Here is a 55,535-nt window from a genome sequence, read left to right as displayed (position 1 = left end):
GCTGATCCATTTCGAATAGATTTGTCGAGCTCGAGCACTCGCAATTCTCGCCCCGGGGGTACACTCGCGGAATCCGGTGCGCGGGGCCCGGAATACGGAATTGTTCGAAGGGAACTCGGGACATGGCAAAGAAGGTCACCGTCACTCTTATCGACGACGTGGATCAGGAATCGACCGCCGACGAAACGGTCGAGTTCGGGCTCGACGGGGTGACCTACGAGATCGATCTCTCCTCGGAGAACGCGGCGCGACTGCGGGATCAGCTCGAGGAATGGGTCGCGCACGCCCGCCGGTCGACCGGCAGGCGGCGTGGAAAGCCCGCTCCAGCGGTAGGAAAGTCGCGGGTCGCTGCCGATCGGGAACAGAGCGCGGCGATCCGTGAGTGGGCACGACGAAATGGTCACCCGGTTTCCGCGCGGGGACGAATCTCCGCAGAAATCACCGAGCTCTACAACAAGGCGAACTGAACCGTCGTCCCTACTCGCACGTTTCGCCTGTCCGCGTCCGGCTGCACTGCTAGCCTGCGCGGACAGGCGAACACGGTGCGAAAATCAGGGGGAATGACGTGCGGGTGCGAAATGTCGTCGCGGCGAGAGTCGGCGCGGTTCTCGTCGGGATTGCGTCCCTGTTCTTCGGCGGCGTCGCGGGCGCGACGCCGCTGCCCGTGCCCTACCAGTTCCTCGCCGGCGTTCCCCTGGAACTCGGCAATCCCGGCGGGTCCGCGCCCGGCTCCAACGACTGGTCGTGCACCCCGACCGCGGAGCACCCGAATCCGGTGGTCCTCGTCCACGGCACCGGCGGAAACCGGCAGACCAACTGGGCAACCTATGCGCCACTCCTCGCCAACGAGGGGTACTGCGTCTACTCGCTGACCTACGGCGCCTACGAGCAGCTGCCCTGGCCGTTGAACGCGATCGGCGGGATGCGGCCGATGGAGGAGAGCGCGGCCGAACTGGGCGCGTTCGTGGACCGGGTGCTGGCGTCGACGGGGGCGGCCAAGGTCGACATCATCGGACACTCCCAGGGCACCTTGATGCCCACCTACTGGGTGAAATATCTCGGCGGCGCCGACAAGGTCGACCGGTACGTGTCCCTCGCACCGCTGTGGAAGGGGGAGGGCGCGTTCGACCTGCCCCGTGCCCTCGCGTCGTACCGCGATCTCGGTGTCGACGCGGCGGGCCCGGTGATGGCACCGTTGTGCGGCGCGTGCGGGCAGTTCCTTGCCGGCTCACGGTTCATGACCCAGCTGCGGGACGGCGGCGTCTACGCCCCCGGCGTCACCTACACGAACATCCTCACCCGGTACGACGAGCTGGTGGTGCCGTACACCAGCGGCTACGAGGAGGGCCCGAACGCGACCAACATCGTCGTCCAGGATCACTGCGCCCAGGATTTCGGCGACCACCTGTCGATCGCGGGCGAACCCGTTGCCGCCGCCCTGGTGCTCAACGCGCTCGATCCGGCGCATCCGCGGCCGGTCCCGTGCGTGTTCGTTCCGCCGGTGGTCGGCTGAGCGTCACCCGAAGGTCAGGACCTCGACGATCGGGCGGCGCGGGGTGTCGTTGAGTGGCGTGGGGCGGGTCGGGATTCCGACCCGCAGCAGCAGCTGCGGCACCTCCGCGCCGGGGATCAGCGTCCGGACGATGTCCCGGCTGCGGTCGATGTCGGTGAGATGGGTCAGCGGGCACGTCGCGAGCCGCTGCACCGTCGCTTCGAGCGCGATCGCGGACAGCGCCCGGCCGCACCGGAGCCACGCGGCGGCGTCGTCGGCGGTGGTGCTCAGGACGAGGACGGTCGATTCGTCGTCGGGGCCGTCGTCGGTGCGGGTCGCGCCGTGCGGATCGGGGAACCTGCGACCGACCGGTACGCGCTGCCGTTCGGTGCGGGTGGCAAGGGCGGCCTCCGGGATGCCGTCACCGTCCCGGATATGGCCCGCCCACCAGCGCAGTTCCGCCTGGTAGGAGGCGTCGTAGCGGCGCGCGGCCAGGCTCGACGCGGTCGCCTCCGCCAGGACGGGGCGGGCGTCGGCGCCCAGGAATGTCACCGTCACCTCCGCGCCTGCCGCGCCGAGCAGGTTCCGCAGCAGCGGGGTGTCGGGCAGCGGGGCGAACGCGGTTCGGTCGGTGCGCCTGCGCCGGATCGCCGCGAGCAGGTCGAAGTCGTGCGACTGTGGCCGGGCGTTGTTGGCGAACCGCATCGCCGCCACCAGTTGCGGGCGGGCGGGGTCGGGAAACAGGTCGATGTGCGTCTGCCAGCGCAGCGCGGTCAACGCGACGGTCAGATGCTGCAATGCGGCGCCGCAGCTGATCATCAGCTGGCGTCCGCGGGGGTCGGCGGCGACCAGCAGCCGGGCCGGGTCTGCGGACAGTTCGAGTCGGCCCGCGTCGTACCGCCACCGCCAGGGCTGGCTGTTGTGCACCGACGGTGCCCGGCACGCCAGGTCGACGGCGGTGCGCACCACCTCGGTGTCGGGAATGAGCGCGTCCATGGCGTTGTCCTCACTGTGCGGTGTGAGGACCAGTGTCGGCCTGGCGAAATCGGGCGACTAGGGCCGTTGGTCCCGACTTGGCCGGACGGATACGAGACCGGTCGGTCTCCCGGTGTTCGCTGTTGGCGTAGCGGCCGGTGGAAACGAAATACCTGGATGCCGCGTTGTCACGGGTAAGCATGCAGACTGTCCCCGTTGTCAATGGGATGGAGGCGGCGCAGGCCGCATCACCGGCCACTACAGTGGGAGGTGCGGCTCGTAAATCCCGCTGGGGATCTACCCATAAAGAACGTGAGGGAGAGCGATGTTCGAGAGGTTCACCGACCGCGCACGGCGCGTTGTTGTCCTGGCCCAGGAAGAGGCCCGGATGCTCAACCACAACTACATCGGCACCGAACACATCCTGCTCGGCCTCATCCACGAGGGCGAGGGTGTTGCGGCGAAGTCGTTGGAGTCGTTGGGCATCTCCCTCGAGGGCGTGCGCAGCCAGGTGGAAGAGATCATCGGTCAGGGCCAGCAGGCCCCGTCCGGTCACATCCCGTTCACCCCGCGCGCCAAGAAGGTGCTGGAGTTGAGCCTGCGCGAGGCGCTGCAGCTCGGCCACAACTACATCGGCACCGAGCACATCCTGCTCGGCCTGATCCGCGAGGGTGAGGGCGTCGCCGCCCAGGTGTTGGTCAAGCTCGGCGCCGACCTGAACCGGGTCCGTCAGCAGGTCATTCAGCTGCTGTCCGGCTACCAGGGCAAGGAGCCGCAGGAGACCAGCGGCGGCCGCGGCGAGGCCGGGACCCCGTCCACCTCCCTGGTCCTCGACCAGTTCGGCCGCAACCTGACGCAGGCCGCGCTCGAGGGCAAGCTCGACCCGGTCATCGGCCGCTCGAAGGAGATCGAGCGGGTGATGCAGGTGCTCAGCAGGCGCACCAAGAACAACCCGGTGTTGATCGGTGAGCCCGGCGTCGGCAAGACCGCCGTCGTCGAGGGTCTCGCGCAGGCGATCGTCAACGGTGAGGTCCCCGAGACCCTCAAGGACAAGCAGCTGTACACGCTCGACCTGGGTTCCCTGGTCGCGGGCAGCCGTTACCGCGGTGACTTCGAGGAGCGCCTGAAGAAGGTCCTCAAGGAGATCAACACCCGCGGCGACATCATTCTGTTCATCGACGAGCTGCACACCCTCGTCGGAGCGGGCGCGGCCGAGGGCGCGATCGACGCGGCGTCGATCCTCAAGCCGAAGCTGGCCCGCGGCGAGCTGCAGACGATCGGCGCGACCACCCTCGACGAGTACCGCAAGTACATCGAGAAGGACGCCGCTCTCGAGCGCCGCTTCCAGCCGGTGCAGGTCGGCGAGCCGACGGTCGAGCACACCATCGAGATCCTCAAGGGCCTGCGCGACCGGTACGAGGCGCACCACCGCGTCTCGATCACCGACGGCGCACTGGTCGCGGCGGCCACCCTCGCGGACCGCTACATCAACGACCGGTTCCTGCCGGACAAGGCGATCGACCTCATCGACGAGGCCGGTGCCCGGATGCGCATCCGCCGGATGACCGCGCCGCCGGACCTGCGCGAGTTCGACGACAAGATCGCCGACGCCCGCAGGGAGAAGGAGTCCGCGATCGACGCGCAGGACTTCGAGAAGGCCGCCAGCCTGCGCGACAAGGAGAAGCAGCTCGTCGCGCAGCGCGCCGAGCGTGAGAAGCAGTGGCGCTCCGGCGACCTGGACGTCATCGCGGAGGTCGACGACGAGCAGATCGCCGAGGTGCTCGGCAACTGGACCGGCATCCCGGTGTTCAAGCTGACCGAGGAGGAGACCACCCGGCTGCTCCGCATGGAGGATGAGCTGCACAAGCGGATCATCGGTCAGGAGGACGCGGTCAAGGCGGTCTCCAAGGCGATCCGGCGTACCCGCGCTGGCCTGAAGGATCCGAAGCGTCCGTCCGGTTCGTTCATCTTCGCCGGTCCGTCCGGCGTCGGTAAGACCGAGCTGTCCAAGGCCCTGGCGAACTTCCTGTTCGGCGACGACGACGCGCTCATCCAGATCGACATGGGCGAGTTCCATGACCGGTTCACCGCGTCGCGACTGTTCGGTGCCCCTCCCGGCTACGTCGGCTACGAGGAGGGCGGCCAGCTCACCGAGAAGGTGCGCCGCAAGCCGTTCTCGGTCGTGCTGTTCGACGAGATCGAGAAGGCCCACCAGGAGATCTACAACACGCTGCTGCAGGTGCTCGAGGACGGCCGCCTCACCGACGGTCAGGGCCGCACGGTCGACTTCAAGAACACCGTGCTGATCTTCACCTCGAACCTGGGCACCGCCGACATCTCGAAGGCGGTCGGGCTTGGCTTCACCTCCGGTAGCGGCAACGAGTCGAACTACGAGCGGATGAAGCTCAAGGTGCACGACGAGCTGAAGAAGCATTTCCGTCCCGAGTTCCTCAACCGCATCGACGACATCATCGTCTTCCACCAGCTGACGCAGGACCAGATCATCCAGATGGTCGACCTGATGATCGGCCGGGTGGAGAAGCAGCTGAAGAACAAGGACATGGACATCGAGCTGACCGAGCGGGCGAAGTCGCTGCTCGCGAAGCGCGGCTTCGATCCGGTGCTCGGTGCGCGGCCGCTGCGTCGCACCATCCAGCGCGAGATCGAGGACCAGCTGTCGGAGAAGATCCTCTTCAACGAGGTCGGCCCCGGTCAGATCGTCCTGGTCGACGTCGAGGGCTGGGACGGCGAGGGCGCGGGCGAGGACGCGAAGTTCACGTTCGCCCCGAGCCCGCGGCCGGTCGCGGTGCCGGACTCGTTGCCGGTCGACATGGCGAAGGCAGGCGAGGCCCCGGCCGAGGGCGGCGGCGCCGAGTAGGTCACGCATGACGAACGCCCCGCGAGCGAAGGCTCGCGGGGCGTTCGTCGTCCCTGTGCCCGGTGGTGGTTGCGGGAGCGTCAGGCGCGGGACGCCCGGTCGAGGCGCTCGGTCGGTCCCCGGTCAGCGTCGATGGACGTCACCAGCTCCCGGACGATTCCGAGCAGCGTCTCGTCGATCCGGGTCCGGGCCGCCGTCAGGGTCTCGGCCGTCAGGTCGTCAATGTCCGTGAGGCCTCACTCGCGCTCGAAGCGCGCGCGGACGGCGAGCATCTTCGCCCGCAACTCGTCCTCGGTGATCACCCCGCGCTCGAGCAGGGTGTGGGCGGTGACGATCGCCGATCTGGCGCGGACCGGGAACCCGACGTAGACCGACTCCCCGAGTGCGTCCTCCGCGTTGCGGCGGTCGAGATTGTCCAGCGCGCCCCGCCAGGACAGGCATTCGCACGTGGCCTGCATGCTCGACTCCCACGGTGACGGCGGGCCGTCCAGCTCGGGCAGGGCCTCCTCGCGCCGAGTTCCCGGGGCGAGGGTGGACAGCAGCACCTGATATCCGGTGCCGCCCATCACGCGCCAACCTCGGTCGGCGACTCGGTGGCGGTCCAGTCCACCTGCGGCAGCGCGACACCGATCATCGTGTCGCGGGTGACGATCGAAGCGAGCTGGTCTTCCGTCCAGCCCTCGGTGCCCTCGGGGCGCATCGGCATCACCATGAACCGTGACTTCTGATTCGAGTCGTGCACCCGGACCTCGACGTCGGCAGGGAAGTGCAGCCCGAACTCGCCGAGCACTTCCCGCGGCCAGCGCACCAGCCGACGCCGGTAGTTGGGGGTGCGATACCAGTCGGGAGACATGCCAAGGACCGGGCGCGGATAGCAGGAGCAGAGGGTGCACACGATGACGTTGTGCACGGTCGGGGTGTTCTCCAGGACGTAGAACCAGGTGTAGTCGCTCGGCGTTCCGGATCCGGTGGGGTCGCGCCAGTCGATGCCGATCTCCGCGCAGGTTTCGGTACCGTCGGCGAGCAGGCGGGCCTTGAACTCCGGATCCGTCCATGCCTTTGCGACCAGACGCGACCCGGCCGCCGGGCCGATCGACTCCGCCCATTCGGAAAACCGGCGATGGTCCTCGTGGGAGAACAGGCCCTTCTCGATGGCGAGTTCGCGGATCGCGGTCTCAAGGACCTCGAACTCGCTGACCTCGGGAGACTCCTGAATCGGTGCGTGCTGGTCGTGGCTGTCGTTCACTGCGACTCCTCCTTGGCGTGCTCGAGCCACCGCTCGGAGCATTCGGTTTCGAGGGTGTCGCCGTCGCATCCGGTGTAGTTCGGCCAGAGCTCGCGTTGCCGGAAGCGGACCACGTAGAACGGCTCGGTGCGGCCGTCGTCGCGGCCCCACGCCTCGTCCTCGGGGATCACCCAGTCGGGACGGTGTTCGACGACGATTCCGGTGTGGCCTCGGGTGTAGGCCTGGGTCCGGGTGTGGAACATGGTCGTTGCGTCGCGGACGGTGACGCGATCGCCGATCTCGAATCTGGTCATGACGGTGCCTCCGCGCGCGCCCCGGTCAGCCTGGCCCGAACCTCGTCCAGCTTTGCCGAGAGTTCATCGGGTGTGACTAGGCCCTTGTTGATCAGCGTCTTTGCGGCGACGGTTGCCCAGCGTGCGTAGTACGGCAACCCGAAGTACAGGGTGGCACCGAGATCGTTCTCGGCCCGCCTGCGCTCCTCGGAGTTCCACACCCCGCGCCAGCCAAGGCATTCGCAGGTGACGTAGGTGTTCATCTCCCACTGCTCCTCGACCTTCTCCAGAAACGGCGTTGGCAGGTCGGGTTGCCCGCCGACGTCGTGCAGGACATGGCGAAGCGTGGCGAACAGGTCGTTGGAGATCGTGTAGGGGGAGTCGAGGGGAGTGCGGAGTGTGGGGGAGATGCGGGTGACCTCGCTCTGGAGGTCGTCGAACGTGCGGGGTGAACTCATGTCGAGTCCTTCGAAAAGATGTGTGCGACAACGCGAAAGGCTCAGTAGGTGATCCGCGCGGCGCGGGTCAGTGGCACGGCAGGCCAAGAAGGTGGCGGCCGTCGTGCATCAGTTCGTGCATGTACATGCCGGTGCGTGAGATCGCGCCCTGGTCGAATCCGACCAGGTACAGGGCGAGAAGTGCGAGGAGAACGATTCCGGCGGCGAGCAGGGCCGCGCCCATCGACTGCGTCGCGCTGCTTGGTGAATGGACTACAGCCATGTTTCCTCCCGGGAACGGCATGATCGTCGCGATTCAACGGGGTTCGGTTGTCGAGGCTACACCGTCCGCGGGCGCGGGCAGGGGGAATCGGGTGGCGGGCGGAGTCGGGGTGGTGTCCACTTGACCGGTGGCCATGAATGTCGATGCTCGGCCCGCGCGCGCCCTGCTCGTGCTGACGGGGCTGATTCTCGTTGCTGCGGTGGCGAATCTGAACCTGGCGGTCGCGAACGTGGCGTTGCCGGATATCGGGCGGGCCTTCGACGCGAGTCAGACCGAGTTGAATCTGATCGCCGTCGGCTACTCGGTGGGACTCGCCGCGTCGGTGCTCTATCTCGGTGCGGTCGGCGACCGCTACGGCCGGAAGCTGATGCTGATTCTCGGGATGACGCTGTCGGTACCGGTGTCGCTGCTGGCCGGGTACGCGCCGAACCCGGAGGTGCTGTTCGCGGCGCGCGTGGCAGGCGGCGTCTGCGCGGGTCTGGCGTATCCGACGACGCTGGCGTTGATCACCGCGTTGTGGTCGGGGCAGGCGCGGACCCGGGCGATCGCCCTGTGGTCGTCGATCGGGGGTGGGCTCACCGCGCTCGGTCCGCTGGTCGCGGGTGCGCTGCTCGAGCGATTCGACTGGGGGTCGGTGTTCCTGGTGACGATCCCGCTCGCGCTGGTGGCGTTGGCGATGACGGTGCTGGTTGTGCCGAGTCACGTCAACGAGTCCACCGATCCGGTCGACCACCTCGGGGGCCTGGTGTCGGTGGTCCTGGTCGCGGCGCTGGTCCTCGGGATCAACTTCGCACCCGTCGACGGGATGGCGGTGACCGCGATCTCCGCGTTGGGGATCGCGCTCGCCGCGGGCATCGCGTTCGTGATCCGGCAGGCACGGGCTCGGAATCCCTTGTACGACTTACACATTGCTCGACGCCGGATCTTCTGGGTCGCTGCGGTCGCGGGAATTATCGTGTTCGGAGCGTTGATGGGGACGATGTACATCAGCCAGCAGTACCTGCAGAACGTGCTCGGTTACTCGACCCTCGCGGCGGGCTCGGCGGCCCTGCCCGCCGCGCTGGTGATGGTTCTGGTGGCCCCCCGATCGGCGCGGCTCGTCGAGTCGCACGGGTCGCGTTTCACCCTGCTTGCCGGGTATGTCGCGATCGTCGCTGGACTGCTGGTGGCCTGGCTGATGTGGGACGAGACGGCGCACTATTGGCGGATCGCGCTCGGCTTCATGCTGCTCGGCGCGGGTGTCGGGCTGGCGGGCACCCCGGCCTCGCATTCGCTGACCGGGTCGGTTCCGGTGTTCCGGGCCGGAATGGCCTCGGGCACGGCCGATCTCCAGCGTGACCTTGGCGGAGCGATCGTGCAGTCCGTTCTCGGGTCCTTACTGACGGCCGGATACTCGGCATCGTTCGCGGCCACGATCGCGGCCACCCCACAGGCATCGGCGGTGAGCGAGCAGACGCAGGCCGCGCTGGAGAAGTCGTTCGCCGGCGCCGTGAACATCGCCGAGCGCTACCCGCAGTACTCGGAATCGATCCTTGCCGCCGCACGAGCGGCGTTCCTTGCCGGTGACGGTCGCGCGTACGCGGCGGCAATCGGAATCGTGCTGCTCGGTGCGGCGCTGGTGTTCCTGATGTACCCGAAGCGAGACTCGGAGCTGGCGCTCCTCGAGCGGTACCGCGCCGAGGATGCGACCGAGCCGATGGCGCGGTCCGGGCGGTGACCGGACCCGTCCGTCGTCCGGCACGACAGGGCGGCGGGGAGGGGGGAGACTGGGACGCATGCCCACTCGTACCGCACGCACCGCATGGAACGGCACTCTCCAGGATGGGTCCGGTCAGACGGAACTGACCAGTTCGGGCCTGGCGACATTCGACGTCTCCTTCCCCACCCGGGCCGCCGACGCCGCGAACGGCGCGACCAGTCCGGAGGAATTGATCGCGGCCGCCCATTCGGCCTGCTACGCGATGCAGTTGTCAGCGCTGATCGGGGAGGCGGGCGGGGTGCCGCAGAGCCTCGAGGTGACCGCGGTGGTGGGCCTCGGCCCCGACGATCCCGGATTCAAGCTGACCGGAATCGCGATCACCGTGCGCGCCGAGGTCGACGGACTCGATGCCGACGGCTTCGCGTCGGTTGCGCAGGCGGCGAAGGAATCATGCCCGGTCAGCAAGGCACTGACCGGCGTCGACATCACATTGGACGCCGCCCTCGTTTGATTCCGTACAAAAGATTGACCCTCGTCACCCGGCGAATTCTCGGTTATCCTGGATTCCGCCGCACTGACAGGTGAATACACCGTGAAGCGCGGAATTCCGTTTGAAATATCGGAATCTCCCTGGAAGTACCTGGCACAGGGTGAATGGCATCCGAAGGTCCAATGGCCGATGCCGTGGGTAGCACTTGTGCCGACGAACTGAGGATCACTCCCCGTGACGAACTCCGCCAAGGCTCCCGCTCGCCGTCTCGCCGCCAAGATCGCCCTGGTCGGCGTCTTGACCGCTCTCCCGGTCGGCGTCGTTGCCGCCCCGGCCGTTGCCACCAATCTCGGCGGCAGCTGCAACATCGACGGAAACGTGAAGGCAGTGAAGGACTGCCCCGCCGCGGAGTAGGCCGATGGTCAAGCCCGGTTCGGGGCGCGTGCAGGAACAAGATGTCGATGGTGGACGTTTCAACCATTCGTGACTCCCGAACCCGTTGACCAGTCCGCAGCCACCACCGTCGTGCTGGAGGTGTGGTCCGACATCGCCTGCCCGTGGTGCTACATCGGCAAGAAGCGCTTCGATACCGCGCTTGCGCTGTTCCCGCACCGCGACCGGGTGCAGGTGGTGTGGCGGTCGTACCTGCTGTCCCCGGACACCCCGGTCGGTCTGCGGCGCCCCGAGGTCGACGCCCTCGTCGAGATGAAGGGCATGCCCGCCGCCCAGGTGAAGCAGATGTTCGCGCACGTCGCGAGCACCGCGGCCGCGGACGGCCTGGTCATGGACTTCGACACCGTCATCGCCGCCAACACCGTCGACGCGCACCGGCTGATTCACTGGGCAGGGGAGCGTGGCGAGGACCTGATGTCCGCGCTGTTCCGCGCCCATTTCGAGCAGGGCCGGGTCGTCGACGACCGGGACGAACTGGTTGCGATCGCCGCCGAGGTCGGACTCGACGCGGGCGCCGCGCGGGCGGCACTGGACGCCGACGCCGAGGCGGATCGTGTCCGAGACGACGTTGAGCAGGCCCGCGCGCTCGGCGTCACCGGGGTCCCGTTCTTCGTCGCCAACCGTGCAATCGGCGTCTCGGGTGCGCAGCCCGTCGAGGTGTTCACCCAGTTGCTGGAGCGGGCGTACGCCGACGCCAACCCGATCGTCACCCTCGCAGGCGCGTCGGACGCCGACGGCTCCTGCACCGACGGCTCCTGCGCCGTCTGACCCCACCCGCGGGTTCCCTAATGTCACATTCGGGATCGTGAGGTGACCGAATGTGACATTAGGGAGCGTTGGGTACCGGGGGTCGGGCTAGCTGGCGACGGCGGGCGCGCTCTGCGCACGGGCGGCGCGCTCGGTGAGAAACGCGAAACCGAGGCCGAGTGCCAGCCACAGCGTTGCCTGGATCGCCAGCGACGAGACCCGGAACTCCCACAGCAGGGTTGCCGGGAAGTCCTCCCCGACCTCGTTGACCCCGGGCATCAGCACATAGCCGACCGCGACGATCGCGAGGAAGGCCAGGGACGGCGCCCCGACCTGCACGGACAGGTAACCGGTCGACGCGACGAGCCGGGCCACGTACGCGGCGACACCGACCGCAACCAGTCCGAGGACCACCGTCGCCAGCCACAGCCAGGTGCGCTGATTGATCGTGTCGGGGTCGCCGACCGCGGGCGGGTTCGCCGGGTACTTGAAGAACGGCACCGCCTCGATCGCCAGCCAACCGGCCCCGGCCAACGCCAGTGCGAGCGCCGGACCGGACATGGCGGTGACCCGCCGCGCGTAATGCGCGACGACGGCGAAGATCGCGCCGAGCGCGAGGCCGGCGAGCGTGGTCGCGAGAAACAGGCCGATGCGCTGGCCGTCGCGGCTGACCAGGGCATCCTCCCCGTGCGAGTGCCCCTCCTCGGCTGTCGCCCCGCCGTGCGCGCCCGCGTCGGTTGCGTGGTCCTCCGCCGGGGCGGCGGACTCCTCGATCGCGATGGCCGCATCGATGTGCGGTTCGCCGATCACGAAGGCGACGGCGCCGGCAAGCAGGCCCGCGACGAGGCCCGCGAGCAGGCCGCGGATGAGGAGTTTCGTGAAGTTCTCGGTCAGTGGCACGGCAGGCCCAGCAGGTGGCGACCGTCATGCATCAGTTCGTGCATGTACATGCCGGTGCGCGAGACCGCGCCCTGGTCGAACCCGACCAGGTACAGGGTCAGCATCGCGAGCAGGACGACACCCGCGATGATCAACGCGACACCGACCGATTCGGTCGACGTGCTGGGGGTGTGAACGACAGCCATAGGTTCCTCCTGGGATAAACGCGTCCCGCAAAGTCCATGCGATGGCGGCGGGGTCTGGCTGTCGAGGCAGTGCCTCGATCACAGTGGCGCGACCGCTCCGGAGTTGCACCGGAATTCCCGTCCGACATCGCTATTACTGGCGCACTGTCGCACCGAGGCGCCCGCCGTGTCAATTGGGACGAATCCCCCGCCCGCGGTACGGAACCGGCCGTGCCGCGGGCGAATCCGGTCAGGATGTCGCCGATCGTGGCTGCGACCACCGCGTGCCTGCCGCGCAAAATACCGGGCAGGCACGCGCAGGACCGTTGTGGTCAGTCCTGCTTCGCCGCGACGTCGAGCACGACCTCGAACTCGAGCAGCGAGGCGCCGGTCGCGACCGGCTTCTTCGCCTCACCCGCGTGCGCGGCGCGGGCGTCGCCGTCCCGCCACGCGGCGAAGGCGTCCTCCGATTCCCATTGCGTCACCACGAAGTAGCGGGTCTCCCCGCCGGTTGGGCGCAGCAACTGGAAGCCGAGAAACCCGGGGGAGTTCTCAACGGTTCCGGCGCGCTGCGCGAAGCGCTTCTCGAGTTCGGGACCGGCGCCCTCGGGCACCTCGATTGCGTTGATCTTCACCACTGCCATGGCCGAGAGGGTACTCCCGATTCCTGCGAAGACCGCGACCTCACTCGGCGGTGGCGGCGCCGTCGCCGAGATGCTCGGTCAGCACGGCCATCTGGGTCCTGCCCGCATCGGCGTGCACCGCGCGTCCGGTGTCGGTCACGTCGACGAAGACGCCGCGACGGTCCGATTCGCACAGTGATCGCGCCACCAGGCCCGCCTTCTCGAGGCGGGCAACGCTGCGGGAGAGCGCGCTCGGGCTGAGGTACATGTCGGCGGCCAGTTCCTGCATGCGGGGATGCCTGCAGGTGACCGACACCAGCCGGTCCAGCGTCTCGAAGTCGCTCATGCTCAGCCCGTGTGCGCTCTGCATCCGCCGGTCGAGCTCGCACGCGATGCCGTTGTACCGGCTGAGCAGGGCGCGCCAACTCTCGCGCAGCTCCGCTTCTGAGGTCATGGCCGCATCATAGTGCGGCCCACAGATCAGTGCAAGGAAAATAAATGCAAAGAGAATTTATGCTTGTGCATTGATTGCACATGCATCTAGTCTGGCTGGCGTGACTTTCACCGAAACCGCCCCGAACCCAACGACATCGGATTCCTCAGTCCCGCAGCAGGGTTGGACCGGCCGGCTGTGGGGGATCCTCGCGGTGCTCTGCGTCGTGATGTTCCTGGACGGACTCGACGTCTCGATGGTCGGCGTCGCGCTCCCGTCCATCGGCACCGAACTCGGCCTCGACACGACCTCCCTGCAGTGGATCATCAACGGCTATGTGCTCGGCTTCGGCGGCCTGCTGCTGCTCGGTGGGCGCACCGCCGACCTGCTCGGCCGTCGCCGGGTCTTCCTCGCCGCACTGGCCGTCTTCGCGGTCGCCTCGTTGATCGGCGGCCTCGTCGACAACGGAACCCTGCTCATCGTCACGCGCTTCGTGAAGGGCCTCGCCGCGGCGTTCACCGCCCCGACCGCGATGTCCATCCTGACCACCACCTTCAGGGAGGGGCCTGCCCGCAACCGGGCGCTATCGATCTTCTCGGTGTTCGGTGCCAGCGGCTACTCGTCCGGCCTGATCCTCGGGGGGCTGCTCACCAGCGCGGGCTGGCGCTGGACATTCCTCATGCCGGTGCCGTTCGCGGCCGCGGCCCTCGCGTCGGCGTGGGTGCTGATCCCACGGGACCGACCCGCCGACAGCGGTGGTCACGACCTCGGTGGGGCGATCACCCTCGTCGCGGGCATGATGCTGGCCGTCTACACCGTCGTCTCCGCCCCGTCGCGGGGCTGGGCGGATCCGCTCACCCTTGGATCGTTCGCGCTCGCCGCCGTCCTGCTCGCGTCGTTCTTCCTGGTCGAGAACCGGGTGGCGCACCCGCTGGTGCGGCTGAGCATCCTTCGGGTCGGCACCATCGTGCGCGCCAATCTCAGCATCGTTGCGCTGTTCGGTTCCTACCTGAGCTTCCAGTTCATGATGACGATTTTCCTGCAGTCGGTCCTCGGCTGGTCGCCGTTGAAGATGGCGCTGGCGCTGCTCCCGACCGGATTGATCGTCGCCGTAGCCTCACCGTTCGTCGGACGGCCGATCGACCGGTTCGGCACCTCGCCGATGATCCTGGCGGCGCTTGCCTCGCTCAGCCTCGGCTACCTGTGGTTCCTGTTCGTCGGCAACGATCAGCCGTCGTACGTGGTGGCCATCCTGCCCGCGGCGATCCTGCTCGGCGTCGGGTTCGCGCTCGGCTTCACCTCGATCATGGCGCAGGCCACCGCCGGGGTGGACGACGCGGAGCAGGGGCTGGCGTCGGGGCTGGTGCAGACCTCCGCCCAGGTCGGGGCCGCCCTCGTGCTGGCATTGACCACGGCGCTGGTCACGGCAGGCTCGCACACCGCCGAGGCGGCGGGCGCGGGCTTCGCGCAGTTCCGTCCAGGCCTCGTCCTGGTGACCGGGGTGGCGCTGGTCGGCCTCGCGATCACCGCCGCGCCGCTGATCCGGCGCCGTCGGTACACCGCGGTTCCCGCCCCCCGGCGGGACTGATCCGGGAGACTGCGCAACTGCGGCACGGTACCGGGCTAGCCTCGGTGCCGTGCTGCATGACGAGGGTGGGACGGGCCGACCGATTCTGTTGCTCCACGGGCTGATGGGCAGTGCCCGCACCTGGCGCCGACACGTGCCGTGGCTGCGCGAGCACGGGCACGTGTACACCTTCGACGCGGCGGGCCACGGCCGACCGGCACCCCCACGGTTGACCACCGAGGCGTTCGTCGACGACCTCACCGCCGCGCTCGCGCCGCTCGAGGAGCAGATCACCGTGATCGGCCACTCGATGGGCGGGCTGCACGGCTGGTGCTTCGCCGCCGCCAACCCCGACCGGGTGCGCGCCCTGGTTGTCGAGGACATGGCGCCGGACTTCCGTGGCCGTACCGCAGCGGACTGGGCGGCAATGATCGGTGCCTGGCCGACGCCGTTCCGCGACGAGCAGCACATGGTCGACTTCTTCGGACCCGTTGCCGCGCAGTACTTCATGGATTCGTTCGAGCGCCGGGAGGACGGATTTCACCTGCACGGTGAGGTGCCGGTGTGGCGCGACATCTCGGAGGAGTGGGGTACCCGCGACTTCTGGGCGCCGTGGTCGGCGGTGCGGGCGCCCGCACTGCTCCTGGAGGGGGAGTACACCATCACCCCGCCCGGTCAGATGCGCGCGATGGCCGAGACGGAACGGGGATCGACGACGCGATACGAACTGGTCGCGGGCGCCGGGCATCTGGTGCACGACGACCGGCCTGCCGAGTTTCGCGCTGCGGTGGAAGCGTTTCTGGACGGGTTGCCTGGTCACGTCCCCGCTCGGTGACCGTCACCCGCCAGGGTCGCCCGGGTGGCACCCGCGGCGAAGGCGCGCTCGAAGCCTGCCGCGCCAAGCGCGCTCGTCGCCGCGGCCGTGATCCGGTCGACGTCGCCACGCTCGCCCCCGGGCAGCGGTGCACCGACCGAGTCGCGAGCGGCCGCCGCGGCGCCGAGCAGTCGGGCGGCCGCCGCAGGCCACCCCGCCAGCACCTCGGCCCCGGCAAGGCCCTCCATTGCCAGGGCCGCAGCCCGGGGGTCGCCGAGGCGCAGCGCAGCGGCGTGCCCCTCCTCGTGCAGTGCGCGTGCGTGGTCGGCGTCGCCGCGCAGCTCGGCGAGGAAGCCGAGTTCGGCAAGCATGAGCGTGGTGATCGGACCGAAGTCGCTGCGCCTGCCCCAGTCGAGCATCGACCGGAGTCGGGGTTCCGCCTCCTCGAGGCGTCCGGCTCGGCGGTCCGTCAGTCCGAGCCCGATCTCGGCGGACACCTCCCCGTTCCGGTACCCGTGTTCCCGTGCAAGGCGCCGTGACCGCTCGTGCAGTTCGCGGGACGCGGCGAGATCACCGGTCAGGAGCGAGATTCGGGCCAGGCCGCACAGTCGATCGGTCACCTCGCGCCACAGGCCGAGCTCCCGAGCCACCCGGAGACCGTCGGCGTGCAGGCCCCGCGCGCGGGCGTAGTCGCCGGTGACTTCCGCGACAGTGGCGAGCGGGTAGGCAGCCTGGGCCTGACCCCAACGGTCGCCGAGCTCCCGGAAGATCGACATGGCCCGCTCGCCGTCGCGGGCGGTCGCGGCCAGTGCGTCCGGTCCGGTGTGGCACTGGGCCCGCGTGCACAGGGCCGCGCCCGTCGCCCACGGGTCGTCCTCCGCGCTCAGCCGGGCCAGCGCCAGGTCCGCCCATGCACGCCCGCCCACCACGTCGACGGCCCCGTATCTCGCGTACGCGAGGAACCAGGTGGCGCGGCCCCGGCCGGGGAACTCGCCGCCTGCCGGTGGCAGTGTTGGCTCGGTGCCGCGGTCGCCGGACCCGTCTGGTGTGTCACCAAGAATTCGAATTCCGCTGTGCCAGTGGGCGGCTCGGATGGCGATCGGATTCTCCGGGTCACCGGCGTTCCGCAGCGCCTCGCCGAGCCAGCGGTCGGCCTCGGTGAACCTGCCACGCAGCACCCAATACCAGGTCAGCGCGTCGGCCAGCCGCAGCCCGAGATCCGGGTGGTCGGCGCAGCCGACGGTCACAGCGCCGCGCAGATTCGCGCCTTCCGCGTCCAGCCGGGCCAGCCAGGCCGGCTGCGACTCTCGATGCAGGTGTGGCCGGGCGGTCTCGGCCAGTTCCGTGAAATGCAGGCAGTGCCGCCCGAGCGTCGCGTCGCGTTCCCCGGATTCGGCCAGCCGGTCGGCGGCGTAGACGCGGATCGACTCCAGGAGTCGGTATCTCGGTCCGTCCGGTGTCTCGGCAACGGACACCAGCGAACGGTCGACCAGACCGGAGATCAGGTCGAGCACATCGGACGCGTCGATGCCCGCATCCGAGCACACCACCTCGGCGGATTCGAGCGTGCAGCCGTCCGCGAAGACGGCAAGCCGATGGAACAGGGTGCGCTCGGCGGCGGTGAGCAGGGAACTGCTCCAGTCGATCATCGCGCGCAGGGTCTGTTGCCGCGGGGGCGCATCCCGGTAGCCGGAGGTCAGCAGCCCGAAACGGTCCTCGAGCCGCTCGAGCAGGCGGGCCACGCCGAGCACCCGGACGCGAGGTGCGGCCAGTTCCAGCGCGAGGGGGATCCCGTCGAGTCGCGCGCAGATCGCGGCCACCGCCGCGGCATTGTCCGGTGTCAGCGCGAAGCCGGGTGCCGACGCGGCGGCGCGGGAGACGAACAGTTGCACCGCGGCCGACTCCGCAATCGGCTCGTCGCCACGGGGGAGTCCCAACGGTTCCACGGCGAACAGTCTTTCGCCGCCGATCGCCAGCGGGGCCTGGCTGGTGGCGAGGATCCGCAGGCCGGGGGCGGCGGCGAGCAGGTGGCCCGCGACGAGGCCGACGGCGGCAACCAGGTGTTCGCAGTTGTCGATCACCAGCAGCGCCCGCCGGGTGCGGAGGACCTCGGTCAGGCGCTGGAGGTCGGTGCCGGTGTCGGGCGCGGGGAGGTCCGGAGTGGGGAGGTGCTCGCGGATGCCGAGCGCCGCCAGTGCCGCATCGGCGATGATCGAGGTGCCCGACTCCGGTGCGGGTGTCAGTGCTGCCAGCTCCACTAGCCAGGTGCCGTCCGGGCTCGAATCCCTCAGCTGCCGAGCGACTTCCACGGCGAGGCGGGTCTTGCCGACGCCGCCGGGGCCGGTGAGGGTGACCAATCGCGAGTCGTCGAGCGCGGCGCGAATGCCTGCCACCGCCGGAGCCCGCCCGACGAGGGCGGCGACCGGTACCGGCAGGTTGCCCCGCGGCGGGGGACCGCTCGCGTGGGCCCGCAGCACGCTGGGGTCGCCGCGCAGGATCGCGGTGTGCAGGGCAACGAGTTCCGGGTCGGGATCCAGGCCGAGGTCCTCCGCGAGGAGCGCACGCAGCCGCGCGAAACTCGCGAGCGCCTCCGGCTGCCGACCGGCCCGAGACAACGCCCGCATGTGGGCCCCGCGCAACCGGTTTCGGAGGGGGTTGCGGTCCACCAGGTCCGCCAGTTCGGCGACGAGCGTCGCGTGCTCGCCGAGTTCGAGGCGGGCCTCGGCCCGATCCTCAAGCGCGGTGAGCCGGGCCTCGTCGAGTCGGGCGGCGACGCCCCGGGCGAACGGACGGTCGGCGTGGTCGGCGAACGCCGGACCGCGCCAGAGTCCGAGGGCCTGATCGAGCAGGGCGATGCGCTCCCGAGGATCCGGCGCGGTCCGTGCCAGCGTCGTCAACCGGTCGAACTGGGCCGCGTCCACCGCATCGCCGTCGACCCTGAGCAGGTAGCCCGACGCCTCGAGCGCGACCGACTCCCGTCCCCCCGGCTCGGCCTCCCCGAACGCTCGGCGCAGCAGCGAAACCTTGGCCTGCAGGGTGTTCGGTGCGCTCGCCGGCGGCTCGTCACCCCACAGTGCCTCGATCAGTCGATCCGTGGACACCGGCCTGCCCGGCCGCACCAGCAGCGCGGCGAGCAGCGTGCGGACCTTGGGTTCGGTGATCGCGATCGGCTCGCCGCGCGCGGCCTCGACGCGTAGTGGGCCGAGGACTCCGAACCGCATGCCGCAACGGTAGTGCAGATCACCGACATCGCAGGGGGCGTCAGCGGACCGCAAGCGATACGCAAGGGGGTCCGTGCAGGCTCGGATCCGTCAGCAGCACACCGCCGCAGGAGAAAAGGGAAGGGCACACAATGAGCAGCAGCGCGAACGTCCCGGTCACCGTGATCGGACTCGGGCCGATGGGGCAGGCCATGGCCGGCGCGTACCTCGACAGGGGGCACCCGGTGACCGTGTGGAACCGGACGGCGAGCCGCGCGGACAACCTGGTCGCGAGGGGCGCGAGTCGAGCCCCGACACCCACCGAGGCCGTGCGGGCGAGTGAACTGGTGATCCTGAGCCTGACCGACTACGGCGCGATGTACGACATCCTCGACACGGTCGGGGACGCACTGGCCGGGCGGGTGGTGGTCAACCTCAGCTCCGACACCCCCGAGGCGACCCGGGTCGCGAGCGGGTGGCTCGCCGATCGGGGCGCCGACCTCCTGGTCGGCGGGGTGATGGTGCCCGCCCCGATGGTCGGGGGAGACGGCGCCTACGTCTTCTACAGCGGCTCCGCGGCAACCATGGACGCGCACCGGCAGACCCTCGCCGCAATCGGCCGACCCGATTATCGCGGTGCGGACCCGGCGCTCGCGCAGCTCTGGTACCAGGCGCAGCTGGAGGTGTTCCTGACCGCGCTGTCGAGCTTCGCGCACGCCGCCGCGCTCGTCGGCTCGGCCGGGGTGACCGCCACCGAACTCGTGCCCTATTCCGCGGAGACGTTCGCGTTGGCCGCGTCGATGCTGTCGGAGTCCGCGACCCGGTTCGACGTCGGCGACCATCGCGACGACGGTGCCAACGTCGCCATGATGGCGGCGACCGCCGACCACATCGTCGGCGCCAGCCGCGCCGCTGGCATCGATCTCGCGCTGCCGCTCGCGGTGCAGGAGCACTACGAGCGGGCCGTTGCGGCGGGGCACGGCCGGGACAGCTGGACCAGCCTGTTCGAGGTGATCCGCAAGCCGGGCGACCGCTGACCGAGGCGCACCGCCGCCCGGCCCCCGGGCTCGTCAGTGCTCGGGGCCGCCCTCGCCTGCCAGTGCGAACAACCCGTCCTCGGTCTGTTCGATCAGCCCGTCCACCAACAGCGACCCCAGCGCGCGGTCCCGCTGGGTCGGGTCGGCGTGCCACACCAGATCCAGACGGGCGCGTTCGACGGGGACGTGACTCTCGCGCAGCACGCCGAGCAGCAGGCCGCGCACCTGCCGGTCGGTGCCCGCGAACCGCTGCACCTTCCGCGGCGGGCCGGTGTGCGCGGGGCGGCCCGCGGCCACCCAGGCGCAGTCCGTCAGCGGACACCGGTCGCAGTCCGGGGTGCGGGCGGTGCACACCGTCGCACCGAGCTCCATCAACGCGGCGGAGAACACCGCGGCGCGGGCGCGGGTGCGGGGTAGCAGCGCCTCGGTGTCGGCGAGGTCCCTGCGGGTGGACGGATTCCCCGGTTCGGCGGACCCGTGCACCGCGCGGGCGACGACCCGTCGAACATTGGTGTCCACCACCGGAACTCGTTGACCGTAGGCGAAGCAGGCGACGGCCCGGGCGGTGTAGTCGCCGATGCCGGGCAGGGTGAGTAGCACCTGCACGTCGGCCGGGACCGCGTCGTCGTGGTCGGCGGCGAGGACGCCCGCGCACTCGTGCAGCCGCAGCGCCCGGCGCGGATAACCGAGCCGACCCCAGGCGCGCAGCACCTCGCCCTGGCTGGACGCGGCCATCGCTGACGGCACCGGCCAGCGCTGCACCCACTGCTCCCAGATCGGGGCAACCCGGGCCACCGGCGTCTGCTGCAGCATGATCTCGCTCATCAGGATGTGCCAGGCGGTCACGTCGTCGCGCCGCCAGGGCAGGTCACGGGCCGCACGCTCGTACCAGCCGATCAGCGCGGAGGAATTCACCGGAACGTCACACCTGTCCTTCGTCGATTCACCAGGTCGCCGCCATGTCCGATTCGGGGCCGGGTGCACAATGGCAGACATGCCGAATTCGAACCCCATTTCAGCCTGGAAGGCCCTCAAGCAGGGTAACGAGCGGTTCGTCAGCGACACCTCGCTGCACCCCAGTCAGGGCATCGCCGACCGGGCGAAGCTCGTGAACTCGCAGCATCCGACCGCAGTGCTGTTCGGATGCGGAGATTCGCGGGTCGCCGCGGAGATCATCTTCGACCAGGGACTCGGCGACATGTTCGTCGTGCGCACCGCCGGACATGTCATCGATAGCTCAGTTCTCGGTTCCATCGAGTATGCCGTCGACATCCTCAACGTGCCGCTGATCGTGGTGTTGGGCCACGACAGCTGCGGCGCGGTCGCCGCCACCCTCAAGGCCCTCGACAACGGCGAGGTGCCCGGCGGATTCATCCGGAGCATCGTCGAACGGGTCGCGCCGTCGATCCTGGTCGGGCGCAACGAGGGGCTGTCCACCATCGACGAGCTCGAAGGCAGGCATGTCGTCGAGACCGGTCATCTGCTGATGGAGCGGTCTCGGATCATCGCGGAGAGGGTCGAGAACGGCACCTGCGCGATCGTCGGCGTCACGTACACCCTCTCCGACGGCGGCATCAAGCTGCGCGGTTCGGTCGGGGAGATCGGGGAGGTCGTCGACGAGAAGGACGCCCTCTAGCGCCGGTCGGTGCGACACGCCGGACCTGGTGGCTGGTACCAATACCACGGGCACTTACCGTGGTAGCCGTGATGGAACCGTCCGGGCCGCTGCCCTCCGAGATCTACTGGCGACGTCGCTGGCTTGCCATCGGTGCAGCGGTCGTCGCGCTGGTCCTGCTGATCTGGATCGTCACCGCCCTCCGCGGCGGTGGCGACGACGATCCGACCGCCGAGGCGGCGGCCGCGAGCTCGTCCCTGACGTCGACGACCGCCGCCTCGGACACCACGTCCGCCACCGAGTCCGGTGCCGCGGACGGCGGCGAGTCGACGACCGAATCGGGCGACGACGCCCCGTCGGGCACCGCTGCCGCTGCACCGGCGGGTCAGTGTGCCGACAGCTCCCTCGCCATCAAGGTCAGCGCGGACAAGGCGACCTACCAGGCCGGGGAGGAACCCGAGTTCGGGATCGTCGTCACCAACATCGGCAACGCGTCGTGCGACCGGGATCTCGGCGCGGGCATGCAGCAGGTCCTCGTGTACAGCCTGGACGGCCAGCAGCGACTGTGGTCGAACAACGACTGCTACCCGAACTCGACCCCCGACGTGCGGACCCTCAAGCCGGGCGAGCAGGCCGCGTTCACGGTCAAGTGGTCCGGCTCGACGTCCGAGCCGGGGTGCGCGGCGCCCCGGACCCCGGTCGGCGCCGGCGCGTACTCCGTCGTCGGCCAGCTGGGGAACCTGCGTAGCTCCCCGGAGCCGTTCAACCTGAGCTGAGCTCCCGCCCGTCGGCCCCGCCCGTCCGCCGAGTGAACGGAACCGTTCAGTCGATCTAATCGAGTGAACGGAAGCGTTCAGTCGAACGGTCCCGCGATCGAGGTTTCGGCGAGCCGGGACAGGCCCTCCCTGATATGGCGGGCCCACAGGCCGCCGATCCCGTCGACCGACTGCAGGTCGGCGGCCGTCGCGGCCAGCAGGCCCTGCAGCGTCCCGAACGACGCGACCAGCCGGTGCACCTGGTGGAACTGCAGCCGCGGCACCCGCGCCAGCACCCGGTAGCCGCGGGGGCTCATCGGTGCGTCGAGGGCCTCGATCGTCGCCGGGTATCCGAATGCCCGTGCCAGGGTGGTCAGGTCCAGCAGGTCCGCGTCGGTGAGCTCGTCCAGCGCGGCGAGGGCACGCTCGACCGCCTCGGTGGATGGTTGGCCGGTGCCCGCCAGGTAGTCGCGCGCCACCAGCTGCCTGGCCACATCGTTGTCCCCGACGAGTTCCTCGAGTTGCAGCGCAAGTTGCCTGCCGTCGGTGCCGAGTTCGAGCACGTCGCGTTCGATTTCCACCGACACCCGACGCACCATCTCCAGCCGCTGTGACACGGTCAGCGCGTCGCGGAGGGTGACGAAGTCCTCGATCTCGACGACCGAGAGGGCGTTGGTGACCTCGGTGAGGCGCGACTTGTACCGCTCCAGGGTGGCGACCGCCTGGTTCGCGCGGGACAGGATCGTCGGCGACCCCTCCAGCACGTGCCGGACGCCGCCGACATACACCGAGACGATGCTCATCGACTGGCTCACCGACACCACCGGGTACCCGGTCTGGATCGCGGTCCGCTCCGCTGCCCGGTGCCGGGTGCCGGACTCGACGGTGGGGATCTTGTAGTCCGGGACGAGCTGCACGTTCGCGCGGACGATCCGGGTGCCATCGGTGGACAGCACGACGGCACCGTCCATCTTCGACAGTTCCCGCAGCCGGGTCGGGGCGAACTCCACGTCGAGTTCGAACCCGCCATCGCAGAGTTCCTCGATCTGCGGGTCGTAGCCGAGCACGATCAGCGCACCGGTGCGTCCGCGCAGAATGCGTTCGAGCCCGTCCCGCAGTTCCGTCCCCGGCGCCAGCCTCGCGATCGTCTCGCGAAGCGTGGCCGCGGTGACCTCCATCGCCGTCCCCCTTGCCTCGCCGTCGCCGAGTGGCGCGTGCCGGTGCGCGGGAGGCCCTCGTCCCGCGCAACTGTGTCGCGACTAGATTACCGAGACATGAGCGGTACCTGGACGTTGCCTGATGATCTCGAGATTCCCACCCGACCGGACTTCTTCCCGGAGCCCGGCGGAGCACTGCCCCAGCACTGGGCGAAGTGCTTTGGGTGCGGTGACGACCAGCCCACCGGACTCGTCATGCACTTCACCGCGACCGAGGGCATCGAGGTGGTCGGCAGGCTGACCGTCGCGTCCCGCTACCAGGGCGGCCCCGGCGTGATCCACGGCGGGATCCTGACGACCGCGTTCGACGAGACGCAGGGCATGGCGTGCATGGTGCTCGGCGTGCCGGTGGTGACCGGGCACCTGCAGATCGACTTCGCCCGCCCGATCCCGCTCGGGTCGGTGCTCGAGTTCCGAGCCCGGATCGACGGTCTCGTCCGGCGGAAGGCGTACACCAGTTCCGAGGTCCGGATCGTGGAGGGGCCCGCGGCGAGCGACGAGGTGGCCGCGACGTCGCGGGGCCTGTTCCTCACCATCAAGCCCGAGCACTTCACGCCGATGGCCGAGTTCGTCGACGGGGAGCCCACCGCACCGAGCTTCGGCAATTCGACGCTGTAGGGCCTGCCTCCTAGACCACCTCCATCCGGCGCGGCACCGCGCGCAGCGCCTCCCTGATGGTCGCGACCTCGTCGACCCGCATGCCCTTCGGATGCGGGCCGGAGTCGCGCGGCACCACGGCATGGGTGAAGCCGAGGCGTTTGGCCTCGGCGAGTCTGCGTCCGACGGCGGTGACCCGGCGGACCTCGCCTGCCAGCCCGACCTCGCCGAGCACCACGAGCCCGGACGGCAGCGGCTTGTCACGGTCGGCGGACACGATGGCCAGCGCCAACGCCAGGTCGGCGGACGGTTCGGTCAACCGCATCCCGCCGACGGTGGCGGCGTACACCTCCTTGTCGTGGGTGCGGATGCTCGCGTGCTTGGCGAGGACCGCGAGGACCATCGCGACCCGGGCGGCGTCCATGCCGCTCACCGCGCGGCGCGGTGACGGGTTCTGCGTCGGGACGACCAGCCCCTGCACCTCCCCGAGGAGGGCGCGTTTGCCGTCCATCGCGACGGTCACCGCGGTGCCGGGGGCGGTGTCGTCGCGGTGGTGGAGGAACAGCCCGGACGGGTCGGTGACGCATTCGATGCCGTCCTCGTGCAGTTCGAAGCAGCCGACCTCGTCGGCGGACCCGAACCGGTTCTTGACCCCGCGGAGCATTCGCAGCGTCGAATGCTTGTCGCCCTCGAAGTGCAGCACCACGTCCACCAGGTGTTCGAGGGCGCGGGGGCCCGCGACGGCGCCGTCCTTGGTGACGTGCCCGATGAGCAGCACCGGGATGCCGCTGGTCTTGGCGAGGGTGGTCAGGGCCGCGGTGATCGCGCGGACCTGCGTCACCCCGCCGGTGACGCCGTCGACGTCGGCGGCAAGCATCGTCTGCACCGAGTCGACGATCAGCAGGGTCGGCTTCACCTGCTCGACGTGCCCGAACACGGTCGCGAGATCCGATTCGGCCGCCAGGTACACCCGGTCGTGGACCGCGCCGGTGCGGTCGGCGCGCAGACGCACCTGGCCTGCCGATTCCTCGCCCGTCACGTAGAGGGACCGGTCGTCGGGGCCGCGGCGCGCCCAACGGTGCACCACCTCCAGCAGCAGCGTCGACTTCCCGACACCGGGCTCGCCGGCGAGCAGCACCACCGACCCCGGCACGATCCCGCCGCCCAGCACCCGGTCGAGTTCGGGCACGCCGGTCGGTTTGGCCCGGCTGACGGTGGCACTGACCTGAGTCAGGGGGGTCGCGGGCGAGGTGGGCGTCAGCCCGGTGCCCGCACGGGCGGCGCTGGCACCGGGTCGATTGGCGACGGCGGTGAGGACGGGCGCGGCCTCCTCGACGGACCCCCACTCGCCGCATTCCGGGCAGCGGCCGACCCACTTCGCGACGGCGTACTGGCAGGCGGTGCAGCGGTAGCTGGTCTTCGGTTTGGCCACGCCGGTGAGCCTAGGACCCGGCACCGACATTTAGCCTGACGGTGGGTCCGCGGGCGGGTTCGGTCAGGAGACCGTCGCGGACCGGTGCTTCGCGGCGAGGGCCCGGTATCCCTCCGCGTTGTGCCCGATGTGCGCGACCTCCTCGTCGGTGAGTTGGCGCCGCACCTTCGCGGGCACCCCGGCGACCAGCGACCGGTCCGGGATCTCGGTGCCCTCGAGGACCACCGCGCCCGCCGCGACGAGGCAGTGCGCGCCGAGGCGGGCACCGTTGAGGACGACGGCGCCCATCCCAATCAGCGTGGCGTCGCCGATGGTGCAGCCGTGCAGGACCGCGTTGTGCCCGACGCTGACGTTCGCGCCGACCGTGAGCGGCAGCCCGGGATCGGCGTGCAGCGTGACGTTGTCCTGGATGTTGCTTCCGGTGCCGACCGTGATCGATTCGGCGTCGCCGCGCGCGACCGCGCCATACCAGATGCTGGCCTGCTCGCCGAGGGTCACGTCACCGATGACGGTGGCGGTCGGCGCCAGCCATGCCGATTCGGCGACGGTTGGCGCCGCGTCGTCGAAGGACACCACGTGCGGACCGGTCATGCGCTTCTCCTGATCGTCGGTCGAGCAGACTGTGCTGCACTCTATTTCGCGCTGCCCCCGGAACGACCGTGGCCCCCGACCTGGTACAGGTCGGGGGCCACGGCGGCGGTTCGGATCAGTGGCCGCCGACGAGTTCGGCCAGCGTGCCGGTGCCCGCGTTGCCGGAGACGTCGGACTCGTGGCGGTCGAGGATCGGGCCGGCGTCGACGGGCGCGTCGACGGTGATCTCCCCGGAGCGCTCGAACGTGAACGTGACCGGAACGGTCAGGCCGGGCCGGACGGTCTCGGCGACGTCGTTCAGGGTGACCAGAATGATGTCGGTCTCGATCTGCTCGCCGTCGTCGGTCACGGTTGCGTCGGGGGTGCCGGCGCTCAGCGCGGTCTGCGGCTTGATCACCCGGCCGCCGACCTCGCCCGCGATGGTGACGGAGGCCGCCTTGTCGGTGGTGATCTTGGTGAGCCGCTCCGGCTGGAACTCGCTCTCGTTCACCGCGGTGAAGGCGAGGGCGACGGTGCCGCCCGCTTCCAGGCTGTGCTCGGACGCCGAGTCGGGGTACACGATGTGCACATTGCGCAGCGAGATGTCGCCCTGGTTGGCGTAGTTGCCGTTGACCGCGGCGACCTGCGTCGCGGTCTGGGAGATCTGGCCCGCGCTGCAGGCGGACAGCGAGATGGCCGCGGCTGCGGCCAGGGCAACGGCGGTGGCGACTCGGCGAGTCGACGCGTTCAGTGCTGTCACGGGGTGTCCTCCACGGCGTCGGGTCGTGTAACTCAACTAGGCAGAGTAGTAGTCACGCGGACATCGCGCGTCCCCGGGTCGATCTTCCCGGGTTGCGCACCGTTCGCGGGGTGCGTGAATCCCGGGGGGACGGGCCCCCGATCGGGCCCCGTCGATGCATGTTCGTGACCTCGTGTCAACCCCTCTGATCAGCCCACTGTGCGTCTGACCAGGGACGTTGGAACCGGTATCGCGAGAACCCGTGATAAACTGGGCAGATCGAAAGGGGCACGGGACAGATGATTTTTAAGGTCGGAGACACCGTCGTATACCCCCACCACGGAGCGGCGCTGATCGAGGCAATCGAAACTCGCACCATCAAGGGTGAAGCAAAGGAATATCTCGTACTGAAGGTCGCGCAGGGCGACCTCACCGTCCGGGTCCCCGCAGAGAACGCCGAGTACGTCGGCGTTCGTGACGTGGTGGGCCAGGAGGGTCTGGACAAGGTCTTCCAGGTGCTGCGCGCGCCGCACACCGAGGAGCCGACCAACTGGTCGCGGCGGTACAAGGCCAACCTGGAGAAGCTGGCCTCCGGCGATGTGAACAAGGTGGCGGAGGTCGTTCGTGACCTGTGGCGTCGCGAGCAGGACCGCGGCCTGTCCGCGGGGGAGAAGCGGATGCTCGCCAAGGCTCGCCAGATCCTCGTCGGTGAGCTCGCGCTCGCCGAGGGCACCGACGACGCCAAGGCCGAAACCATTCTCGATGAGGTCCTCGCGGCTGCGTCCTGACGCCCGACGCAGGACGACGCAGACACGAATGCACCACAGATGAACACCGTGACAGGCCCGGCCGACGCACCCAGCGGAGGCCGGGTCGTCGCATTGGTGCCCGCGGCGGGGCAGGGCACCCGGCTCGGGGCGGGGATACCGAAGGCGTTCGTGACGCTGCGCGGCCGGACGCTGCTGCAGTGTGCCGTCGGCGGACTCCTTGACTCCGGCGCCGTCGACCGCGTCGTGGTGATCGTGCCGCCCGACGATGTCGACCGGATCCGCGGTGAGCTGCCCGCTGGCGTCGACGTCGTCGGCGGCGGAGCGGAACGGACCGACTCGGTGCGGGCGGGCATCGCCGCGGCGGGGGACGCGGACCTGCTGCTCGTGCACGACGCCGCCCGCGCGCTCACCCCGCCCACCCTGATCGCCAGGGTGGTCGCCGAGTTGCGGGCGGGCCGCGACGCGGTGGTGCCCGCCCTCCCGGTCGCCGACACCATCAAGACGGTGGACCTGCTCGGCGTGGTCACCGGGACCCCGGATCGGTCGCAGCTGCGGGCCGTGCAGACCCCGCAGGGCTTCGCCGCGGAACTGCTCCGGCGGGCATACCTGGCCGCCGACACGATCGCCACCGACGACGCCGGACTGGTCGAACGAATCGGTGCGCGGGTCCGCACCATCGCCGGCGAACCCCTCGCCTTCAAGATCACCACACCGCTCGACCTCGCGCTGGCGCGGGCGTTGACGGACCCCGACACCAACGAATAGGAGTGCGCGGCAGTGCGAGTGGGCATCGGAACGGATGTGCATCCGATCGAGACGGGACGGCCATGCTGGATCGCGGGCATCCTGTTCGAGGGCGAGGACGGATGTGCGGGCCATTCCGACGGTGACGTCGCCGCGCACGCGCTGTGCGACGCGCTGCTGTCCGCGGCGGGCCTCGGCGACCTGGGTTCGGTGTTCGGCACCGGCCGCCCCGAGTGGGACGGTGCGAGCGGGGCGACCCTGCTCATCGAGGTCCGCAGGCTGCTCCGTGAACACGGCTTCGAGGTCGGCAACGCCGCGGTCCAGGTGATCGGCAACCGGCCGAAGGTCGGGCCCCGGCGGGCCGAGGCGCAGGACACCCTCTCGGCGGTTCTCGGGGCGCCCGTCTCGGTGTCCGCGACGACCACCGACGGCCTTGGGCTGACCGGACGCGGTGAGGGCATCGCCGCGGTCGCGACCGCGCTGGTCATCACCGCAGCGGCGGACCGGTAGGATCGCACGTCGTGACCCTGCGACTGTTCGACACCGAAACGCGGGCCCTGCGTGAGTTCGTCCCGCTGGTCCCCGGCTACGCGTCGATCTACCTGTGTGGGGCCACCGTGCAGGGCGAGCCGCACATCGGTCACGTGCGCAGCGGGGTGGCGTTCGACGTGCTCCGCCGCTGGCTGACCGCGCACGGCAACGACGTCGCGTTCGTCCGCAATGTCACGGACATCGACGACAAGATCCTGAACAAGGCCGCCGACGCGGGCCGGCCGTGGTGGGAGTGGGCCGCGACCTACGAGCGGTCGTTTACCTGGGCGTACGACCAGCTCGGGGTGCTGCCGCCGTCGGTCGAGCCGCGGGCCACCGGACACATCACCCAGATGGTCGAGCTGATGCAGCGTCTCATCGACGCCGGGCACGCCTACCCGTCCGCGGGCGACGTGTACTTCGACGTGCTCAGCTGGAAGGCATACGGGGCGCTGTCCGGGCACAAGCTCGACGACGTGCACCAGGGTGAAAGCGCAGCCGAGGGCAAGCGCGACCCGCGGGACTTCACGCTGTGGAAGGCGGAGAAGCCGGGTGAGCCGTCCTGGCCGACGCCGTGGGGACGCGGGCGACCCGGCTGGCATCTCGAGTGCTCCGCGATGGCGGGCGCCTACCTGGGAGCCGAGTTCGACATCCACTGCGGGGGACTGGACCTGGTGTTCCCGCACCACGAGAACGAGCTCGCCCAATCGCGCGCCGCCGGCGACGGGTTCGCCAGGTACTGGCTGCACAACGGTTGGGTCACCATGGGCGGCGAGAAGATGTCCAAGTCCCTCGGCAACGTGCTGTCCGTCCCCAACGTTCTGAAAAGGGTGCGGCCCCAGGAGCTTCGGTTCTATCTCGGCGGCGCGCACTACCGGTCGATGCTGGAGTACTCCGATCACGCGCTCGATGTCGCCGCCGAGACCTACCGCGGTATCGAGGCGTTCGTGCTCAAGACCGCCGAGCGTGCGGGCGACGTACCGGTCGGCACCTGGACCGAGGCGTTCGCTGCCGCGCTCGACGACGACCTCGGGGTGCCGAAGGCGCTCGCCGAAATCCACGGCCGCCAGCGGGAGGGCAACCGGGCGCTGACCGCGGGCGACCTCGACACGGCAGTCGTGATCGCCGGGCAGGTGCGGGCGATGATGGGCATCCTTGGTGTCGATCCGCTCGACCCGCACTGGGCACGCGAATCCGGCGACGCCACCGCCGCCCTCGACGCACTGGACGTGCTGGTCCGCGCCACCCTCGACGCCCGCCAGCAGGCCAAGGCGGACAGGGACTGGGCGGCGGCCGACGCGATCCGGGACCGGCTCGCCGCCGCGGGCATCGCGGTCACCGATACGGCAAACGGGCCAGAGTGGTCCCTCGAGAAGAACCGCAACGAAGCAGGGTAGTGATGGCAGGCAATTCGAGCAGGCGCGGCGCGGTCCGCAAGAGCGGCACCAAGAAGGGGCAGGTCACCGGCTCCGGCGGCAAGGGGCGGCGCAGCCTCGAGGGCCGGGGGGCCACCCCGCCTGCGGTCGAGCGGACCAAGCACCCCGCCGCGAAGCGGGCCCGGGCGGCCGAGAAGGCCGCGGCCTCCGGACGTCCCGGCGGCAGCGCGCCCCGCGGTCGTGGCGGATCGCCGCGCAAGGGCGACGCAGGCCCGGAGAACGTCCTCGGCCGCAACCCCGTCCTGGAATGCCTGCGGGCCGGTGTGCCCGCGACCGCGCTGTACGTCGCGGTCGGCACCGAGAGCGACGACCGGTTGTCCGAAAGCGTCCAGATCGCCGCGGACAAGGGCATCTCCATCCTCGAGGTGCCGCGCACCGATCTGGACCGGATGAGTGCCAACGGCCTGCACCAGGGTGTCGCGCTGCAGGTGCCGCCGTTCCGGTACGCGCACCCGGACGATCTTCTCGCCAATGCCCGCGCCCAACAGGAGCCCGCGCTGCTGGTGGCGCTCGACAACATCACCGACCCCCGCAACCTCGGCGCCGTGGTCCGTTCGGTGGCTGCGTTCGGCGGTCACGGCGTGGTGATCCCCCAGCGGCGCAGCGCATCGGTCACGGCCGTTGCCTGGCGCACCAGCGCGGGCGCCGCGGCCCGGCTCCCGATCGCGCAGGCCACCAACCTCACCCGCACCCTCAAGGACTGGGCCGCGAAGGGCGTGCAGGTCGTCGGCCTCGACGCGGGCGGCGACACCACCCTCGACGAGTACGACGGCACCGGCCCGGTCGTGGTCGTCGTCGGCTCCGAGGGCAAGGGCCTCTCTCGTCTGGTCCGCGAAACCTGCGACAGCATCCTGTCCATCCCGATGGCGGGCCCCGTCGAGTCGCTCAACGCGTCCGTCGCCGCGGGCGTCGTCCTCGCCGACATCGCCCGCCAGAGGCGCTGACGCGCCCGTGCGCGATTTTTACCCCAACTGGGGTAAAAATCGCTCACAGTCGCTGATCTGCGGAGAAGCGGACCACGTCCCCGGGCACCAGTTGTGCGGCCGCGCCCAGATCCGCGTCGGCCACGACCGCGATCACCGGGTATCCGCCGGTCACCGGGTGGTCGGCGAGAAAGAGGACGGGTAGCCCGCTGCCGGGAACCTGCAGTGCCCCCGGAACCATGCCCTCACTGGGCAGTTCGGCGGTCACCGCTCGGACGAGGGGCGTGGGTCCGGCGAGCCGGGCGCCAACACGGTTGGTCTCGGTGGTCACCGTCCACGCCTGCTCGGTCAGGACGCGCAGCGCGCCGGGATCGAACATGTCCGCGCGAGGACCGATCCGCACCCGAAGCACGGCCGGTCGTGGCGGGGTGGGTGGCGGCGGGACGAGATCCGATGCGGGCCACTCCCGGGGGGACGGTCCGATCGGCAGCCGATCGCCGGCCCGAACGGGATCGGGACCGAGGCCGGCGAGGGTATCGGTTGCCCGGCTGCCGAGGGTGACGGGCGCGTCCACGCCGCCGCGCACTGCCAGGTAGCTGCGCAGGCCGCCGGTCACCCGGCCGAGGGCGAGTACGTCGCCGGGGGCCAGGTGCACGACGGTGTAGTCGGGGTGCGGAACCCCGTTGACGGACAGCGGAACCCGAGCCCCGGTGACCGCGACGGTGGCCGGCGCGGCGGCGCGCACTCGCAGTCCGCCGAGCAGCACCTCAAGGGTCGCCGCGTGGGGTGCGTTGCCCACCAGTCGGTTTGCGGTGTCGTGGGAGGTGAGGTCGGCGGCGCCCGACCGCCCGACCCCGAGGTGTGCGTAGCCGGGTCGACCCCGGTCCTGCACGGTGACCGATGCGCCGACCCGCTCAACGAGAAGCCATCCCACGAAACTGATTGTCGCGCATCCCTGGCGGCGGCGCCGGAGCGCCGTAGCATCACCGCATGGTGACCGCGCTGCTCTACGGTCTGGGGACCGCGCTGCCGATGCTCGTCGGCGCCTTCGTCGGGTTGCGGTACGACCTGCCCCGTCCGCTGCTGGCCGCATTGATGGCGTTCGGGTCGGGCGCGATGGTGGCCGCCGTGTCGACGGAACTGTTCCAGCCCGCGTTCGAGGCCGAGGGCATTGTGGTGGCCGGTGTCGCGCTGATGCTCGGTGCGCTGGTCTACGTCGTCGCCGACCGCCTGATCGAGAACAAGCTCGGCGCCGCCGCACTTGGGTGGGCACTGATGCTGGGTGCACTGCTCGACGGGATCCCGGAGAACACGGCCCTCGGCGTCTCCCTCGGTGTCGAGGGCGGGCTGGTCCTGCTGGTCGCGATCGCGGTCGGCAACGTGCCCGAGGCGGTTGCGGGTGCGGCGTCGATGCGGGCGCAGCCGAACTTCGACCGCCGCAGGGCCGCGCTGCTGTGGACGGTCACCGCCGTCGTCCTGATCCTCGTCGTGGTCGCGGCATATGCCGCCGCCGACAGCATCTCCCCGCAGCGGATCGCGGTGATCCAGGCGTTCGCCGGCGGTGCCACGATCGCGGTGCTCGCCGACTCGTTGATGCCGGAGGCGTACCGGGAGGGCGGCTGGTGGGTCGGGCTGTCGACGGCGCTCGGCTTCCTGGTCGCGTTCGCCCTCGGCGGCTGAATCTCGGCCCAGCCAACCGCTGAATGGGGGTTCATGCGTCACCTGCTCGCCCAGATCGACGCATGAACCCCCGTTCAATGCTTCGGGGGGTTAGATGGGGTGGAAGCGGACGGTGGCGCCGGGTCGCAGCAGGGCAGGCGGATCGCGGTCCGCATCCCACAACCGGGCATCGGTGGTGCCGATGAGCTGCCAACCGCCAGGCGATGAGCGCGGATAGACGCCGGAGAACTCGCCAGCCAACCCGACCGCGCCAGCGGGAACAGCGGTGCGGGGCGTCCCTCGGCGCGGGACGTGCAGCGACGCAGGCCCCCCGACGAGGTAACCGAATCCGGGGGCGAAGCCGGCGAACGCGACCGTCCACGTCGCGGCGGTGTGCGCGGCAACCACCCCATCGACCCCGAGCCCGGTCAGCGCCGCCACCTCGTCGAGGTCCGGCCCGTCGTACCGGACGCCGACCCGGACGGTATCCCGGCGCCCGGTGTCCGCGTCCGGCAGCGGCGGGGTGTCGCGCAGCCAGCCGAGCACCGTCGCCCGGTCGACGACCGTCCGGTCGAAACGCACCAGGATGGTGCGGGCCGCGGGGACCACCTCGTCGACTCCGACCGGGCGGGTCCCGTCGAGCGCCCGGAACGCCGCGAGAACCGCGTCGAGGGAGTCGAACTCGGCGAGCATCGCGCTGTCCCCGACGTCGAGGATGCGCATCACACGAAGGGCGCCACGTCGACGCCAGCGCCGTCGAGCCGTTCCCGGATCCTGACCGCCATCGCGACGGCGCCCGGCGAGTCGCCGTGCACGCACACCGACTCCGGCCGGGCCTCGAGGACGGTGCCGTCGACGGCCTCGACCCGACCGTCCTCGACCATCCGAAGCACCCGCGCGGCGACCGCGTCCGGGTCGGTCAGCACGGCCCCCGGCTGCGAGCGCGGGACCAGTTCGCCGGTCGGCAGGTAGCCGCGGTCCGCGAACGCCTCGGTGACGGTGCGCAGTCCGGCCGCCTTCGCCTCGGCGAGGAACACCGACCCGGGAAGCCCGAGGACCGGAAGGGTCGGGTCGTATGCGACGACCGCCGCCACCACCGCCCGCGCCTGTTCGCGGTGTCGGACCACCGTGTTGTACAGCGCACCATGCGGTTTGACGTACCCGACCGCGGACCCGGACACCTGCGCGAGGCCGTCGAGCGCGCCGATCTGGTAGATCACGTCGGCGGTGAGATCGGCGGGGGAGACGTCGATGAACCGGCGGCCGAAGCCGGCCAGGTCGCGGTAGCCGACCTGGGCGCCGATCCGGACCCCGCGTGCGGCGGCGGACCGGCACGTCGACAGCAGGGTGGCCGGGTCGCCCGCATGGAAACCGCAGGCCACGTTCGCGCTGGTCACCAGCGCCAGCATCGCGTCGTCGTCGCCGAGGCGCCAGGTGCCGAAGCTTTCGCCGAGGTCGCTGTTGAGATCGATCATCGCCACGGGGCTGATCCTAGGCCGCGACCGCGAGCCGCCCGACACATCAGGCCGCGACGAGCCGCCCGACACATCAGGCCGCGACGAGCCGCCCGACACATCAGGCCGCGACGAGCCGCCCGACACATCAGGCCGCGACGAGCCGCCCCGTGTTCGCGCGGCGCCGCGACCCGACGAACCGGCAGATCAGGTAGATCACGAACGAAATGGTGGTGACGAACGTCGACACCGGCACCCCGGGCGCGAGGGAGAGCAGGATCCCGCCGACCGCAGCGAGTTCGGCGAACAGGATCGCGAGCAGCGTCGTCCTCAGCGGGCTCGAGGTGATCCGGGCGGCCGCGGCGGCAGGCGTGATGAGCAGCGACAGCACCAGCAGTGCACCGACGATCTGGACGCCGAGGGCGGCGGCGACGCCGACGAGAACGGCGAACACCAGTGACAGCCCGCGGACCGGGACGCCCCGCGCCCGCGCGACGTCGGGGTCGGTGCTCGCGAACAGCAGCGGCCGGTACACGAGCACCAGCACGGCGAGCACGGCAACCGCGCACACCAGCAGCAGCTGCAGACCGCTGTTGCCGACGCCGACGATCTGCCCGACGAGGAGTGAGAAGCTGGTGCCGGTGCGGCCGGGATAGAGCCACATGAACAGCACCGACAGACCGAGGCCGAACGACATGATGACCCCGATCACCGAATCCCGTTCGCGCGCCTTGCTGCCGAGCAGCGCGAACAGGACGGCGGCGATCACCGAGCCGACGATGGCGCCGACCCCGACGCTGATCCCGGCGAGCAGGGCGGCGGACGCACCGGTCAGTGACAGTTCGCTGGTGCCGTGCACGGCGAACGACATCTGCCTGCTGATGATCAGCGGGCCGATCGCGCCCGCGAGCAGGCCGAGGATCGCGGCCGCCAGCAGCGCCTGCTGGACGAAGTCGTACTGCAGCAGGTCGAGCGTGGTCCGCCAGTCGAGCATGCTCGACAGCGCGTCGGAGAGTTTGTCGTTCATGCGTCGCGGTCCTCGTGGTGTGCGCAGTCGGTGCTCAGTTCGCCAGCGCCGCCGAGCGCGTCGATCGCGTCGCCGGTCCCGACGACGACGAGCCTGCCGCGTACGTGCAGCACCTCGACCTCGGTGCGGTACAGCTCGGACAGCACCCGCGAGGTCATCACCTCGGCGGCGGTGCCGATCCGGAACCGGCCGTCAACGAGGTAGAGGACGCGGTCGACGAGCGGCAGGATCGGGTTGATCTCGTGGGTGACGAACAGGACCGCGGTGTCGTGGCTGCGGCGCCTGCGGTCGATCAGGTCGGACACGCGATGCTGGTTCGCCAGGTCCAGGCTGAGCAGTGGCTCGTCGCAGAGCAGCACCCGGGGGTCGCCGACCAGTGCCTGCGCGACCCGCAGACGCTGCTGCTCCCCGCCGGAGAGGGCGCCGATCGGGGCATTCGCGTACGACTGGGCGCCGACCTCGGCGATCGCAGCGTCGACGATCGCCCTCCTGGTCCGCCGCCCCCGCAGCCCGGTGCCCCAACGGTGCCCGTCGACGCCGAGTCCGACGAGGTCACGACCCCGCAGCGGCAAACCCTCGTCCATCGACTTCTGCTGCGGGATGTATCCGACGTGCGGGTTGCCGACCCGGACCGGGCTGCCCGCGATCCGGGCGCTGCCCGCGGTCAGCGGAACCTGGCCGAGGAGCATCTTCAGCAGCGACGTCTTGCCCGACCCGTTGGGGCCGAGGACCGCAATGAACTCGCCAGGGGCGACGTCGAGGTCGAGCCCCGACCACAGCGTGCGGGCGCCGTAGGACAGTTCGGCACCCTTCAGTTCGAGTGCGCTGGCGGTGCTCATGCGGCGGGTGCGGCGGCGGCGCCGTCCAGCGCCTGCGCGAGCCGTTCCGCGGTGCCGATCTGCCACTGCACGTAGTCGATGCCGTCGGGGAGGGTCTCGGTGACCTCGACGACGGGGATCCCGGCGGCCTCGGCGACCTCGCGGATGCTGCGGGTCACCTTGTCCTCGGTCTGGCCGTTGTAGACGAGCACGGACACCTTCTTACCTGCCAGCAGGTCCCGGGTGGCGGCAATCGCGGCGGGCGGCGGGTCGTTGCCCTCCTCGATGGCGCGGGTGAAGTCGGCCGGCGTTTCGTCGCGCAGGCCTGCTGCCGCGAGCAGGTAGTGGGCGATCGGCTCGGTCTGGGCGATCGCCGTCCCGGGGTGCCGTGCGGCGATGCCAGCGGTGACGTCCGCGACGGAATGCAGTTTCCCGTGGAACGCGTCGGCATTCGCGGTGTATGCGGCGGCGTTCGCGGGGTCGAGTGCGGCGAGTTCGGTGGCGACGCGGTGGGCGACGGAGTCGACGGTCGGGACGTCGAACCACACGTGCTCGTTGCTGCCGCCGTGCGAGTGGCCGTGTCCGTCCCCGGCCTCGGTGTCGTCGGCAGGCGCCGCGGTGTCGTGCCCGGCATGGTCGTCGCCCGCGTGCAGGTCGGACTCGATCCCGAGCAGGTCGACGGCGGTAACGGCGGGCTTGTCGGGCAGCGCGGCGAGGATGTCGTCGATGAACTCGTCGTAGCCGCCCCCATTGTGCACGACGAGATCGGCGTCGGTCAGGGCTGCGGCATCCCGCGGTGACGCCTCATAGGAGTGGGGGTCGGCGGACGGTTCGTCGATCAGCGCGGTGACGTCCGCGTGCTCACCGGCGACGGCGGTCGCGACCGAGCCCCACACGTTCGTCGAGGCGACGACCTGGATGCGCCCGTCCCCGGCGGCGTCGGAGGCGGCGGTTCCGCAGGCGCTCAGGCCAAGGACGGTGACGGCGGCCAGTCCCAGTGCCGCCCCGGCCCGGCGGCCGAGCCCGCCGCGAGCGGGGCGCGGGGCGCGGTGGGGCGACGGCGGGGGGAGCGGCATGCCCATAACATTAATGGAAACCGTTTCCGTTGTACATTGGCGGGGTCGTGCGTTCGGTCACCCGACCGGGCGCGTACCGTCCCGTTATGCCCCGCTCCCCTCATCCGCATCGCCAGGCGACCCTGGCCTCCCTCGCGGCGGAGCTGAAGGTGTCCCGCACCACCGTCTCGAATGCGTACAACCGGCCCGATCAGCTCTCCGCCGAGCTGCGCGCTCGAGTCCTCGAGGCGGCCAAGCGGCGCGGCTACCCCGGCCCCGACCCCGTCGCGCGGTCGCTGCGCACCCGCAAGGCGGGTGCGGTCGGCCTGCTGCTGACCGAGGCGCTCAGCTACTCGTTCCGCGACCCCGCGGCAATGAGCTTCCTGGCGGGCCTTTCCGAATCCTGTGAAGAGGCGGGGCAGGGCCTGCTGCTGATCCCTGCGGGGCCGGGTCGCGCCGCCGACGACGCCGCCGCAGCCGTTCACAAGGCAGGCGTCGACGGATTCGTCGTCTACTCCGTCGCCGACGACGACCCGCACCTGGCCGCCGTCCTGGAACGCCGCCTGCCCGTCGTCGTGTGTGACCAGCCCCGCCGGGTCCCCGACGCCGCACTGGTCGGCATCGACGACCGCGGCGCAATGCGCGAGCTGGCGGACCACGTCACCTCATTGGGGCACAGCGAAATCGGGATCCTGTGCATGCGTCTCGGGCGCGACGCCCGCAACGGTCGCGCCGACCCCGAACGGCTCCGGTCGCCCCACTCCCACGTCCAACGGGAACGCATCGGCGGCGTGCAGGATGCGATGGTGGCCGCGGGCCACGACCCCGAGACGCTCACTGTCATCGAGAGCGCCGACCACACCGGCGACGCCGGATACGCCGCAGCCGAACGCGCCCTGGCGATCAACCCGCACATCACCGCGCTGGTGTGCACCACCGACGTCCTCGCGCTGGGAGCACTGGAATTCGCCAGGTGGCGCGGCATCGACGTGCCAGCCGAACTGACCGTCACCGGCTTCGACGGGGTGTCCAGGGCGCTGCGCATGGGATTGACGACCGTCCGGCAGCCCGCGGAGGAGAAGGGCAGGCGGGCAGGCGAGTTGCTGCACCGCACCGCGCAGTCCGGGATCGTCGACGTCGAGATGCTCGACACCGAACTCATCCGTGGCCGCACCTCGGCGCCGCCCCGCACCTGGCAGCGTGGCCCCGCCGAGTGACCCCAGCAGCGTGGCCCCGCCGAGTGACCCCAGCACGTCTCGCTGAGTAGGACCCGCCGGCGACCGTCGCCGATCCGACCTAGGTTGACCGTCGGGCGGGTCACTGCAGTGCGTGTGCCGAAACCGGCCACCGGTGCCCGCCCGTGACATGGGAGGTTCATCGATGGCGTCGGCCGAGGAATTGCGGGCAGTCGTGGAGCGCTACGTGCACCTGATCGCGACGGGCACCGGCGCGGAGATCGCCGCGCTGTACGCGGAGGACGGCAGCGTGGAGGACCCGGTCGGCAGCGAGCCCAAGGTCGGGCGGGCCGCCCTGGCAGAGTTCTACGACCGCGCCGCCGCGATGGAGAACACCACCGAGCTGCTCCGGGTTCGCGTCGCGGGCAATGAGGCGGCCGCGCACTTCCGGGTCGCCTCGAAGGCGGGCGACACGACATACACGACCGAGCCGATCGACACCTTCCGGTTCAACGACGCGGGCGAGATCGTCGCCCTCCGCGCCTACTGGGCGCCGTCGGACATGATCGTGTCGTAGGCGCTGCGCGCCGTGCGTGATGGGTACCCCGACCGGGGTGCACATCACGCACGGCGGCGGAGCCGATTCAGCTGAGGAGCTGGGCGCAGCGCAGCAGGCCGATGTGGCTGTACGCCTGCGGGTGATTGCCCAGCGAGCGCTCCGCGACCGGGTCGTACTCCTCGGCGAGCAGGCCGGTGGGGCCCGCGGCGTCGACCAGCTGCGCGAACAGCGCCTCCGCGTCGGCGCGCTGCCCCACCAGCAGGTACGCCTCCACCAGCCACGCCGCGCACAGGTGGAAGCCGCCCTCCCCGCCGGGCAGTCCATCGTCGTGGTGGTACCGGTACACCGTTGCGCCGCTCCGCAGTTCGGCCTCGGTGGCGGTGACGGTCGCCGCGAACCGGGGGTCGGACGGGTCGATCAGGCCGGACAGCCCGATGTGCAGGGTCGCGGCGTCGAGGTCGGTGCCCTCGTAGGCCGCGGTGTACGAGCCTGCGCGGTCGCTCCAGCCGCGGTCCTTCACCTCGTCGGAGATCTCCCGCCGCAGCGCCTCCCAGTCGGCGCCCGGCACTCGACCGAAGTCCGCGGCCAGCGCCAGCGCCCGGTCCACGGTCACCCAGCACATCACCTTCGAGTACACGTGGTGGCGCGGGGTTCCGCGGATCTCCCAGATCCCGTTGTCGGGTTCCGCCCACCGGCGCTGCACCGCCGACACCATTGCAAGGACCAGGTCCCAGTCCCGGTCGGTCAGCGGCTCGGCGGCACCCTTCTTCTTGCGGGCCTGCGCGAGGTCGGCGATCAACTCCACGATCGGCCCGAACACGTCCAACTGGACCTGGGAGTTCGCCGCGTTGCCCACCCGAACGGGCCGGGAGCCGCCGTAGCCGGGCAGCGAGTCGATCACCGCCTCCGGCGGCAGATTGGTGCCGTGGATCGTGTACAGCGGGTGCAGGCGTTCCGGTCCGGGGATGGTCTCGAGCACGCGGTGCACCCACTCGAGGAGTCCCTCGGCCTCGCCGACCGATCCGAGCGCGACGAGGGCGGACGCGGTCATCGATGCGTCCCGCAGCCAGCAGTAGCGGTAGTCCCAGTTACGGACCCCGCCGAGTTCCTCGGGCAGTGAGGTGGTTGCCGCGGCGAGGATCGCGCCGGAGTCCGCGTGCACGAGCCCGCGCAGGGTCAACGCGGACCGCTTCATCAGCCCGGTCTTGCGGGACGGCAGCTCCAGGCCGTCCGCCCAGTCCTGCCAGTACGCCTCGCTGGTGCTGCGTCGCTCCGCCTCCGGGACCGCGGACGGACCAAGATCTGTTGTTCCGCAGCGCAATTCGAGAACAATCGGGCCATTGCTCGGGTCGACAACGGCGTGCGCGGTCTGCTGGATGCCGTCGCTGGTGATCTCCCATTCGACCCCGGGCGACCGCAGCACCACCGGGTCGTTGGTGCCGTACACCCGCAGGCCGTTCTCCTCGACCTCCAGGTGCACCTGCACCTGACCGAACTCGGGGCGCGGCGCGAAGGTGACTCCAGCCTTGGCGCGCCCGGTGATGACCCGGGTCAGCTCCGTGTGTCCCTGCGGGACATCGTGCGGCAGGTAGTCGGTGACCTGCAGGCTCGCCCATCGGGTCTGCACCGTCATCGTGCCGTCGACGTAACTCTGGCTCAGCGGCAACCCGGGACGCAGCGGTTCGACCGTGAAGTGGCCCGCGCCGACCCCACCGAGCAGATGCGCGAAGACCGCCGCGGAATCCGGCTCCGGATGGCATAGCCAGGTCACCGTCGCGTCCGGCGTCAGCAGGGCAACGGTCCGGGGGTTGGCGAGCATGGTGAGCCGCTCGATCTGCGGGGCGCTCTCCCCGTGCAGCCAGGTCCGCCGCTCCTCGAGCAGAAACGCCAGCGCCGCCCCGACGTCCTCGGTGCGGTCGATCCGGAACTCCGCGAGGGACTCGCCGTCGCCGACCTTGATGCCGACGTCCGGTCCCTGCAGCCGGGCGAAGGCCTTCTCGTCGGTGACGTCGTCCCCGAAGAACACGGTCGCCGAGGCGCCCTCCCGATGTCGCAGGATGTCGAGGGCCTCGCCCTTGTCCGTGACGATCACCGCCAGTTCGATCACCGCCTTGCCCTCGGTGACCTGAACGCCGTTCCATTTGGCCGCGCCGTCGCGGACCCGGGCCAGGGCGTCCTCGGCGACGTCCGGCGCGGCGTTGCGCACGTGCAGTGCCGCGCTCGCCGGCTTGACCTCGACGTCGACCCCCGGGCCGTCGGCGGCGACGGCCTGCAGTTCCGCGGTCAGTTCCCGGAGCAGGCGGCGAGCGTCGTCGCTGATCTCGTGCACGAACCCGACGTCGAATTCGGACCCGTGGCTGCCGACGAGCTGCACCTCGACCGGGAGCCGGGACAGCATCGCCAGGTCGCGCAGCGCGCGACCGGAGATCACGGCGGAGGTGGTTCCCGGCAGGATCGCCAGCGCGCGCAGGGCACGCACCGCGTCCGCGTGGGGGAACGCCTTCGACGGGTCCGACACGATCGGCGCCATGGTGCCGTCGTAATCGGACGCGACAAGTAGGCGCGGCGTCCTCGCGATCGACACGAGACGCCGACGGAGCTCGACTGGCAGATCCTGCGCACTCACTGCGCAGAGTCTACTTAGGAAGTCGCCGGATCCTGGTACCCACCGAGCAACAGTTCGATGGTCAGTTCCAGACGCTTGGCGACATCGGTGGCGGAGGAGCGCCGCGTCAGCCACGCGACCAGGTTGGACAGCCACACGTCGGAGACGACGCGGGCGATCTGCAGCTGCTCCTCGCTGGGGGTGCCGTCGCTGATCGCGCGGGCGAACAGCGAGTCCATCAGCTGGCCGACCTGGTCGACCTCGGCCGCCGCCGACGCATCGGCGAACATGAACGCGCGGGTCATCGCCTCGGTCAGCAGCGGATCGCGCTGCATCGCCCGGGTGATCTGGCCGAGGATCAGGTTCATCCGCTCGATCGGGCTGTCGCCGGGCGGCATCTTCTTGCGGGAGTCGATCTTCTCGAACTCGCGGGCCAGCGCGGACACCAGCAGGTGAACCTTCGACGGGAAGTAGCGGTACAGGGTGCCGACCGCGACATCGGCCCGCTCGGCGACCGCCCGCATCTGCACCGCCTCGTAACCGCCCTTCGACGCGAGCGCGAGGGTCGCGTCGAGGATGCGCTTACGCCGTTCACGCTGGGCGTTGGAGCTGAGGTCGTCGTCCGTCAGTGTGGAGACGGTTCCATTGCCCTTGCCTGCGGAACGGGTGCGTGAAGAGGAGGTCATCAACGAGCTTCCTTGTTGTGCTGCTCAATGTCTAAAGGTTCTATGTGCGCTTGGCGTCCGGCCTTGACTGAGAGCCGACTAAGAGATTAGAACACGTTCTAGACTGTTTTGTCAGCACGGAAAGGGCGGCCAGGCTTGTGAGTATTGCCACGACGGAGGAGCAGCGGGCGGTCCAGGAATCGATCCGATCCTGGGCCCGTTCCGCGAACCCGGTCGAGACGCTGCGTCAGGGTCCGGCCGACTCGTGGCGCGAGCATTGGAGCGCGCTCGCCGAGCTCGGCCTGTTCATGGTCGCGCAGACGGAGGAGGTCGGCGGCGCGGACGGCGAGATCGTCGACCTGGCGGCGATGCTCGAGGAGGCCGCCGCCGCCCTCGCCGCGGGCCCGGTACTGTCCACGGCGCTCGCGGCGCTCGTCGTCGGTCGCAGCGGCGAACCGGCAGCGAAGCAGTGCGGACCGGAGCTGTCCGAGGGTGCCCTCCCGGTCGGGGTTGCCCTCGACGGTGACGTCGCGGCGGAGCCGGGCCCCGATGGCGGCCTGGTGCTTCGCGGTGCGGCAGGCCTGGTGCTTGGCGGCGCCCCCGATCTCGGGGTGTTGCTGCCCGCCACCGTCTCCGGTCGGGAGGTCTGGTGCCTGGTCGAGGCCGGGGCGGAGGGCCTGTCGGTTGACGCCGTGCAGAACGTCGACGTCAGCGTTCCGCTCGCGTCGGTCAGCTGCGACGGGGTGCGGGTGCCCGCCGAGCGGGTGCTGTCCGACCTGCGGCCGGGGCTGGTCCGCGACCTCGCCGCGACACTCGCGGCCGCCGAGGCGGCCGGGATCGCCGGCTGGTGCCTGAACACCGCCGTCGAGTACGCCAAGATCCGCGAGCAGTTCGGCAAGCCGATCGGATCGTTCCAGGCGATCAAGCACCTGTGCGCCGAAATGCTGTGCCGCACCGAGCAGATCCGTGCCGTCGCGTGGGACGCCGCCGTCGCGGCGGAGTCCGGTGAGGAGCTGCCGATCGCGGCCGCGGTCGCCGCGTCGGTCGCGCTGGACGCCGCCGTGGACACCGCGAAGGACTGCATTCAGGTGCTCGGCGGCATCGGGTTCACCTGGGAGCACGACGCGCATTTCTACCTGCGTCGGGTCGTGGCGCTGCGGCAGCTGCTCGGCGGCGGCGCCGCCTGGCGCGCCCGGGTCGCGGAACTGACCCGCGCGGGTGACCGCAGGCACCTCACCGTCGACCTCGGCGATCTCGAATCGCGGCGTGCCGCGGTGCGCACCGAGATCGAGGCGATCGTCGCGCTCCCCGAGGCGGAGCGCCGGGTGGCGTTCGCCGAATCCGGCTACCTGGCACCGCATTGGCCGGCGCCGTACGGCAAGTCCGCGAAGGCCGCCGAGCAGATCCTGATCGGCGAGGAACTCGTGCGCGCCGAACTGGAGACCCCGAACCTGGTCATCGGCTGGTGGGCGGTGCCGACCATCCTCGAGCACGGCACCGCCGAGCAGATCGAACGGTTCGCGATGCCGACCCTGCGCGGCGACCTGATCTGGTGCCAGCTGTTCTCCGAGCCGGGCGCCGGTTCCGACCTCGCCGCCCTGCGCACCACCGCGGAGAAGGTCGACGGCGGCTGGATCCTCAACGGGCAGAAGGTCTGGACCTCGCTCGCGATGGAGGCGGACTGGGCGATCTGCCTGGCCCGCACCGACAAGGACGCACCGAAGCACCGCGGCATCACCTACTTCGTGGTGGACATGAAGTCCGCGGGCATCCGGATCTCCCCGCTGCGCGAGATCACCGGCGACGCCCTGTTCAACGAGGTGTTCCTCGATGGCGTGTTCGTGCCCGACGAGTGCGTTGTCGGGCAGGTGAACGGCGGCTGGAAGTTGGCCCGCACCACCCTCGCCAACGAGCGGGTCGCGATGAGCGGCGGCTCCTCGCTCGGCAAGGCGATGGAGGAGCTCCTCGACCTGGCCGGCCGCGGCGGCACCGACCCGGTGACCGAGGACCGGATCGGCTTCCTGGTCGGCGAGGCACTGGTTGGGTCGCTGCTCGAGCACCGCACCACGCTGCGGCAGCTCGACGGGCAGGACCCGGGTCCGGCGTCGAGTGTGCGCAAGCTCGTCGGTGTCCGGCACCGGCAGGCGGTCGCCGAGTACGCGCTCGAGCTGGCAGGCGTCGGCGGCGCGGTCGAGGGCCCGCTGTCCCGGGAGTTCCTCAACACCCGCTGCCTGTCGATCGCGGGCGGCACCGAGCAGATCCTGCTCACCGTCGCCGCCGAGCACCTGCTCGGGCTGCCGCGCGGCTGACCACTACGCACTTCTACAGGACGGAAATCTCAGGTGGACTTCACTTTCGGTAGTGAACAGCAGGCGGTGGCCGAGGTGGCCGCCGCGGTGCTGGAGACAGCCGCGAGCGCCGAGGCGCTCGCGGCGATGGACCGTGGCGCCCCGGTGTGGGACACCACGCTGTGGCGTCGGCTGGCGGACGAGGGCGTGCTGTCGCTGCCGCTGCCGGAATCGCTCGGCGGCGACGACCTCGGCATCGCCGAGATCGGCGTGCTGCTCGGGCAGGTCGGGCGCAAGGCCGCTCAGGTGCCGGTGCTCGAGACCCTCGGCTTCGGTGTGCTGCCGCTGCTCGCGCTCGGCGGCGACCCGCAGCGGTTCCTCGCTGGCGTCGCGGGCGGCGGGATCCTCACCGCGGCGCTCGCCGAACCGGGTGCCCCGCTGCCCGCGGTCCCCGCCACCACGGCGACCGCCGACGGCGACGGCTTCGTGGTCACCGGTCGCAAGGTCGGTGTCCGCTACGCGGAGCAGGCCGCCTACGTGCTGGTGCCGACCTCCGCCGGTGTCGCCGTCGTCGCCCCCGACGCCGACGGGGTCACCCTGACCCGCACCTTCACCGCCTCGCTCGCCCCCGAGTACACGATGGCGCTCGACGGGGTGCGGATCGACGCCGGCGCCCTGCTCACCGGCGCCCCGGTCGAGGCGCTGTACCGGATCGCGCTCGCCGCGGTCGCCGCGCAGGCGGCGGGCCTCGGCACCGGGATGACCAACCTCACCGCGAAGTACGTGAGCGGTCGGGAACAGTTCGGCAAGCCGATCGCGGTCTTCCAGGCCGTCTCGCAGCAGCTCGCCGACTCTTACGTCACCGCCCGCACCCTCGAACTGGCCGCGACCTCGGCCTGCTGGCGGCTCGCCGAGGGACTCGACGCCACCGAGGACACCGCGGTCGCCGCCTACTGGCTCGCGGAGCAGCTGCCGGTGTCGATGCAGCAGTGCAGCCACCTGCACGGCGGCATGGGCGCCGATGTCACCTACCCGGCGCACCTGTTCTACGAGCAGACCAAGGACCTGGCCCGCCTCGTCGGCGGTCCCTCGTCCCGACTGACCATTCTTGGCGCGCTCAGCGCCCGCGACCTCGGTGTGGAGGCAGCATGCTCATCGATCTGACCCCCGAGCAGCGCAAGCTCCAGGCGGAGCTGCGCAAGTACTTCGCCGACCTGATCTCGCCCGACGAGGCCGAGGCGATGCTCACCGACCGGCACGGACCGGAGTACCACGAGGTCATCCGCCGGATGGGCCGCGACGGCTGGCTCGGTGTCGGCTGGCCGACGGAGTTCGGCGGCAAGGGTTTCGGTGAGATCGAGCAGCAGATCTTCACCAATGAGGCGGTTCGCGCGGACGTGCCGTTGCCGTCGGTGACGCTGCAGACCGTCGGCCCGACGCTGCAGGTGTACGGCACCGAGGAGCAGAAGGCGAAGTTCCTGCCCGGCATCCTTTCCGGCGAAGTGCATTTCGCGATCGGCTACACCGAGGCCGAGGCGGGCACCGACCTGGCGTCGCTGCGCACCACCGCGGTCCGCGACGGCGACGACTACATCGTCAACGGGCAGAAATACTTCACCACCGGCGGCCACGCCGCCGACTACATCTGGCTCGCGGTGCGGACCGGCAGCACCGAGGACCGGCACCGCGGCATCTCCATCCTGATCGTCGACACCACCGATCCCGGCTTCTCCTCCACCCCGGTGATCACCGCCGACGGCGCGCACCACGTCAACGCCACCTACTACGAGAACGTCCGCGTCCCAGCGTCGATGCTGGTCGGCGAGGAAAACAAGGGCTGGCGCCTGATCACCACCCAGCTCAACCACGAGCGTGTCATGCTCGGCCCGTGCGGCCGCGTCGGCGGACTCTACGACCACGTCAGCGAGTGGGCCGGGCGTCCCGGACCGGACGGCAACCCGCTGCTGACCCAGCCCGACGTGCAGCGCGCGCTCGGCGAGATCCGCGCGATCTACCGGCTCAATGAGCTGCTCAACTGGCAGGTGGCCTCGCAGACCGGGGCGCTCAACATGTCGGACGCGTCGGCGACGAAGGTGTTCGCGACCGAGCAGATCCAGCGGATGGGCAGGCTCGCCGAGGAGATCGTCGGACGCTGGGGCGACCCGGCGGACCCGGAGACCGGGCACCTGCTGCGGTGGCTGGACGCGCAGACCAAGCGCAACCTGGTGATCACCTTCGGCGGTGGCGTCAATGAGGTCATGCGTGACCTCATCTCCACCGGCGGCCTCGGCCTGCCGAAGGTGGCGCGGCGATGACCGACATCGACATTCTCGCTGCCGCGCAGCAGGTTCGGGACGCCGGCGGCAGCGCGCCGCGGCGTGGCCGGGACCCGATCAACCAGCCGATGGTGAACAACTGGGTCGAGGCGATCGGTGACCGCAACCCGATCTACGTCGACGCGGACGCCGCGAAGGCCGCCGGGCACGACGGCATCGTCGCCCCGCCCGCGATGGCGCAGGTGTGGACCATGCGCGGGCTCGGCGCGGTGCGCGAGGCCGACGACCCGCTCGGCCGGATGACCGACATCCTCAACGAGGCCGGGTTCACCTCGGTTGTCGCCACCAACTGCAACCAGACGTACCACCGGTACCTGGCCCCGGGCGACGAGGTCACCATCGAGTCGGTCCTCGAAGACGTTGTGGGACCGAAGAAGACCGGGCTGGGGGAGGGCTGGTTCTTCACCACCCGCAACTTCTGGCGGGACGCCGACGGCGAGGTCGTCGCGGAGATGGAGTTCCGGATCCTCAAGTTCCGGCCGCCCACCGCGGAGCCCGCCGCGGCCGAGCAGCCTGCCGCGGCCCGCGCGGCCAGCGGCGACGCCGTCGACGACCTCGACGGCGCCCGGCTGATGCGTCCGCAGGCCTCGCGCGACACCCAGTTCTTCTGGGACGGCGTCGCCGCCCACGAGCTGCGCCTGCAGCAGCGGCCGGACGGGTCGCTGCAGCATCCGCCGGTGCCGGCGCTCTGGAAGCCGAAGGGCGAGACCACCGACTACGTCGTCGCCTCCGGCCGCGGCACCGTCTTCAGCTACGTCGTGCACCGGGCACCGCAGGTTCCGGGCAGGCAGCTGCCGTTCGTGATCGCGCTGATCGAACTCGAGGAGGGGGTGCGGATGCTCGGCGAGCTGCGCGGCGTCGACCCCGAGGCCGTGGAGATCGGGCAGCCGGTGACCGTCGATTTCCTCGACTTCCCTGCCGACCCGGACAACGAGAAGCGGGGTCCCTGGACCCTGTACGCCTGGCGACCCGTTGAGGAGCAGCGATGACCACGACCGTGCAGGTACCCCCGGCGCAGCCGCCGGTCGTCGCGGTCGGCGACGCGCTGCCGTCGCTCGCGATCGAGGGCACGCCCACGTTCATCACGGCCACCGCGCTGGCGACCCGGGACTTCGAGGACGTGCACCACGACCGGGACCGCGCCCAGCAGCGCGGCTCGAAGGACATCTTCGTCAACATCCTCACCGACACCGGCCTGGTGCAGCGGTACGTCACCGACTGGGCGGGCCAGAAGGCCGTCGTCCGGTCCATCTCGCTGCGCCTCGGTGTGCCCTGGTACGCCTACGACACCCTCACCCTCACCGGCACGGTCGAGTCGATCGACGACGGCCTGGTGACCGTCGCGGTCACCGGCACCGACTCGCTCGGCAAGCACATCACGGCCACGGTCACGCTGGTCATGGACGGTTCGGACGCGAAGGGGGCGGGCGCATGAGCGGTCTGTCAGGGCAGGCGGCGATCGCCGGCATCGGCGCCACCGACTTTTCCAAGGACTCCGGCCGCAGCGAACTGCGCCTGGCCGCGGAGGCGGTGAACGCCGCCCTCGCCGACGCCGGTCTGACCGCCGCCGACGTCGACGGTCTGGTGTCGTTCACGATGGACACCAACATCGAGATCGCGGTCGCCCGCGCGCTCGACATCCCGGAGTTGAAGTTCTTCTCCCGCATCCACTACGGCGGCGGCGCCGCGTGCGCGACGATCCAGCAGGCGGCCCTCGCCGTCTCGTCGGGTGTCGCGGACGTGGTGGTGGCGTACCGGGCGTTCAACGAGCGGTCCGGGCATCGGTTCGGCCAGGTCGACACCGGCCTGGTCAACCGCGTCGACTCGTCCGGGGCGGACTACGCGTTCTCGTACCCGCACGGGCTGAGCACCCCGGCGGGCACGGTCGCGATGATGGCCCGCCGGTACATGCACCAGTACGGCGCCACCAGTGAGGATTTCGGCCGGATCGCGGTCGCCGACCGCAAGCACGCGGCGACCAACCCGAACGCCTTCTTCTACGGCAAGCCGATCACCCTCGAGGACCACCAGAACTCGCGGTTCATCGCCGAGCCGCTGCACCTGCTGGACTGCTGCCAGGAGTCCGACGGCGGCATCGCGATCGTGGTGGTGTCCGCGGAGCGCGCCAAGGACCTCAAGCAGAAGCCGGTGTCCATCGCCGCCGCGGCGCAGGGCAGCGCCAAGGACCAGTACACGATGATGAGCTACTACCGGCCCGATCTGGCCTGCATCCCGGAGATGGAACTGGTCGGCAACCAGCTGTGGCAGCAGTCCGGTCTGCGTCCGCAGGACATGGACATGGCGGTGCTGTACGACCACTTCACCCCGTACGTGCTGATGCAGCTCGAGGACCTCGGGTTCTGCGGCCGCGGCGAGGCGAAGGACTTCGTCCGGCAGCCCGGCGCCCTCGAGGTCGGCGGCGCGCTGCCGCTGAACACGCACGGCGGCCAGCTCGGCGAGGCGTACATCCACGGCATGAACGGCATCGCCGAGGGCGTTCGCCAGATCCGCGGCACCTCCGTCAACCAGGTGCCCGGAGCCGAGAAGGTGCTCGTCACCGCCGGCACCGGTGTGCCCACCTCGGGACTCGTGCTCACGGCCTGAGCCGCACGCGCCGAACGGGCGGTTACCGCGCGTCCCTCTCGAGGGATGGTCCGGTAACCGCCCGTTCGGCGTCTCCCGCCAACGCCGGTGCCGCGTCGGGGCGTCGGCGCCGGGTGATCGCCCACCCGACCAGCGCCGCGACCGGGAACATCACCACGCCGTATACCGCCGCCGGGACCGCGATGCGGGTGCTGTCGAGGAGGCTGATCGCGATCGTGATCGCCAGGGTGCTGTTGTGGATCCCGATCTCCATGGAGCAGGCAATGGACTGCCGATCGGAGACGCGCAGCGCCCGCGGGACGAGGTACCCGATGGCCAGGCTCGCCAGGCAGAAGAGCAGCACGACCAGCCCGACGTCCGCGAGGTAGCCGCCCACGTTCTCCCATTCGGCGGCGACGGTGCCGACGATGACCAGCGCCAGCACCACGGCCGACCCGATCCGCACCGGACGATCCATCCGGTCCGCGAACACGGGACGGATCCGGCGCACCCACACGCCGAGCGCGACCGGCACCAGCACGATCGCGAAGATCTGCACCACCTTGGCGAACTGCAGCCCCAGTGCGCCGCCCTCGGTCGGCTCGAAGTAGCCGATCGCGAGGTTGGTGACGAGCGGCAGCGTGACCACCGCGATCACCGAGTTGACCGCGGTGAGCGTGACGTTGAGCGCGACGTCGCCGCGGAACAGGTGCGAGAACAGGTTCGCCGTCGTCCCGCCCGGTGACGCGGCGAGCAGCATCATGCCGACCGCGAGGAGCGGGGACAGCCCGAACGCGAGTACCAGCCCGAACGCGATGGCCGGGAGCACCAGCAGTTGGCAGACCAGCGCGATCGCGACCGCCCGCGGATGCCGGGCGACGCGGGCGAAGTCGGCGACCGTGAGGGACAGGCCGAGCCCGAACATGATGATCGCCAGCGCGATCGGAAGGGCAGTCGTGGCGAGCGCGGAATCCATGGAGCCCCATCGAGGTCGGCGGCGGGCGGGTGCTCACGATATCGACCGCCGGTCCCCATCCGTGGAGGAACAGGACAATTCGGGGCATGGTGGACGGTGGCCCGCCCGCCGGGGTACCGGTGGTCGGGATTGCCGTGCGCCGAACGCGGCCCGCGCGGTAGTGATGACGTGCACCCGACTACGAGGAGGACAACGACATGGGCGAGTTCGACGGCAAGGTCGCACTGATCACGGGCGGTGCCAGGGGGCAGGGCCGCGCACACGCGGTCGCGTTCGCCGAGCAGGGTGCCGACGTGGTGATCTGCGACCGCTGCGAGGACAGCGACGTGGTGTTCTACCCGCTCGCCACCGAGGCGGACCTCGCCGAGACCGCGCGCCTGGTCGAGGCCGCTGGCCGGCGTTGCATCGCGGTCAAGGCCGACACCGCGGATCGGGCCGCGATGGACGCCCTCGTCGCGCGCGCCGAGGCCGAGTTCGGCAGCGTCGACATCGCGGTCGCGAATGCGGGCGTTTCGGTGGCCGCACCGGTCCAGTCGATGACCTCGGCGCAGTGGAACGAGGCGATCGCCAGCAACCTGACCGGTGTCTTCAACACCATCGGCGCGGTGGCACCGGGCATGATCTCCCGCGGGTACGGCCGGATCGTGACGATCTCGTCGATGCTCGGCCGCGCAGGCAACACCAACATGGCGGCGTACTCCGCGTCCAAGTGGGGTGTGATCGGCCTGACCAAGAGTTCGGCGCTCGACCTTGCCCAGGACGGCATCACCGTCAACGCGATCTCCCCAGGCAACATCTCGACGCCGATGATTCACAACGCCGCCCTGTACTCGATGATGCGTCCCGACCTCGAGTCCCCGACCCGCGACGACGTCGCCCCGGTGTTCGAGTCGCTGCACGCGCAGCCGGTGCCGTGGCTCGACCCGACCGAGATCACCCGCGCGGTCCTGTTCTTCGCGGCGGAGGCCAGCGCCCACATCAGCGGCACCGTGCTGCCCATCGACGCAGGCAACGCCGCGCGCGTGACCGGGTGACGGTCGGCGTCGCGGCGCCCGACGTCTCGACCGGTGCGGCGCGCCAACGCCTGATCGTCGCGGTGCTGAGCCTGACCGGTGTGGTCGTTGCGCTCCAGCAGACGCTGGTGGTGCCGATCCTCCCTGCGTTCAGCACGGCGTTGGGCGTGTCGCACACCACGACGTCCTGGTTGGTGACCGCGACGCTGCTGACCGGGGCGGTGGCCACACCCCTGATCGGCAGGCTCGCCGACCTGACCGGCAAGCGGAAGATGATGCTGCTGTGCCTGGCCGTGATGGTCGGCGGGTCGGTGGTCGCGGCGCTCGGGCAGAGCTTCCCGATGGTGGTGGCCGGTCGGGTGATGCAGGGATTCGCGATCGCGCTGCTGCCGGTCGGGATCGGCCTGTTGCGCGATGTGCTCGAGCCAGCCCGCCTCGGCGGTGCGGTCGCGCTGATGAGCGGCACCCTCGGGATCGGCGGCATGATCGGCATGCCGATGGCCGGTGTCATCTACGCGCACCTCGGCTGGCAGGCGCTGTTCTGGGTCTCCGGCGGTGTCGGTGTGCTGCTGGCGATCCTGTTGCCGCTCACCGTCCCCGAGTCGACGGTCCGGGCGAGGGGGCGATTCGACATCGCCGGCGCGGTGCTGCTGACCACCGGGCTGACGGCCCTGCTACTCGCCATCTCGAAGGGCGGGCAGTGGGGCTGGGGTGCCCCGGCCACGGTGGGATGCGCGGTGGGCGGCGCGCTGACCCTGACGGTGTGGATATGGCTCGAACTGCGCATCCCGGACCCGCTGGTCGACCTGCGGACCTCGTTGCTGCGTCCGGTACTGATCTCCAATGTGTGTGCGGTCCTGCTTGGTTTCGCGATGTTCCTCAGCGCGTACACGGCGACGCAGGAATTGCAGGCCCCCGTCGAATCCGGTTATGGCCCCGGGTTGTCCGAGGCGGCGGCCGGGCTGGCGATGATGCCGGGCGGGCTGCTGATGGTGGTGCTGGCCCCGCTGTCGGCGCGGATGACGAGGCGCCGCGGCGCCCGGGTCACCCTGGTCGTCGGGGCGATCGTCATCGCGGCGGGCTACCTCCTGCGGGCGGTGCTCGGGCCGTCGGTCGCGAACGTGACCGTTAGCGCCGCCATGATCTCCGGCGGGGTGGCCTTGACGCTGGCGGCGATGCCGGTGTTGATCACCGACGCGGTCCCGGTGGACCAGACCGCGACCGCGAACGCCGTCAACGGGCTGCTTCGATCCGTCGGCACCTCGTCGGCGGCCGCGGTCGGAGCGGCGGTACTCGCCGCGTCCACCCTCACCGTCTCGGGGGTGACGGTACCGACGCTGGGGGCCTTCACCGCCATGTACTGGATCGGGGCCGCGGTGTCGGTGGCGGCGGTCCTGGTTGCGCTGCTTCCGCTGCGGGGACGCTGACCGGCCGAAGGCCCGGTGCCGCAACGGCACCGGGCCTTCGGCCGGGGAGGGTGGATCAGGGCAGCAGCTGGTCCATGAACGAATTGCTGTACACCTTGTGCGGGTCGAACTCGTTGAACACCTGCACCGCGGTGTCCCAGTTGTCGGATGCGGGAAGGCCGTCGCGGTAGCTCTTCGGCAGCGCGCCGCTGATGATGCCGCCGTCGGTGTACGGCTTGTCCGGGCCGAACGCCCAGCCCTTCGACCACTCGGGACGGAAGGTGTAGTCGGCGCCCGTGTAGTGCGAGCGCATCCACTGCTCCATCTCGCGGTAGAACGCGAACATGCCGGGGGTGCCGGGCACGCCGAGCACGTTCAGCCAGATCGCGGTGTCCCATTCGGGGCGGTCCGGGCGCGGCCGCATCGCGGAGATCGTCGGCGCGCCTGCCGAGTCGACGAGCACGTCCGCGGCCTCGTCGAGACCGCAGCAGCGAATCTCGACCGGGCCGTTGAGCGGGAATTCGCCCTTGCCGCGGTAGTACTCGATCCGCTCGTTGAACCAGTGCGTGAAGTCGTGGATCACCTGACCGATGTTCGCCCGGCTGGTGATGACGGCGCCGCCGCCCTCGGTCAGCCGCAGCGTGGTCGCCTTGATGTAGAACTGGACGTCCTTCGACCAGCCCCAGATGTCGGTCGAGTTGGTGGCGGCCAGTCCAGCGACGGTGACCCCGTACATCGCGGGGCCGAAGAGCGGCGCGATGCCCGGCACGCCCGCGTTCATCTGACCGATCATGTCGGTGATCGGTTCGGGCAGGTTGTCGGAGAACGGATAGTTGTAGGGTCCGGTGACCTCTCGGGACCCGGCGGGCTTGTCCGGGGCCACCGTCCACACCTTCAGCCACGGCTTGTCGGTGAACGGGTACCAGATGGCCTCGACGCCGCCGTCGGACTTGACGAAACTCTCGAAGGTGCGGCCGTCCGCGCCCTTGGCGCCGAACATTTCCTCCCACCCGATGTTGGTGATGCTCCGGCAGCGCATCCGGAAGTTCGGCCCGGCCTGCATGGTCACCGACGTGATGAAGGTGCGCCCGAGTCCGGCCAGCAGCGGCTTGATCTTGGGATCGTTGCGGGAGAACGTGCGTTCCGCGTACTCGGTGCCGTTCCACACCACCGCGGTCAGTTCGGTGACGAGGTTCGACAGCGACCCGTAGGTGTGACCCTTCATCGCGCTCTGCCCGTCCGCGGGCAGGGCGGCGCCGTGCGCATCCACCGCGAGGCAGCCCGCGATGGTCAGGACCCCCGGCGCGGGCAGGTTCGCCCAGCCGAGCCCCTTGTCCTGCAGCGCGCTGGTGATGGCGCCGAGGGTGGCGCCCGGTCCCGCGGTGACGGTGGCCGGGCTGCCCGCGTTGACCGCGATGCTCGCCAGGTGCGTGGTGGTGTCGGCGAGGATCACCTTGTCGACGTTGGCGCCGTTCTCCACGGTGAGCGGGGTCCAGCCGTGCATCGCCCCGCGGGGGCGGATGGTGTAGCCGTTCTTGTGCGCCCAGTTGGTCAGTCGGACAACGTCACCGGCGTTGCGGGGGAACGCGGTCCAGGTGGCGTCCAGCATGATCTCCTTGGACCAGTTCTGGTACGCCTGCTGGGCGAGTTCGATGTCGGTCGGGAAGTCCGGCGGCGCGGGCAGCGTTGCGCCGCCAGCGGACCCGGACCCGGAGCCGAGCGATCCGGTGTCGAGCGGGAGGGCGTAGACCGGGGTCCACCCGCCCATCGCGGTGACGGCGAGGGCACCCGCGCCCGCGGTGAGGAAGCCGCGCCGGGAGAACCCGGTGGCGTTGTCCGATTTCGGCATGCAAGAACTCCAGTCGTAACGAGGGGGTGAGACCGAGCGAGGGCGCGCGTCCCGACAGCGCCGACCCGGAAGTTTAGGCGAGCGTAAGAACCACGTCTGCCAAAGCGGGCGAATTCTCGCGCGCCGGAACGGAAGCCGAGATCAGCAGCCGGTCCTGTTCCGCCCAGATCCGCACCAGCAGGGTCTCCCCGGGGTAGACCACACCGGCGAACCGGGCCTTGTAGCCCTTCACCCTCGATGCGTCGGCGGCCAGCGCGGTGTCCACCGCGGCCTTGCAGACGATGCCGTAGGTGCACAGCCCGTGCAGGATCGGGGCGGGGAACCCTGCACCGGTGGCGAAGTCGGGATCCGAGTGCAGCGGGTTACGGTCCCCGCACATCCGGTACAGCAGCGCCTGCTGCGGCAGGGTCGCGATCTCGACCTCGTGGTCCGGCGCGCGATCCGGAAGGGCGACCGCCTCGGACGGTCCGCGCTCACCGCCGAATCCACCCTCGCCGCGGGCGAAGATGGACGACCGGGCGGTCCACAGCGGGTTGCCGTCGGGATCGGTGGTGACCGATTCCTGCACGATCACCGCGGCCTTGCCCTTGTCCCAGACCTCGGCGATCCGGGTCGTGGTGCGGCCCTTGCCGGATGCCGGGATCGGCTGGTGCACGGTGACTTCCTGGCTGCCGTGCACGACCTTGGCGAGGTCGATCTCGACGCCGGGGAAGGAGACCTTCGGGGCCTCGGTGGCGTGGATGTTCGCGACGACCGTGGCGAAGGTCGGCAGCACCTGCGGGGCGGCGTCGTCGAGGTAGCGCAGTTCGGCGGCGTCGAGCGGACGCACGCCCGCACCGACGCCGAGGTGGTAGAGCTGGACGTCCGAGGCGGTCCAGGTGAAGTCCTGGGCCGGAAGTTCGGCGCCGATCGCGATCGAGGGGTCGATGGGCACGAATGGATCCTGTTCTGTCGTGGGTAGCGGTGCGCCCATCGGCCGGCCCCCGCCGCCGTCCCCGCGGCCCGCGCCACCGCGGGCTAAAATTAGA

56 protein-coding genes, 1 pseudogene and 1 riboswitch (1 of these 58 running past the window's edge) are annotated in these 55,535 nt (G+C 70.4%); of the genes and pseudogenes, 30 read left to right on the top strand and 27 right to left on the bottom strand.

Features of this window, described 5'->3' with window-relative positions; genetic code table 11:
- The 3 genes from lysS to ACFWPA_RS12775 form a co-directional block, all read left to right on the top strand.
- Positions 1-5, top strand: partial view of a lysine--tRNA ligase gene (lysS, locus tag ACFWPA_RS12785; protein ID WP_378507471.1) — the final stretch only. It extends 1,507 nt beyond the left edge of the window; 5 of the gene's 1,512 nt are visible here — the last part of the coding sequence; its start codon lies off the left edge, out of view; it ends in the stop codon at positions 3-5.
- Between the two features lie 117 nt (positions 6-122).
- Complete coding sequence (locus ACFWPA_RS12780) at positions 123-467, top strand: Lsr2 family protein (RefSeq protein WP_378507470.1); 345 nt, start codon at positions 123-125, stop codon at positions 465-467.
- A gap of 104 nt (positions 468-571) precedes the next feature.
- Positions 572-1,513, top strand: a complete 942-nt coding sequence (locus ACFWPA_RS12775; protein WP_378507469.1) for an esterase/lipase family protein — start codon at positions 572-574, stop codon at positions 1,511-1,513.
- A 3-nt stretch (positions 1,514-1,516) separates the two neighbouring features.
- Here the strand turns inward: ACFWPA_RS12775 and ACFWPA_RS12770 are convergent, their stop codons facing one another.
- Complete coding sequence (locus tag ACFWPA_RS12770) at positions 1,517-2,488, bottom strand: Acg family FMN-binding oxidoreductase (RefSeq protein ID WP_378507468.1); 972 nt, start codon at positions 2,486-2,488, stop codon at positions 1,517-1,519.
- A 304-nt stretch (positions 2,489-2,792) separates the two neighbouring features.
- Here ACFWPA_RS12770 and ACFWPA_RS12765 point away from each other — a divergent pair, with 304 nt between their 5' ends.
- The gene (locus tag ACFWPA_RS12765; protein WP_378507467.1) at positions 2,793-5,345 is read left to right on the top strand and encodes an ATP-dependent Clp protease ATP-binding subunit; all 2,553 of its coding nucleotides are present in this window, start codon (positions 2,793-2,795) and stop codon (positions 5,343-5,345) included.
- Between the two features lie 236 nt (positions 5,346-5,581).
- Here the strand turns inward: ACFWPA_RS12765 and ACFWPA_RS12760 are convergent, their stop codons facing one another.
- The 5 genes from ACFWPA_RS12760 to ACFWPA_RS12740 all read right to left on the bottom strand — a co-directional run bounded on the left by ACFWPA_RS12760 (position 5,582) and on the right by ACFWPA_RS12740 (position 7,583).
- Complete coding sequence (locus tag ACFWPA_RS12760; protein ID WP_378507466.1) at positions 5,582-5,911, bottom strand: ScnB; 330 nt, start codon at positions 5,909-5,911, stop codon at positions 5,582-5,584.
- Positions 5,911-6,591 (bottom strand): thiocyanate hydrolase subunit gamma, encoded by a 681-nt coding sequence (gene scnC, locus ACFWPA_RS12755; RefSeq protein ID WP_378507465.1) that lies wholly within the window; start codon positions 6,589-6,591, stop codon positions 5,911-5,913. Before scnC ends, ACFWPA_RS12760 begins: the two co-directional genes overlap by 1 nt.
- Positions 6,588-6,884, bottom strand: coding sequence for an SH3-like domain-containing protein (locus ACFWPA_RS12750; RefSeq protein WP_378507464.1), 297 nt, complete (start codon positions 6,882-6,884; stop codon positions 6,588-6,590). Before ACFWPA_RS12750 ends, scnC begins: the two co-directional genes overlap by 4 nt.
- A complete protein-coding gene (locus tag ACFWPA_RS12745; protein WP_378507463.1) occupies positions 6,881-7,321 on the bottom strand; it encodes a hypothetical protein in 441 nt (146 codons plus the stop codon). Before ACFWPA_RS12745 ends, ACFWPA_RS12750 begins: the two co-directional genes overlap by 4 nt.
- Before the next feature lie 67 nt (positions 7,322-7,388).
- Positions 7,389-7,583, bottom strand: coding sequence for a CbtB-domain containing protein (locus ACFWPA_RS12740; protein ID WP_378507462.1), 195 nt, complete (start codon positions 7,581-7,583; stop codon positions 7,389-7,391).
- A gap of 133 nt (positions 7,584-7,716) precedes the next feature.
- Between ACFWPA_RS12740 and ACFWPA_RS12735 the strand changes: the two genes are divergently transcribed.
- The 4 genes from ACFWPA_RS12735 to ACFWPA_RS12720 all read left to right on the top strand — a co-directional run bounded on the left by ACFWPA_RS12735 (position 7,717) and on the right by ACFWPA_RS12720 (position 10,993).
- The gene (locus ACFWPA_RS12735) at positions 7,717-9,300 is read left to right on the top strand and encodes an MFS transporter (protein ID WP_378570416.1); all 1,584 of its coding nucleotides are present in this window, start codon (positions 7,717-7,719) and stop codon (positions 9,298-9,300) included.
- Positions 9,301-9,358: 58 nt separating this feature from the next.
- Positions 9,359-9,793 (top strand): OsmC family protein, encoded by a 435-nt coding sequence (locus ACFWPA_RS12730; protein WP_378570392.1) that lies wholly within the window; start codon positions 9,359-9,361, stop codon positions 9,791-9,793.
- Between the two features lie 213 nt (positions 9,794-10,006).
- Entirely contained in the window at positions 10,007-10,186 is a 180-nt protein-coding gene (locus tag ACFWPA_RS12725) for a hypothetical protein (RefSeq protein WP_378507460.1), read from the top strand.
- 69 nt (positions 10,187-10,255) lie between these two features.
- A complete protein-coding gene (locus tag ACFWPA_RS12720) occupies positions 10,256-10,993 on the top strand; it encodes a DsbA family oxidoreductase (protein WP_378507459.1) in 738 nt (245 codons plus the stop codon).
- A gap of 87 nt (positions 10,994-11,080) precedes the next feature.
- Here ACFWPA_RS12720 and ACFWPA_RS12715 read toward each other — a convergent pair whose 3' ends face one another.
- From ACFWPA_RS12715 to ACFWPA_RS12700, 4 genes are all read right to left on the bottom strand, one after another.
- A complete protein-coding gene (locus ACFWPA_RS12715; RefSeq protein ID WP_378570390.1) occupies positions 11,081-11,872 on the bottom strand; it encodes a CbtA family protein in 792 nt (263 codons plus the stop codon).
- On the bottom strand, positions 11,863-12,057 hold the full coding sequence (locus tag ACFWPA_RS12710) for a CbtB domain-containing protein (protein ID WP_378507457.1): 195 nt from the start codon (positions 12,055-12,057) through the stop codon (positions 11,863-11,865). Before ACFWPA_RS12710 ends, ACFWPA_RS12715 begins: the two co-directional genes overlap by 10 nt.
- 28 nt (positions 12,058-12,085) lie before the next feature.
- Positions 12,086-12,221, bottom strand: a riboswitch (cobalamin riboswitch).
- A gap of 147 nt (positions 12,222-12,368) precedes the next feature.
- The gene (locus tag ACFWPA_RS12705; RefSeq protein ID WP_378570388.1) at positions 12,369-12,680 is read right to left on the bottom strand and encodes an antibiotic biosynthesis monooxygenase family protein; all 312 of its coding nucleotides are present in this window, start codon (positions 12,678-12,680) and stop codon (positions 12,369-12,371) included.
- Between the two features lie 40 nt (positions 12,681-12,720).
- Positions 12,721-13,113 carry a MarR family winged helix-turn-helix transcriptional regulator gene (locus ACFWPA_RS12700; protein ID WP_378507455.1) on the bottom strand — a complete coding sequence of 131 codons (393 nt, stop codon included), beginning with the start codon at positions 13,111-13,113 and terminating at the stop codon, positions 12,721-12,723.
- Between the two features lie 100 nt (positions 13,114-13,213).
- Here ACFWPA_RS12700 and ACFWPA_RS12695 point away from each other — a divergent pair, with 100 nt between their 5' ends.
- Positions 13,214-14,680: an MFS transporter gene (locus ACFWPA_RS12695; protein ID WP_378570386.1), complete on the top strand. Its 1,467-nt coding sequence runs from the start codon at positions 13,214-13,216 to the stop codon at positions 14,678-14,680.
- 49 nt (positions 14,681-14,729) lie between these two features.
- A complete protein-coding gene (locus tag ACFWPA_RS12690; RefSeq protein ID WP_378507453.1) occupies positions 14,730-15,494 on the top strand; it encodes an alpha/beta fold hydrolase in 765 nt (254 codons plus the stop codon).
- Here the strand turns inward: ACFWPA_RS12690 and ACFWPA_RS12685 are convergent.
- Positions 15,476-18,694 (bottom strand): BTAD domain-containing putative transcriptional regulator, encoded by a 3,219-nt coding sequence (locus ACFWPA_RS12685; protein ID WP_378570384.1) that lies wholly within the window; start codon positions 18,692-18,694, stop codon positions 15,476-15,478. The genes ACFWPA_RS12690 and ACFWPA_RS12685 overlap by 19 nt on opposite strands.
- A 131-nt stretch (positions 18,695-18,825) precedes the next feature.
- Here ACFWPA_RS12685 and ACFWPA_RS12680 point away from each other — a divergent pair, with 131 nt between their 5' ends.
- Positions 18,826-19,710, top strand: coding sequence for an NAD(P)-dependent oxidoreductase (locus tag ACFWPA_RS12680; RefSeq protein WP_378507451.1), 885 nt, complete (start codon positions 18,826-18,828; stop codon positions 19,708-19,710).
- 33 nt (positions 19,711-19,743) lie between these two features.
- Here the strand turns inward: ACFWPA_RS12680 and ACFWPA_RS12675 are convergent, their stop codons facing one another.
- Positions 19,744-20,625: an A/G-specific adenine glycosylase gene (locus ACFWPA_RS12675; RefSeq protein WP_378507450.1), complete on the bottom strand. Its 882-nt coding sequence runs from the start codon at positions 20,623-20,625 to the stop codon at positions 19,744-19,746.
- A gap of 79 nt (positions 20,626-20,704) precedes the next feature.
- On the opposite strand from ACFWPA_RS12675, the gene ACFWPA_RS12670 reads away from it, so the two are divergent.
- Positions 20,705-21,346 (top strand): carbonic anhydrase, encoded by a 642-nt coding sequence (locus ACFWPA_RS12670; protein WP_378507449.1) that lies wholly within the window; start codon positions 20,705-20,707, stop codon positions 21,344-21,346.
- A 68-nt stretch (positions 21,347-21,414) separates the two neighbouring features.
- A complete protein-coding gene (locus ACFWPA_RS12665; RefSeq protein ID WP_378507448.1) occupies positions 21,415-22,101 on the top strand; it encodes a hypothetical protein in 687 nt (228 codons plus the stop codon).
- Between the two features lie 77 nt (positions 22,102-22,178).
- Here ACFWPA_RS12665 and disA read toward each other — a convergent pair whose 3' ends face one another.
- Entirely contained in the window at positions 22,179-23,258 is a 1,080-nt protein-coding gene (disA, locus tag ACFWPA_RS12660; RefSeq protein ID WP_378507447.1) for a DNA integrity scanning diadenylate cyclase DisA, read from the bottom strand.
- Positions 23,259-23,354: 96 nt separating this feature from the next.
- Here disA and ACFWPA_RS12655 point away from each other — a divergent pair, with 96 nt between their 5' ends.
- Entirely contained in the window at positions 23,355-23,915 is a 561-nt protein-coding gene (locus ACFWPA_RS12655) for a PaaI family thioesterase (RefSeq protein WP_378507446.1), read from the top strand.
- 10 nt (positions 23,916-23,925) lie between these two features.
- Here ACFWPA_RS12655 and radA read toward each other — a convergent pair whose 3' ends face one another.
- From radA to ACFWPA_RS12640, 3 genes are all read right to left on the bottom strand, one after another.
- A complete protein-coding gene (radA, locus tag ACFWPA_RS12650; RefSeq protein ID WP_378507445.1) occupies positions 23,926-25,326 on the bottom strand; it encodes a DNA repair protein RadA in 1,401 nt (466 codons plus the stop codon).
- 63 nt (positions 25,327-25,389) lie between these two features.
- Positions 25,390-25,917 (bottom strand): gamma carbonic anhydrase family protein, encoded by a 528-nt coding sequence (locus ACFWPA_RS12645; protein WP_378570381.1) that lies wholly within the window; start codon positions 25,915-25,917, stop codon positions 25,390-25,392.
- A 115-nt stretch (positions 25,918-26,032) separates the two neighbouring features.
- The gene (locus ACFWPA_RS12640) at positions 26,033-26,656 is read right to left on the bottom strand and encodes a hypothetical protein (RefSeq protein ID WP_378570379.1); all 624 of its coding nucleotides are present in this window, start codon (positions 26,654-26,656) and stop codon (positions 26,033-26,035) included.
- A gap of 278 nt (positions 26,657-26,934) precedes the next feature.
- Here ACFWPA_RS12640 and carD point away from each other — a divergent pair, with 278 nt between their 5' ends.
- The 5 genes from carD to rlmB are packed head-to-tail and all read left to right on the top strand — an operon-like array spanning position 26,935 to position 31,060.
- Positions 26,935-27,423: an RNA polymerase-binding transcription factor CarD gene (gene carD / locus ACFWPA_RS12635; RefSeq protein ID WP_378507442.1), complete on the top strand. Its 489-nt coding sequence runs from the start codon at positions 26,935-26,937 to the stop codon at positions 27,421-27,423.
- Positions 27,424-27,462: 39 nt separating this feature from the next.
- Entirely contained in the window at positions 27,463-28,170 is a 708-nt protein-coding gene (gene ispD, locus ACFWPA_RS12630; RefSeq protein ID WP_378507441.1) for a 2-C-methyl-D-erythritol 4-phosphate cytidylyltransferase, read from the top strand.
- Positions 28,171-28,182: 12 nt separating this feature from the next.
- On the top strand, positions 28,183-28,659 hold the full coding sequence (gene ispF / locus ACFWPA_RS12625; RefSeq protein ID WP_378507440.1) for a 2-C-methyl-D-erythritol 2,4-cyclodiphosphate synthase: 477 nt from the start codon (positions 28,183-28,185) through the stop codon (positions 28,657-28,659).
- A gap of 11 nt (positions 28,660-28,670) precedes the next feature.
- The gene (cysS, locus tag ACFWPA_RS12620) at positions 28,671-30,077 is read left to right on the top strand and encodes a cysteine--tRNA ligase (protein ID WP_378570377.1); all 1,407 of its coding nucleotides are present in this window, start codon (positions 28,671-28,673) and stop codon (positions 30,075-30,077) included.
- A gap of 2 nt (positions 30,078-30,079) precedes the next feature.
- Complete coding sequence (rlmB, locus tag ACFWPA_RS12615) at positions 30,080-31,060, top strand: 23S rRNA (guanosine(2251)-2'-O)-methyltransferase RlmB (protein ID WP_378507438.1); 981 nt, start codon at positions 30,080-30,082, stop codon at positions 31,058-31,060.
- A gap of 43 nt (positions 31,061-31,103) precedes the next feature.
- Here the strand turns inward: rlmB and ACFWPA_RS12610 are convergent, their stop codons facing one another.
- Positions 31,104-31,973: a biotin-dependent carboxyltransferase family protein gene (locus tag ACFWPA_RS12610; RefSeq protein ID WP_378507437.1), complete on the bottom strand. Its 870-nt coding sequence runs from the start codon at positions 31,971-31,973 to the stop codon at positions 31,104-31,106.
- Between the two features lie 56 nt (positions 31,974-32,029).
- Here ACFWPA_RS12610 and ACFWPA_RS12605 point away from each other — a divergent pair, with 56 nt between their 5' ends.
- Positions 32,030-32,719 (top strand): ZIP family metal transporter, encoded by a 690-nt coding sequence (locus tag ACFWPA_RS12605; RefSeq protein ID WP_378507436.1) that lies wholly within the window; start codon positions 32,030-32,032, stop codon positions 32,717-32,719.
- A gap of 90 nt (positions 32,720-32,809) precedes the next feature.
- On the opposite strand, the gene ACFWPA_RS12600 is transcribed toward ACFWPA_RS12605, so the two are convergent.
- The 5 genes from ACFWPA_RS12600 to ACFWPA_RS12580 all read right to left on the bottom strand — a co-directional run bounded on the left by ACFWPA_RS12600 (position 32,810) and on the right by ACFWPA_RS12580 (position 37,073).
- The gene (locus tag ACFWPA_RS12600; protein ID WP_378570375.1) at positions 32,810-33,421 is read right to left on the bottom strand and encodes an allophanate hydrolase subunit 1; all 612 of its coding nucleotides are present in this window, start codon (positions 33,419-33,421) and stop codon (positions 32,810-32,812) included.
- Positions 33,421-34,179, bottom strand: a complete 759-nt coding sequence (locus tag ACFWPA_RS12595; protein WP_378570373.1) for a LamB/YcsF family protein — start codon at positions 34,177-34,179, stop codon at positions 33,421-33,423. The genes ACFWPA_RS12600 and ACFWPA_RS12595 overlap by 1 nt, the downstream gene beginning before the upstream one ends.
- Positions 34,180-34,300: 121 nt before the next feature.
- Positions 34,301-35,179, bottom strand: coding sequence for a metal ABC transporter permease (locus tag ACFWPA_RS12590; RefSeq protein ID WP_378570371.1), 879 nt, complete (start codon positions 35,177-35,179; stop codon positions 34,301-34,303).
- Positions 35,176-36,018, bottom strand: a complete 843-nt coding sequence (locus tag ACFWPA_RS12585; RefSeq protein WP_378507432.1) for a metal ABC transporter ATP-binding protein — start codon at positions 36,016-36,018, stop codon at positions 35,176-35,178. The genes ACFWPA_RS12590 and ACFWPA_RS12585 overlap by 4 nt, the downstream gene beginning before the upstream one ends.
- Entirely contained in the window at positions 36,015-37,073 is a 1,059-nt protein-coding gene (locus tag ACFWPA_RS12580) for a metal ABC transporter solute-binding protein, Zn/Mn family (protein WP_378507431.1), read from the bottom strand. Before ACFWPA_RS12580 ends, ACFWPA_RS12585 begins: the two co-directional genes overlap by 4 nt.
- A gap of 86 nt (positions 37,074-37,159) precedes the next feature.
- Between ACFWPA_RS12580 and ACFWPA_RS12575 the strand changes: the two genes are divergently transcribed.
- Both ACFWPA_RS12575 and ACFWPA_RS12570 read left to right on the top strand, forming a co-directional pair.
- Positions 37,160-38,269: a substrate-binding domain-containing protein gene (locus tag ACFWPA_RS12575; protein WP_378507430.1), complete on the top strand. Its 1,110-nt coding sequence runs from the start codon at positions 37,160-37,162 to the stop codon at positions 38,267-38,269.
- A 163-nt stretch (positions 38,270-38,432) separates the two neighbouring features.
- Entirely contained in the window at positions 38,433-38,804 is a 372-nt protein-coding gene (locus ACFWPA_RS12570) for a nuclear transport factor 2 family protein (RefSeq protein ID WP_378507429.1), read from the top strand.
- Positions 38,805-38,871: 67 nt separating this feature from the next.
- Here ACFWPA_RS12570 and otsB read toward each other — a convergent pair whose 3' ends face one another.
- Positions 38,872-41,412 (bottom strand): trehalose-phosphatase, encoded by a 2,541-nt coding sequence (otsB, locus tag ACFWPA_RS12565; protein ID WP_378570369.1) that lies wholly within the window; start codon positions 41,410-41,412, stop codon positions 38,872-38,874.
- 14 nt (positions 41,413-41,426) lie between these two features.
- Positions 41,427-42,077: a cholesterol catabolism transcriptional regulator KstR gene (gene kstR, locus ACFWPA_RS12560; RefSeq protein ID WP_378507427.1), complete on the bottom strand. Its 651-nt coding sequence runs from the start codon at positions 42,075-42,077 to the stop codon at positions 41,427-41,429.
- 137 nt (positions 42,078-42,214) lie between these two features.
- Between kstR and ACFWPA_RS12555 the strand changes: the two genes are divergently transcribed.
- From ACFWPA_RS12555 to ACFWPA_RS12530, 6 genes are read left to right on the top strand one after another with little or no spacing between them, the layout of a single operon-like run.
- Positions 42,215-44,365, top strand: a complete 2,151-nt coding sequence (locus ACFWPA_RS12555; protein ID WP_378507426.1) for an acyl-CoA dehydrogenase family protein — start codon at positions 42,215-42,217, stop codon at positions 44,363-44,365.
- A 33-nt stretch (positions 44,366-44,398) separates the two neighbouring features.
- The gene (locus tag ACFWPA_RS12550) at positions 44,399-45,508 is read left to right on the top strand and encodes an acyl-CoA dehydrogenase family protein (protein WP_378507425.1); all 1,110 of its coding nucleotides are present in this window, start codon (positions 44,399-44,401) and stop codon (positions 45,506-45,508) included.
- Positions 45,493-46,659, top strand: a complete 1,167-nt coding sequence (locus tag ACFWPA_RS12545) for an acyl-CoA dehydrogenase family protein (RefSeq protein WP_378507424.1) — start codon at positions 45,493-45,495, stop codon at positions 46,657-46,659. Before ACFWPA_RS12550 ends, ACFWPA_RS12545 begins: the two co-directional genes overlap by 16 nt.
- Complete coding sequence (locus tag ACFWPA_RS12540; RefSeq protein WP_378507423.1) at positions 46,656-47,669, top strand: bifunctional MaoC family dehydratase N-terminal/OB-fold nucleic acid binding domain-containing protein; 1,014 nt, start codon at positions 46,656-46,658, stop codon at positions 47,667-47,669. The genes ACFWPA_RS12545 and ACFWPA_RS12540 overlap by 4 nt, the downstream gene beginning before the upstream one ends.
- The gene (locus ACFWPA_RS12535; RefSeq protein WP_378507422.1) at positions 47,666-48,115 is read left to right on the top strand and encodes a MaoC family dehydratase; all 450 of its coding nucleotides are present in this window, start codon (positions 47,666-47,668) and stop codon (positions 48,113-48,115) included. The genes ACFWPA_RS12540 and ACFWPA_RS12535 overlap by 4 nt, the downstream gene beginning before the upstream one ends.
- A complete protein-coding gene (locus ACFWPA_RS12530) occupies positions 48,112-49,284 on the top strand; it encodes a lipid-transfer protein (RefSeq protein ID WP_378570366.1) in 1,173 nt (390 codons plus the stop codon). The genes ACFWPA_RS12535 and ACFWPA_RS12530 overlap by 4 nt, the downstream gene beginning before the upstream one ends.
- A 22-nt stretch (positions 49,285-49,306) precedes the next feature.
- On the opposite strand, the pseudogene ACFWPA_RS12525 reads toward ACFWPA_RS12530, so the two are convergent.
- Positions 49,307-50,242 (bottom strand): annotated as a pseudogene (locus ACFWPA_RS12525) (bile acid:sodium symporter family protein); the annotation flags it as partial.
- A 194-nt stretch (positions 50,243-50,436) separates the two neighbouring features.
- Here ACFWPA_RS12525 and ACFWPA_RS12520 point away from each other — a divergent pair.
- Both ACFWPA_RS12520 and ACFWPA_RS12515 read left to right on the top strand, forming a co-directional pair.
- On the top strand, positions 50,437-51,273 hold the full coding sequence (locus ACFWPA_RS12520) for a mycofactocin-coupled SDR family oxidoreductase (RefSeq protein ID WP_378507409.1): 837 nt from the start codon (positions 50,437-50,439) through the stop codon (positions 51,271-51,273).
- Entirely contained in the window at positions 51,270-52,679 is a 1,410-nt protein-coding gene (locus tag ACFWPA_RS12515) for an MFS transporter (protein ID WP_378570364.1), read from the top strand. The genes ACFWPA_RS12520 and ACFWPA_RS12515 overlap by 4 nt, the downstream gene beginning before the upstream one ends.
- Positions 52,680-52,734: 55 nt before the next feature.
- Here ACFWPA_RS12515 and ACFWPA_RS12510 read toward each other — a convergent pair whose 3' ends face one another.
- Together ACFWPA_RS12510 and ACFWPA_RS12505 are read right to left on the bottom strand one after the other, a co-directional pair.
- Positions 52,735-54,507, bottom strand: coding sequence for a cholesterol oxidase substrate-binding domain-containing protein (locus ACFWPA_RS12510; RefSeq protein ID WP_378570361.1), 1,773 nt, complete (start codon positions 54,505-54,507; stop codon positions 52,735-52,737).
- A gap of 73 nt (positions 54,508-54,580) precedes the next feature.
- Positions 54,581-55,441 carry a MaoC/PaaZ C-terminal domain-containing protein gene (locus ACFWPA_RS12505; RefSeq protein ID WP_378570359.1) on the bottom strand — a complete coding sequence of 287 codons (861 nt, stop codon included), beginning with the start codon at positions 55,439-55,441 and terminating at the stop codon, positions 54,581-54,583.
- Positions 55,442-55,535: the final 94 nt, after the last annotated feature.

Source organism: Rhodococcus sp. NPDC058505, assembly GCF_042720095.1.
In the GTDB taxonomy this organism is placed as follows: Bacteria; Actinomycetota; Actinomycetes; order Mycobacteriales; family Mycobacteriaceae; genus Rhodococcus_G.
The sequence above is the reverse complement of the archived record's forward strand: the minus strand, read 5'-3'. Positions and strand labels throughout refer to the sequence as shown.

Bases quoted from the DNA above. Each gene is read 5' to 3' on its own strand.
- ACFWPA_RS12770 (WP_378507468.1), bottom strand. From the start codon at position 2,488: ATGGACGCGCTCATTCCCGACACCGAGGTGGTGCGCACCGCCGTCGAC.
- ACFWPA_RS12535 (WP_378507422.1), top strand. From the start codon at position 47,666: ATGACCACGACCGTGCAGGTACCCCCGGCGCAGCCGCCGGTCGTCGCG.
- ACFWPA_RS12540 (WP_378507423.1), top strand. From the start codon at position 46,656: ATGACCGACATCGACATTCTCGCTGCCGCGCAGCAGGTTCGGGACGCC.
- ACFWPA_RS12520 (WP_378507409.1), top strand. From the start codon at position 50,437: ATGGGCGAGTTCGACGGCAAGGTCGCACTGATCACGGGCGGTGCCAGG.
- ACFWPA_RS12670 (WP_378507449.1), top strand. From the start codon at position 20,705: ATGCCGAATTCGAACCCCATTTCAGCCTGGAAGGCCCTCAAGCAGGGT.
- ACFWPA_RS12600 (WP_378570375.1), bottom strand. From the start codon at position 33,421: ATGCGCATCCTCGACGTCGGGGACAGCGCGATGCTCGCCGAGTTCGAC.
- ACFWPA_RS12700 (WP_378507455.1), bottom strand. From the start codon at position 13,113: ATGACCTCAGAAGCGGAGCTGCGCGAGAGTTGGCGCGCCCTGCTCAGC.
- kstR (WP_378507427.1), bottom strand. From the start codon at position 42,077: ATGACCTCCTCTTCACGCACCCGTTCCGCAGGCAAGGGCAATGGAACC.
- ACFWPA_RS12735 (WP_378570416.1), top strand. From the start codon at position 7,717: ATGAATGTCGATGCTCGGCCCGCGCGCGCCCTGCTCGTGCTGACGGGG.
- ACFWPA_RS12760 (WP_378507466.1), bottom strand. From the start codon at position 5,911: ATGGGCGGCACCGGATATCAGGTGCTGCTGTCCACCCTCGCCCCGGGA.
- ACFWPA_RS12585 (WP_378507432.1), bottom strand. From the start codon at position 36,018: ATGAGCACCGCCAGCGCACTCGAACTGAAGGGTGCCGAACTGTCCTAC.
- ACFWPA_RS12765 (WP_378507467.1), top strand. From the start codon at position 2,793: ATGTTCGAGAGGTTCACCGACCGCGCACGGCGCGTTGTTGTCCTGGCC.
- carD (WP_378507442.1), top strand. From the start codon at position 26,935: ATGATTTTTAAGGTCGGAGACACCGTCGTATACCCCCACCACGGAGCG.
- ACFWPA_RS12645 (WP_378570381.1), bottom strand. From the start codon at position 25,917: ATGACCGGTCCGCACGTGGTGTCCTTCGACGACGCGGCGCCAACCGTC.
- ACFWPA_RS12705 (WP_378570388.1), bottom strand. From the start codon at position 12,680: ATGGCAGTGGTGAAGATCAACGCAATCGAGGTGCCCGAGGGCGCCGGT.
- ACFWPA_RS12740 (WP_378507462.1), bottom strand. From the start codon at position 7,583: ATGGCTGTAGTCCATTCACCAAGCAGCGCGACGCAGTCGATGGGCGCG.
- ACFWPA_RS12655 (WP_378507446.1), top strand. From the start codon at position 23,355: ATGAGCGGTACCTGGACGTTGCCTGATGATCTCGAGATTCCCACCCGA.
- ACFWPA_RS12780 (WP_378507470.1), top strand. From the start codon at position 123: ATGGCAAAGAAGGTCACCGTCACTCTTATCGACGACGTGGATCAGGAA.
- ACFWPA_RS12750 (WP_378507464.1), bottom strand. From the start codon at position 6,884: ATGACCAGATTCGAGATCGGCGATCGCGTCACCGTCCGCGACGCAACG.
- ACFWPA_RS12510 (WP_378570361.1), bottom strand. From the start codon at position 54,507: ATGCCGAAATCGGACAACGCCACCGGGTTCTCCCGGCGCGGCTTCCTC.
- rlmB (WP_378507438.1), top strand. From the start codon at position 30,080: ATGGCAGGCAATTCGAGCAGGCGCGGCGCGGTCCGCAAGAGCGGCACC.
- ACFWPA_RS12575 (WP_378507430.1), top strand. From the start codon at position 37,160: ATGCCCCGCTCCCCTCATCCGCATCGCCAGGCGACCCTGGCCTCCCTC.
- ACFWPA_RS12545 (WP_378507424.1), top strand. From the start codon at position 45,493: ATGCTCATCGATCTGACCCCCGAGCAGCGCAAGCTCCAGGCGGAGCTG.
- ACFWPA_RS12580 (WP_378507431.1), bottom strand. From the start codon at position 37,073: ATGCCGCTCCCCCCGCCGTCGCCCCACCGCGCCCCGCGCCCCGCTCGC.
- ACFWPA_RS12710 (WP_378507457.1), bottom strand. From the start codon at position 12,057: ATGGCTGTCGTTCACACCCCCAGCACGTCGACCGAATCGGTCGGTGTC.
- ACFWPA_RS12530 (WP_378570366.1), top strand. From the start codon at position 48,112: ATGAGCGGTCTGTCAGGGCAGGCGGCGATCGCCGGCATCGGCGCCACC.
- ACFWPA_RS12570 (WP_378507429.1), top strand. From the start codon at position 38,433: ATGGCGTCGGCCGAGGAATTGCGGGCAGTCGTGGAGCGCTACGTGCAC.
- ACFWPA_RS12745 (WP_378507463.1), bottom strand. From the start codon at position 7,321: ATGAGTTCACCCCGCACGTTCGACGACCTCCAGAGCGAGGTCACCCGC.
- ACFWPA_RS12590 (WP_378570371.1), bottom strand. From the start codon at position 35,179: ATGAACGACAAACTCTCCGACGCGCTGTCGAGCATGCTCGACTGGCGG.
- ispD (WP_378507441.1), top strand. From the start codon at position 27,463: ATGAACACCGTGACAGGCCCGGCCGACGCACCCAGCGGAGGCCGGGTC.
- ACFWPA_RS12605 (WP_378507436.1), top strand. From the start codon at position 32,030: ATGGTGACCGCGCTGCTCTACGGTCTGGGGACCGCGCTGCCGATGCTC.
- ACFWPA_RS12730 (WP_378570392.1), top strand. From the start codon at position 9,359: ATGCCCACTCGTACCGCACGCACCGCATGGAACGGCACTCTCCAGGAT.
- disA (WP_378507447.1), bottom strand. From the start codon at position 23,258: ATGGAGGTCACCGCGGCCACGCTTCGCGAGACGATCGCGAGGCTGGCG.
- ACFWPA_RS12680 (WP_378507451.1), top strand. From the start codon at position 18,826: ATGAGCAGCAGCGCGAACGTCCCGGTCACCGTGATCGGACTCGGGCCG.
- ACFWPA_RS12685 (WP_378570384.1), bottom strand. From the start codon at position 18,694: ATGCGGTTCGGAGTCCTCGGCCCACTACGCGTCGAGGCCGCGCGCGGC.